Source organism: Corynebacterium sp. S5S1 (assembly GCF_001913985.1).
GTDB lineage: Bacteria > Actinomycetota > Actinomycetes > Mycobacteriales > Mycobacteriaceae > Corynebacterium > Corynebacterium marquesiae.
Window position 1 is genome coordinate 1 of sequence record NZ_MKXT01000004.1, and the last position, 57671, is coordinate 57671.

Consider the following 57671-nt stretch of genomic DNA (forward strand, 5'->3'; position numbering starts at 1 on the left):
CGACGATCCGATTCAGACAACGAATGAAACGGGCCAATAATCTCAGACACAACAACACCCTCCTAAGGGAAAGTGTTGCAACGACCCTCTGAACTCAAGGCTTTCAAAGGCATAAGAAAATCCCTGCTACGCCGTAGACGGTGTAGCAGGGATTAGCTTTAGCGTTTATTTATTCTTCTTGCGCTGCTGGGCGCGGCGCATGCGGCGGTTCATGCCGGCCATGTTCTGCGCCTGGTGGGGCATCGGGCCCTTAGGCATACCCGGGGTGGTACCCGGCATGGAGTCCATGGCCTCGATGCGGCGGATGTTGTCGTAGGTTTCGTTCTTATTGAAGTTGCGTGGCAGCTTCATGACCTTATTGCGCAGCTTGGATACGGGAACCTCGTCCTCGCCGTTGCCCACGAAGATTTCGTAGATGGGAACGCCGCCGGCGATCTTGTCTACACGCTTCTTCAGCTGGTTCAAGGTGGGGCGGACACGGTTCTTATTGCCCTCGCACACGAAGATGACGCCGGCGTTGCCGATGACGCGGTGGATAAGATCCTGCTGGCGGGTAGCGGCCACACCGGTCTTTACGGACCACACGATACCCACGGTATTGCGCAGCTGCTGCTCCAGCGCCCAGCCGGCAGCGCCCGGCTGGTCTTCTACGCGCTTGTACATATCGCGCTCAAGGCGGCGGGTAAAGAGGAACATGGCGAGCAACGCGCCAATGCCCAAACCGAGGATGAGCATGAACCACTCGCCGCCAAAAAGCAGGCCAATGAGGAAGAAGAGCAAGCCCATGCCCAGGAAGGCACCCAGCATGATGGGGATAAGCGCCTTATCCTGCTTGCGCTGCATATTGAATGCTTGCCACATTTGGGACCAGGTTTGCTTACGCTGCTGGCGCTTGGCCGCGCGTTCTTGCTTCTTTGCAGCCTTTAGTGCTGCCTTGTCATCTTTCGCCATGGCTCCTACTTTAAAGGTCAACGGGCATAAATGTTAAAACGGCCCACGCGAAAAGCGCAGGCCGTTATGAAAACGTTCGGTTTAGCGGATGGTGGCCGCCGCCGAATTCGCATTAGCCGGGGTCTTGGCCATGCGGGTGGTCACTGGAGTCTCTTCCGAGGGGCCGTACTTCTCCAGCAGGGTGGAGGCCTCTTGGGCAGTGGCACCCTGGGAGGTCTCGGCCAGGTGCTTGAGGTTTTCTGGCAGCTCGAAGCCGCGCTTTTCCATGGCCTGCACGTAGAGGCGGCCGGCGCGGTAGGACGAGCGCACCAGCGGGCCAGACATGACGCCGCCGAAGCCGAGCTCCTTGGCTAGCTTGGAGTGGGCGACGAACTCCTCTGGGCGCACCCAGCGCTCAATCGGGTGGAAGCGCGGGCCGGGGCGCAGGTACTGGGTGATGGTGATGATATCGCAGCCAGCAGAGCGCAGGTCACGCAATGCTTCCTCGACCTCATCCTCGGTCTCGCCCATGCCCAAAATCAGGTTGGACTTGGTAATCAGGCCATAGTCGTGGGCCTGGCGGATAACGTCCAGGGAGCGCTCGTAGCGGAAGGCCGGGCGGATGCGCTTAAAGATGCGCGGCACGGTTTCCAGGTTGTGGGCAAAGACCTCCGGCTTGGCCTCAAAGACCTCTTCCAAAAGGTCCGGCTTGCCGGAGAAATCCGGGGTGAGGTTTTCCACGCCGGTATGCGGGTTAAGCTCGTGAATCTTGCGCACGACCTCCGCGTAGAGCCATGCGCCCTCATCCGGAAGATCGTCGCGGGTAACGCCGGTAATGGTGGTGTAGTTAAGGTCCATTTCCCGGATATTTTCGGCCACGCGGCGCGGCTCGTCGCGGTCGAGTTCTTCCGGCTTGCCGGTGGCAATATCGCAGAAGTCGCAGCGGCGGGTGCACTTATCGCCACCGATAAGGAACGTAGCCTCGCGGGATTCCCAGCACTCGTGGATATTCGGGCAGCCTGCCTCTTGGCACACGGTGTGCAGGGAAGCGCCGGTCACGCGGGACTTCATGTCCTCGTAGCCCGGGCCGGTGCGGACCTGGTTGCGAATCCAGCGTGGCTTTTGTTCGATGGGTGACTCCGCATTCTTCTTTTCAATGCGGAGCATCTTGCGTCCTTCAGGCTTTACAGTCACAAAAACTCACTTTATCGGTTGATGGTGGTGATGGCTAATAGCTCTTCTAGGTATAAGTCGCCAGGGTCACATCCTATTCCGCGCCAGCCCCGAACGAGGGCTAGTCCCGCGCTTGCCGACGCCTCTCCCGTGCCCTTTCATTGGCCAGCTTCGTGGGATCCGGGGCTGAGCCGAAGGTGTGGTCGGCGACGATGAGGCGGCCCGAGAGGGCGTCGTCCAGCGCTTGCAACAGCGGCTGGGTGGCGTCCTCGAGGCTGACTTGGTGGCCCAGTTCTAAGGACAGAGTGGTCACGTCGGCGTCGTCGATGCCGCAGGCCACGATGTGGTCGTAGTATTCCAGCGTATTGCAGCAATTGAGCGCCAAGCCGTGCATGGTCACCCCGCGGGTAATGCGGATGCCCAGCGCGGCAATTTTGCGGTCGCGCTTCGGGGCAGCCGGATCCTTGGCCTGGGTGGTGGAGGGTACCCAAACACCCGAGCGGCCGTCGATGCGCCCTGCGGTGGTCACTCCCATCTGTCGCACGGTCTGGATGGTGGCTTCCTCCAAGCGGCGGACATAGTCGACGACGTCGACAGGCTCTGCCAGCTTGATAATGGGGTAGATGACCAACTGGCCCTCGCCATGCCAGGTAATGCGCCCGCCGCGGTCCACGGTGATAACGGGCAGGCCATTATCCGGCATATCCTCTGGCTGGGTGCGCTTGCCGGCGGTATAGATATTGGGGTGCTCAACCACGAGCACCACGTCGCCCTGCTCGCCCTTGGCGCGGGCGGCCGCTACCTCGGCCTGGTAATCCCACGCCTCTTGGTAGTCCATCCGGCCCAAGAAACGGACCTCTAGTGGCTTATCGGAGGCGCGGATGGAGCGCTCGGCGGGGAAGAAAGGATCGCGTGGTGCAGTCATAGCCTCAAAGTTTCCTCTGGTGCGGCGGGCAAAGCAAAGCGGGAGGATGCGCGTGGCACACCCTCCCGCGTGGGGCTGAATTAGTCCAGGCCGTTAGCGGATGCGTAGGCGGCGGCATCCATGAGCTCGCCTGCCTCATCTACCTCGACCTCGAAGAGCCAGCCCTCACCAAACGGGTCGTTGTTGATGACGGCGTAGTCATCGTGCACAGCCTCGTTGACGGCCTTGACGGTGCCGGTGACAGGGGAGTAGAGGTCAGAGACGGACTTGGTGGATTCGACTTCGCCGCAGGACTCGCCGGCGGTGACGGTATCGCCCACCTCCGGTAGCTCGGCAAAGACAACCTCGCCCAGGCGATCGGCAGCGACGGAGGTAATGCCGATGCGCACGGTAGCGCCAGCGACGGCGTCAGCGGTGGCGTTGACCCACTCGTGGTCTTCGGAGTAGGAGAAATCTTGTGGAAGGGTAGCCATGGTGATGTAGTCCTTTCGGGCTGGTTGAGAAAGTGTTTACTTATCGCGCTTGTAGAACGGCAACGCGGCTACTTCAAAAGGATAGCGCTTGCCGCGGATCTCTACCTCGACTTCGGCGCCGGGCTCGAGTTCAGCGCTGGTTTCCAGCAGCGCGATGGCCACTGGGTGTCCCAGGGTGGGGGAAGGCTGGCCGGAGGTGACGGTTCCGACCTTCTTGTCTCCCACGAATACTTCGGCTCCGGCGCGCGCGGCGCGGCGCTGCGTGGAGGTGAGACCGGTGATCGCTACCTGTGGGCCTTCGGCGGCGCGCTGGCGGATGACCTCGGCGCCGACGAAATCGGCCTCCTTCTTGGCAAAGGCACGCGCCATGCCCGCCTCTACTGGGGTGATATCGCGAGAGAGCTCGTTGCCGTAGAGCGGCATGCCGGCCTCGAGGCGCAGGGAATCGCGGGCGGCAAGGCCGCACGGCTTGAGGTCGTATTCCGCACCGGCCTTGAGCAGTTCTTCCCACAGCTGTGGGGCATCGGAGTTATACACGATGAGCTCGAAGCCATCCTCACCGGTGTAGCCGGTGCGCGCGATAATGGCGAAGGTGCGCGCTACCTTGCCCATGGTGGCAGCGTAGTAGCCGAGGTTATATACCTCGTCCTGCTTATTGTCTTCTACCAGCGGGACGAGGATTTCTGCGGCCTTAGGGCCCTGGACGGCGATCATCGCGACGTCACGGGACTCGTTCTTCAGGGTCACATCGAAGTCCTCGGCGCGCTTGTTGAGCTCGTCCCATACGGTATCGGCGTTGCCGGCGTTCGGGACGACGAGGAATTTATCCTCTTCAAAGCGGTAGGTAATAAGGTCATCGATGATGCCGCCGTCTTCGGCGGTAATCATGGAGTACTTGGCCTTGCCCACTTTGAGGGGCTCGAAGTTGGAGATGAAGGCGTAGGACAAGAACTTGCCGGCGTCGGCGCCGTTGACCCAGATTTCGCCCATGTGGGAGAGGTCAAAGAGGCCAGCGGTGCTGCGCACCGCGCGGTGCTCATCCAGCTCGTTCTGGTACTTCAAGGGCATGTTCCACGGGCCGAAGGCCGTGAAAGTGGCGCCGAGCTTTTCGTGCTCGGCATGAAGCGGGGAGGTGAGTAGTTCAGTCATGGTTACTCCTCAGAATCGTCGATGTCGAAAGCTTCTGGTGGTGGGCAGCTACAGACCAGGTTGCGGTCGCCGTAGGCCTCGTCGATGCGGCGCACCGGCGGGAAGTACTTGTAGCTGTGGCGCAGGGATTTCACGGGCCACGCTGCCTTTTCGCGGCTGAAGGCGAACTCCCACGCATCGGCACCGACGGACTCCGCGGTAAATGGTGCGTGGTGGATAACGGAGCCTTCGTAGGAAACCTCGCCGTCGATGATCTCTTGGATCTCCGCGCGGATGGTGCGCATAGCCTCAATGAAGCGGTCCAGCTCGCCCAGGTCTTCCGACTCGGTGGGTTCGACCATGAGGGTTCCGGCCACCGGGAAGGCGAGGGTCGGGGCATGGAAACCAAAGTCCACGAGGCGCTTGGCTACGTCGGCTGCGGTGACCCCGGAGGCGTCGGTAAGCGCGCGCAGATCCAGGATGCATTCGTGCGCAACCAAGCCAGCGTTGCCGGTGTAGAGCACAGGGAAGGAATCTTCCAAGGACTTGGCCAGGTAGTTCGCGCCCAAAATCGCGTGGGCGGAGGCCTGGGCCAGTCCCTGCGCACCGGTCATAGCAAGGTACGCCCAGGAAATTGGCAGCACACCCGCCGAGCCATACTTGGTATTGGTAATTGGTACGCCCTGACCTACCGGGGTAGCGGTGGTGGCATCCAGCTGCGGATCCGCGGCGTTGGTGGGCAGGAAGGGGATGAGGTGCTCGGCCACGGCGACCGGACCCACGCCCGGGCCACCACCGCCATGCGGAATAGTAAAGGTCTTGTGCAGGTTGAGGTGGGAAACATCGCCGCCGAACTGGCCGGGGCGGGCCCAGCCGGTCAGCGCGTTCATATTCGCACCGTCGATGTAGACCTGGCCGCCCACAGCGTGGACCTTATCGCATACGTCGCGGACCTCCGGATCAAAGACACCGTGAGTGGACGGGTAGGTCACCATGATGCCGGCGATGTGGTTGCCGTGCTTGGCAATCTTCTCATCCAAATCCGCCAGGTCAATAGAGCCGTCCTCGGCGGTCTTGACCACAACAACGCGCAGGTTAGCCAGCGTTGCCGAAGCCGCATTGGTACCGTGCGCGGAAGCTGGGATGAGCACTACATCGCGCTCGTTACCGCCATTGGCTACGTGGTAGCGGCGGATGGCCAAAAGACCCGCCAGCTCGCCCTGGGAGCCGGCATTGGGCTGGATGGAGACCTTGGCATAACCAGTGACCTCGGCCAGCCAGCCCTCAATCTCTTCTACCAAGGCGCGCCAACCGGCGGTCGTTTCCTCTGGTGCGTAGGGGTGGATGCCTGCAAACTCCGGCCAGGAAATCGGCTCCATGGCGGCGGTGGGGTTGAGCTTCATGGTGCAGGAGCCCAGCGGGATCATGGTGCGGTCGAGCGCCAGGTCCTTATCGGCCAGCTTGCGCAGGTAGCGCAGCATCTGGGTCTCGGAGTGGATGCGATTGAAGATTTCGTGCTGGAGTGGCTCCTCGCCACGCTGCAGGTTCTCCGGCAGGGCAAAGTCGGCCTCAGCGGCATTGGCGCCGAAGGCTTGGGCGAGCTTGGCGACGTCCTCCTTGGTTGCCGACTCACCAAAGGACACCGATACCTTGTCCTCGCCGATGGTGCGCACGAGGTAGCCCTCCTTTTGGAGGTCAGTCTTGATGGTGGCGGCGTCTACGCCGGCGACGGTCACGGTATCGAAGAAGTCCTCGGACACGAGTTGCTTTCCGGCATCCTTGACGGCCTGCGCAAAGGAGGAAGCGAGCGCGTGGACGCGCTGGGCAATGGCCTTGAGGCCTTGCGGGCCGTGGTAGACGGCGTACATGGAGGCGACATTGGCCAGTAGTGCCTGCGCAGTACAGATATTAGAGGTAGCGCGTTCACGGCGAATGTGCTGCTCGCGGGTCTGCAGTGCTAGGCGGTAAGCGGGGCGACCATCCGCGTCCTTGGACACGCCCACGATGCGGCCAGGCATCTGGCGCTTGAGCTTTTCCGTGACTGCCATGTAGGCAGCGTGCGGGCCGCCGAAGAAGAGCGGAACGCCAAAGCGCTGGGAAGAACCGAGCACAATATCGGCGCCCAGCGAGCCAGGTGCCTCCAGCAGGAGCAGCGAAAGCGGGTCGGTGGCCACGGTGGCCAAAGCGCCGCGGGTGTGCAGCTCCTCGATGATGGTGGAGGGGTCAAAGATGTCGCCCTCGGTACCGGTGTAGGCGATTACTGCGCCGATGAGGTCCTCGCCCACGAGGCCTTCGCGCAGGTCTACGATTTCTACCTCGAGGTCAATCGCGCGGGCGCGCTCCGCGGCGACGGTAAGCACCTGCGGGTGCAGGCGAGAATCCAGCACCACGCGGCGACCCTTCTTTACCGCGCGGGACATAAGTCCCACGGCTTCCGCGGTGGCGGAGGCCTCATCCAGCAAGGATGCATTGGCGATGGGCAGACCGGTCAGGGACTCAATCATGGTCTGGAAGTTCAACAGCGCTTCAAGACGACCCTGGGAGATCTCTGGCTGATACGGGGTATAGGCGGTGTACCATCCCGCGTCTTCCAATAAACCGCGGCGGATGACCGCGGGGGTGAGGGTGTCAGAAAAGCCTTGTCCGTAGAAGGACTTCAGCACGGTGTTCTGGTTGGCGTACTCCCGCAATGTAGCCTGCGCCTCATCTTCCGAGAGCGCCTCAGGAAGCTGAGGCAGTTCTGCGGCGCGGATCTTTGACGGAATGGCGGCATCGACCAGCGCGTCCACGCTGTCGTAGCCTACCTTCGCAAGCATGGTGGCCTGCTCCGCAGAATCCGGCCCTAGGTGGCGGGAGATGAATTCCATGTCAGTGAGACTCCTTAATAGGGGGACAGTGGCTGTAACCGCCCCAATTATATGTTTAACAATGGGTGAGCCGATCCCGCTTTGGAAACTTTTATGCAGCGCGTCACTGTATAGAACTGCACCCAGTGCGCTCACCATGGGCTTAGGGGCAAGGCACCCTCAACACCTCGAATAAAAAGGGATGGATTAGTCCGCCGTTTTCGGATCCGCCACCCCCACTTGGCACCCCAGACATAGCTGAAGCCTCTTAGCCCCGCAGTGGGGCTAAGAGGCTTCAAGCGGCGATAGAACCTTTAGACTTCGAGGTCTGCCTGGAAGTCTGCGGTCTGCAGGCGATCCTTGATGGTGGTGATGAAGCGGCCTGCGTCCGCACCGTCAACTACCTGGTGATCGTAGGTGAATGGCAGGTAGCACATCTGGCGGATGGCGATGGCGTCCTGGCCGTTCTCGTTGACAACGACTGGGCGCTTTTCGATAGCCGCGGTGCCCAGGATGCCGGCCTGTGGCGGAACCAAGATCGGGGTATCGAGCATGGCGCCCTCGGAACCGATGTTGGTCACGGTGAAGGTAGCACCGGTGAGATCGTTCGGCTTCAGCTTGTTATTGCGGGCCTTATCAGCCAGCTCTGCAATCTGCTGAGCGATCTGCGGCAGGGTCATGTCCTGCGCCTTGTGGATAACCGGGGTGAGCAGGCCTTTCGGGGTGTCAACGGCGATAGCGATGTTGACGTCCGAGTGGTAGGTCATCTCCTTGGTCTCTGGGTTATAAGACGCATTGACGTTCGGGTGGGAGACCAGAGCCTCGGCGGTAGCCTTCACGATGAATGGCAGGAAGGACAGGTTGGCACCGTGCTTGTCGATGAACGCCTGCTTGTTCTTCTTGCGCATATCCCAGATGGCAGTCATGTCGACTTCCTGGACGTGGGTAAGCTGCGCGGAAATCTGCAGTGCCTCGACCATCTTGGCGGCGGTGATTTCGCGGATGCGGTTGACCTTCTGGGTGGTGCCGATGAGCTCCTGCTTGGCCGGATCCACGGACTTGGTGGACCAACGAGCGCGAGGAGAGTTATCAGACTGTGCGCCAGACTTGGCAGGTGCATCGCCCTCACCAGCAGCGGCGAGCACGTCCTGCTTGCGGATGCGGCCGCCCACGCCGGTGCCCTCAACGGTGTTGAGGTCTACGCCGTGCTTTTCAGCCAGCTTGCGTACCAGTGGGGTGACATAAGGAACGTTGTCGCCGTTATTGACCTTGGCAGAGGTGTTCAGGGAGGAATCCTGCTTGGATTCCTTCTTTTCCTCAGCCTTCGGTTCTGGCTTCTTGTCTTCCTTTGCTTCGGCCTTGGGCTCTTCCTTCTTTTCTTCCTGTGGCTCTGGCTTGGCCTCGGAGGAGGATGCGGTGGCGTTTTCGTCGCCGATGCGGGCGATGACTTCGCCGACCTCGATGGTGTCGTCCTCGTCGGCGAGGATTTCTACCAGGGTGCCTGCTACTGGGGAAGGAATTTCGGTGTCGACCTTATCGGTGGAGACCTCGAGCAGTGGCTCGTCTACCTCGACGGTGTCGCCTACGGACTTCAGCCACTGGGTGATGGTGCCTTCGGTGACGGATTCGCCGAGTTCTGGCATTTCCACGTCGGCTGCGTCGCCGGAGCCGCTGTTGGAGGAGTCAGCCTTTGGCTCTTCCTTCTTTTCTTCTGCTTCTTCCTCGCCCTTATCAGCGGAGGAGTCGTTGGATGCGGAGCCTGCCTCATCCTCGTCACCGATGATGGCGATGACCTCGCCAACCTCGATGGTGTCATCCTCGTCAGCCTTAATTTCAATAATGGTGCCGGCTACGGGGGAAGGGATTTCGGTATCGACCTTATCGGTGGAGACCTCGAGCAATGGTTCGTCTACCTCGACGGTGTCGCCTACGGACTTCAGCCACTGCGTGATGGTGCCTTCGGTTACGGATTCGCCCAGCTCGGGCATCTCAACGGAGTTCGCCATGAGTTATAAGACTCCTCGAAAGTTGGAAGTGTTCTATCGCTACCCGACAATCTTACAGCGTGATGCTCACCCTCGTGCAGATGTGGGGTTAGTAACTACCCTCCTTCCGGGTAAGCTAGGGAATTATGTTCAACCCTTTCCGCCGCAATAAGTCCAGATCGTCGCTGCGACCACCCCGCGGACCGGGGGAGACCATCCGCCCGGAAGACGCGCAGGATCTGCAACAATGGGCCGCCGGAAAGGTATATGTAGAGGCCTTTGTAGAACCGGAAACTGTAGTCAATGAGATGTCCGTAGTTGTGGTTGATGAAAGCGGCGAGTTCATTCGCCGTCGAATCGGCGGACCAAAGGGCATCGATGCGGTGGCTAAATTATTGAGCTGCGATATTTATGACGTGGAAGAAACCGGCTATCCGCAGCGCATGCGTGAACGCATGGAAAGGCAGCGCATCTTGCGCAAGAGGGAAGAGCAAAGGCAACGCCGCGCCCGATTTGAGCGCGGCGAAAATCCCGATACAGGGCGAGAGCTAAGCTAGGTCAGCATCCTCGCGTAAATAAATTTGAGACCCGTTGCGGCGGAATTCGGCGGATTTTTCCTGCATACCTTCCTCTGGTGCTGAGCCGTGGGCTGCCGCGCGGACCTGGTCGCCCAGCGTCGGCATGCCCAGCTCGGCCATTTGCCCGCCGAACATCTCGCGGATGTCTTGGCTAATGCGCATGGAGCAGAACTTCGGCCCACACATGGAACAAAAGTGTGCGGTCTTTGCTGGCTCAGCAGGCAACGTTTCATCGTGATAGGCCTGCGCGGTCTCTGGGTCGAGGGAGAGCGCAAATTGGTCATTCCAGCGAAATTCAAAGCGGGCCTTGCTCATGGCATCGTCCCAAGCGCGGGCGCCTGGATGTCCCTTGGCCACGTCCGCTGAATGCGCCGCAATCTTATAGGTAATGACGCCAGTTTTTACATCATCGCGGTTGGGCAGTCCCAAGTGCTCCTTCGGCGTGACATAGCACAACATGGCTGTACCACCCATTGCGATATGGGCGGCACCGATGGCGGAAGTGATGTGATCATAGCCAGGGGCGATATCGGTAACTAGAGGGCCGAGGGTATAGAAGGGGGCATCTGAAGCCCAGTCCTGTTCGAGTTCGTTGTTTTCTTGAATCATGTTGAGAGGCACGTGTCCGGGGCCTTCCACCATGACTTGGACGTCATACTCCCAGGCGCGGCGGGTAAGCTCGCCGATAGTCTTTAGCTCTGCAAATTGGGCGGCGTCGTTGGCATCGGCAAGGCTGCCGGGGCGCAGGCCGTCGCCAAGCGAAAATGCAACATCGTATTGAGCGAAAATCTCGCACAGCTCATCGAAGTGCTCGTACAGAAATGACTCTTTGTGGTGAGCAAGGCACCATCCCGCCATGATGGAGCCACCGCGGCTGACAATGCCGGTCACGCGATTGCTTGCTAGCGGTACATACGCCAAGAGCACACCGGCGTGAACGGTCATATAGTCCACACCCTGTTCGCATTGCTCGATGACGGTATCGCGGAAGATTTCCCAGGTCAGATCCTCTGCCACGCCATTGACCTTTTCCAATGCTTGGTAAATAGGCACGGTGCCAATGGGAACTGGGGAATTGCGCAGAATCCACTCGCGGGTGGTGTGGATATCGTCACCAGTGGAAAGATCCATTACGGTGTCCGCGCCCCACTGGGTAGCCCAGCGCAGTTTGGAAACTTCTTCCTCGATGGAGGAGGTAACCGCGGAGTTACCAATATTGGCGTTGATTTTGGTGAGAAATTTTCGCCCAATGATCATGGGCTCAGACTCGGGGTGGTTGACATTATTAGGGATAATGGCGCGGCCGCGAGCTACCTCAGCGCGAACGAATTCCGGATCGCAGTGCTCACGCAGTGCTACGAATTCCATTTCGCGGGTGATGATTCCTTGGCGAGCGTAGTGCATTTGAGTTACGCGGCGCCCGGGCTGAGCCTTAAGCGGCGGGCGCTTAGAGCCTTTCCACTCTTGGGAAGACGCCCCGCGGCGCTGTGCGGCACGTCCATCGTCAGCCAGCTCGCGGCCGCGACCGGCGTACTCTTTGGTATCTCCGCGCTCGCTAATCCACTCGCTGCGCAGGGCCGGTAGCCCCACTTCAGGTGCGCATTCTGGCCCACGCGTGCGGTAGACGCGGAAGGGCTCATTGGGGCCTTGTGGGGAATCATCCAGTTGGATTTCGGTCTCTGGAACTTCTAGACCGTCGTGGTGAATGGGGGAATAGGAATGCTTAGGGTGGTTTTCTGGGGCAGCCGTCATGGCAAGCGCTCCTCTCTTCCTTCGTAGGTATTAACCAAACAGGTTCGAACGGTCTATGCGCAGCTTTAGCGCACTCTCAGCCCGTGCTCGGGCACCCGTGGGGACGCAGATCACCCTATAACAATCGTCTCGCATAGCGCAGAGCTTTCGCCATTTGGGTGGAGACGTATTTGTCGAGGTGAGGTAGTAGGAGCCTTGGTGGCACAATTCAACAGGAAACTTTCAGGTACCTGACACCCGGATCCAATATCGGCATTCCATACTTAATTCATGCGTTTGAGAGAGCGCATGCGAGAGAGATAGAGAGAACCCCTCCTGTTTCCAGAGGGCGGCTGCATTAGCCGATACATGGAAACACCTTGTAGAGAGACGCCAGCGGCCCTCGGACCAGATTCGGTTCGAGGGCCGTAGGCGTTTTCATGTGTTTAGCAGATGGTGGCGCCGGCGGCGGCCAACTCTTGCAACGCGGCCTCGCCGCGGGCTTCGTCCACTGGGGAGCAATATTCACGCAATACGCGGACGGCAAAGCCCTCCCTGAGGGCGTCGGCGGCCGTGGCGCGCACGCAGTGATCGGTGGCAATGCCCACGATATCCACGGCGTCTATGTGGCGCTCGCGCAACCAGTCAGCGAGCAAGGTGCCGTTCGCAGCGCCCTCGAATCCGGAATAGGCGGCGGTGTATTCGCCCTTGCGGAAGTAGGCTTGCGCCGGCCCGATGGCCTCATGCATGGCTGCCCCATGGGACTCGGCTACGCAGTGCACCGGCCAAGAATCGACAAAATCCGGGTCCGTAGAAAAGTGAGAACCCGGATCGATGTGCCAATCCTGCGTGGCTACGACGGTTTCGTAATCCCGTTGCAGGGTAGCGATTTTTACAGCGACCTCGTTGCCCCGCTCGGTGCCTAAGGCGCCGCCGGGGCAGAAGTCATGTTGCACGTCAACGATGATTAAAGCAGGCTTCATGCTTCTAGGATTCTAAACGCACTAAGCCTGTTGTGGTGCTACTTTAATTCAGCAATCTCGCGCAAGGCGGCAACCACCGTGCGGGTGGGCACGCCGGTGCCCATCTTTGGGGTGTATCCATAAGCGCCCGTGGTGTTGAAGGAAGGGCCTGCCACGTCGATATGAGCCCATTCGATTCCCTCGCCCACGAAGTGCTGGAGGTAGGTGCCGGCGTATTCCATGCCGCCCTCACGCTTGGCGTTGATATTGCGGATATCGGCGCTGGCGGACTTCACGGATTCCTCGTGTTCCTCTAGCAAAGGCATGGCCCATGCCTTCTCGCCCACCTCGCGGCCAATCTCGGCCATGCGATCGCGGAATTCTTCCGAGCCCATCACGCCGGCGGTGCGCTCACCCAGGGCGACCATCTGGGCGCCGGTCAAGGTAGCGGTTTCGATGAGGTAATCGGGGTTGTCTTCGCTGGCGCGCGCAATGGCGTCGGCAAGCACGAGGCGGCCCTCCGCGTCAGTGTTGAGAACCTCGGAGGTAATGCCGCCGTAGTGGGTGATGACGTCACCCGGGCGGGTGGCATCGCTGCCCGGCATGTTTTCCGCCAGTGGCAGGGTAGCGGTGATGCCCACCTTGAGGTTCAGCTTTGCCGCAGCGATGATGGCTGCGGCCATGGCAGCGGAACCGCCCATGTCAGAAATCATGTCCCACATCTTGGCGCCCGGCTTCAGGGAAATACCGCCGGTATCAAAGGTAATGCCCTTGCCTACTAGGGCGACGTGGCGCTTGGCCTTCTTCGGCTTCCAGCTCAAGCGCACCAAGCGCGGCGGACGTGCGGACCCACGGCCGACGGCCATGATGCCGCCAAAGCCCTGCTTTTCCAGTGCCTTTTCATCCAAGACCTCTACCTCAAGGCCGGCCTCTGCCGCTTGGGCAGACAGGAACGCCGCGTAGGTTTCTGGATAGAGCAGATTGGAAGGGGTATTGACTAGGTCGCGGGCGATGAGGACGGATTCGGCGGTAATCTTGGCGCTGTCGAATTCCTCTTGTGCGGACTTCTCCGCCACCACGGTGTAAGTGGTGGTCTCCGCGGCCGACTCAGAGCGCAGGCCAGAGTACTTATAGCCGCCGAGGATGAGGCCTTCTACCACTGGGGCGACGCCAAAATCGCCTAGCGAGGTGGCTACGGCCCCCACCTTGGTGATGGAACGTGCGGCCTGGCCCGCAGCGCGGCGCAGCGTCTCATCGTCTACTTCTTCCGCATCGCCCAAGCCAACGGCGATGATGGAGGCCACGCCCGCCTTGGCCGGAGCCGGCACGCGCGTGACCTCACCGGCCTTGCCAGAGGCCCCTACGGCCACCAGTGCTTCATAGGTGGAGCGCAGCGCCACACCCCCAAGCAGATCGGTGCCTGGCAGCTCGAGGCCGCCTTCGCCCTCGAAAGCGGCGATAAGTAGAGCTTCCGCCTTCTTAGGAACCTTCTTTCCCAGCTTTACCTGGGGAAAGTGGCCGCGTGCTGGTAGATCGGACTGTGCCATTGTCTCCTCCTTTATGGAAAGGCTTATCAATCTTCCCTCCACTGTACCGCTCGGCGATGAACTTATTCCTGCCTCGCTATAGATAAAGGGGTAGATTGTGGGCATGCTTGATTACACGATTACTCGTACCGATAACCCCACGTCCGCGGAAGACTTGAGCGACATCCTCGCCAACCCCGGCTTTGGCAAGCACTTTACAGACCACATGGTCACCATTGACTGGACCGAAGAAAAGGGGTGGCACAATGCTCAGGTGCGCCCGTACGGTCCGATGAGTATGGACCCGGCCAGCAACGTATTCCATTATGGCCAGGCGATCTTTGAAGGCATCAAGGCTTACCGACAGCCGGATGGTTCTATCGCTACTTTCCGGCCGGACCACAATGCGCAGCGCTTAATCAACTCCGCTGAGCGCCTGGCTATGCCGGAGCTTCCGCAGGAGGAGTTTATTGAGTCCCTGCGCCAATTGGTTGAGGTGGATCAGGACTGGGTACCAGAAGCCGGCGGGGAAGAAGCGCTGTACCTGCGCCCCTTTATGATCTCCACCGAAGTCTCCTTGGGAGTTCACCCGGCCAATTCCTACCGCTACGTGCTCATTGCCTCCCCAGCGGGTTCCTACTTCAGCGGCGGAATCAAGCCGGTTTCGGTGTGGCTATCCACTGACTACGTGCGCGCAGCCCCTGGCGGCACCGGCGCGGCCAAGTTTGCGGGCAACTATGCAGGCTCGCTCTTGGCGCAGGCCCAGGCAGATGAAAAGGGGTGTGACCAGGTTGTCTGGTTGGATGCCATTGAGCGCCGCTACATCGAGGAGATGGGCGGAATGAACCTGATGTTTGTGTATGGCTCTGGTGATAGCGCGGAGATTGTTACACCAGAACTATCGGGCTCCTTGCTGCCCGGCATTACCCGCGAATCCCTATTGCAGGTAGCACAGGATGTGGGCTACAAGGTCACCGAGCGCCGCATTACCACCGAAGAGTGGCAGCGCGATGCCGAATCCGGCGCGATGTCAGAGGCCTTTGCTTGTGGCACTGCCGCGGTTATTACGCCGGTGGGTCACGTGTTGGGAGACTCTGCCGACTTCCAGGTCAATGGCAATGAAGCGGGGGAGATCACCATGGCCCTGCGCGAGCGCCTCACCGGAATCCAGCGCGGCGCAGTGGAGGATACCCACGGTTGGCTCCATACCCTAGTGAAGTAACCCCCGCTTAGGCGTCCGCGGCGATCTCCACTCCGGTGAGCAGCAGTGGCAGCGCCGCGAGGGCGCCGAGCGCAGGTTGTGGCTCCATTCCCAGCTTAAGCAGGGGGTGGAGCCCTAGCTTTTCCAGTGCCAACTTGTGCGCAGGGGCAGTGGATAGGGAGGTGGCGAAGAGCCAGTCTTTCACACCGGGATTATCGCGCTCGGCAAGGAGCGCGGCGGTGGCGGTCAAGGGGGCGTCGATAAGCAGGGGCGTACGGCGCTCCGCGGCCCGGGTAATGAACCCCACCGTGGCTGCTAGTACGGTGGACTGGCACGATTCAACCAGCTCCATGCCTTCGAGGTTGCGGGCGCGGAACATGGCGTCCCGGATAGCGCAAACCTCGCGCTTCCAGTCTTCCACGCTGCGCTGCTTGCCGACGATCACTACCGGCTCCGTCTGCGTCATCGTTGCCATTACCACGGCCGGAACTCGGGCGAGCTCTTCGCCGCCGGGAATGAGTAGGTCAGCCCCGGCATCAATTTCCGCATCCGCTGTTGCGGCTCCAAGGCTGTAGGCCTGGGAATAATCCGTCACGGTGACTACATTCAGCCCGGCCTCGGCTCGACGCGCGGCGGTCTCAGCGGCCGAAAGCGAGGTCTCTTGATCCGCGAAAATTACGGCGCGCACGCGCTGCGGCTCGTGGGCAGGTGCCGCGCCTTGGCAAGCAGCCAGCCATTGAGCGGCGTCGGTCAGGCGCCCCCAAGGGGCGAGCTGTGCGTCCTGTGCGGTATGTGCCTGCTTATCGGGCTGCGGAATGGCCATGAGTAGTCCCCCTAAACGTCAGCGCCGAGCTCCACGCGGGGGCGCGGGATGCGCCACTTGCGCGGCTGGCTGGCGCGAGAATACGCATAAAAACCAAGGCTAAAGCCGGCTTCGGTCGTGCCAGGGAACTTGGCGCGCACGGCATTATTGCAGCGGCGGGCCAAAATGACGCCCTCGATGGCGAAGATCACGAGGATAACCATCGCTACCGCGTTGATGATTGTTGCAATGCTGGGTACCGCGTAGGTCAAGAACATGACCACGATGAGCACCAAGGCCATCGGCATGACCCAGTTGCTCAGGCTGCGGCGGGCATCCACCCAATCGCGCACATAGGCGCGCACTTCACCCTGGTCGCGAGCGGGCAGGAAGCGCGGATCGCCTTCTGCCATGCGGGCCTGCTGCTCGCGGTTTGCCTGCTGGCGCTCCTGGCGCTCCTTTTTCTTATATTCCTTCCACTCGTCCTTGCTCATGGACTTCTTCATGTCCTTGCGGTGCTGGTAGCGCTGCGCATCGGACATACCATGGGGATCGCGCTTTACGCCGCGCGCAATCTCTTGCTCTGAGCGCTTTGGTGTAGGACGACCCTTCGGTGGGGTATAGCCCTTGCGCTGGGGCTCTTCCTGAACTTCGGCCTGAGCCTTGGCTTGAACAGGAGCAGGCTCAGTGGAGGTCTTGTCATCTTTTTGCCACGGGAGTTTCACGCTCCTCACACTACAAGGTTTAGGTGTGAATAGGGGAATAGGCCCGGCCCAGATGGTGTTGAAGGGATGGGCTACCTTTTCCCACCTGAACTAACCGGGTAGGGTAGTGGCAACGAATCCAATACTTATTGAGGAGAAGTGATGACCGCTCCAGCTTCCGCAACCGGCGTCATTCTGACTGAAGCAGCAGCCGCAAAGGCAAAGGCGCTGCTTGATCAGGAAGGCCGCGACGATCTCTCCCTGCGCATTGCCGTCCAGCCTGGTGGCTGCGCTGGCTTGCGCTACCAGCTCTACTTTGATGACCGCACCTTGGATGGTGACAAGGTTGACCAGGTAGGCGGCGTAAACCTCGTTGTGGACAAGATGTCCGTTCCCTACCTGACCGGTGCCAAGATTGACTTCGCTGACACCATCGAGTCCCAGGGTTTCACCATTGATAACCCGAATGCCACTGGCTCTTGCGCTTGTGGCGATTCCTTCAACTAAATAGAAGGACAGAAAAGAGGGTGGGTGCCACTGGCACCCACCCTCTTTATGTGTGTGGAAGGCTCTTAGAGCTTGACTGGGTAGTCGCGCTGCTCGATCTGCGGATCGATGCGCCTTTCCACAAAGATGCCGTGCCAGATCATAAAGGACAGCACGGTCCACAAGCGGCGGGAGTGATCGGAAACGCCATCTCGGTGCTCCTTGAGCATCTCGAGAACTTCCTTCTTATTGAAGATGTCCTCGGTCTGGGATTCATTGATGGTGTCCTGGGCCCAGCCATAAAGCTCATCGCCGGCCAGCCAGTGGCGCATCGGTACTGGGAAACCCAGCTTCTTGCGGTGCAGAACATGCGCCGGGACGATCTGCTCCATGGCCTTGCGCAGGGCGTATTTGGTGGTGCCGTGCGAGATCTTCAGGTCATAAGGGATGGACTCGGCAACCTTGAAGACTTCCTTGTCCAAGAATGGCACGCGCAGCTCCAGCGAGTTGGCCATATTGATCTTATCGGCCTTGACCAAGATGTCACCGCGCATCCAAGTGAATAGATCCAAGTGCTGCATGCGGGCAACCGGATCAAAATCCTCGGACTGGGCGTAGATGGGAGCGGTAACCTCGCGGTGGTCCCATTCGCGCTTTGCCCACGGGATAACGCGCTGCATCTGCTCAAAGTTAAAGGAACGAGCGTTGCCGTAGTAGCGCTCTTCCATCGTCATCGAGCCGCGATTAAGCAGCGACTTGCCCTTCATGCCCTCGGGCAGAACCTGGGAGAGCTTGCCCAGACCGCGGCGCAGTGGGGACGGGATCCTTTCAAACGGGGCAAGGGACAGTGGTTCCTTGTAGATGGTGTAGCCGCCAAAGAGCTCGTCTGCGCCCTCGCCGGAAAGAACTACCTTGACGTGTTTGCGGGCCTCCTGCGCCACAAAGTACAGCGGGACCAGCGAGGGATCAGCCACCGGATTGTCCAGGTACCACATGATCTTCGGGATGGACTCGGCGTATTCTTCAGGGGAAACAATCTTGACGATGTGCTCTACACCAATAGCTTCCGCGGACTCTGCCGCGACATCGACCTCAGAATAGCCCTCGCGCTCGAAGCCGGTGGTAAAGGTCAGTAGATCTGGGTTGTGGCGCTTGGCCAGGGTGGCAATAGCGGTGGAGTCAATGCCGCCAGATAGGAAGGAACCCACGGTGACGTCGGCACGCATGTGCTTAGCGACGGAATCTTCCAGCGCCTCTGCAATGCGGTTAAATAGCTGCTGCTCTTCGCCTTGCTTTACCTGTTGCACAGGGAAACGGGGCTTGAAGTAGCGCTCGGAGACGACATCTTCGCCCGGGCGAAGAGTGACAGTGCAGCCGGATTCAACGCGGCGAATATTCGCGTGGAGGGATTCTGGCTCCGGGACGTACTGCAGGTCGACGTAGTGCTCAATGGCGCGTCGGTCAAGGTTGAGCTCTAGACCAATCTCGTCTGCCATTTCAAGGATGCACTTCATTTCGGAAGCGAAGACGGTTCCTGCTGGGGTGGTGGCGTAATACAGTGGCTTGATGCCAAATTGGTCACGAGCAGCAAACATCGTCTTGGTGTGGGTATCCCAGATGACGATGCCAAACATGCCGCGCAGGTGGTTGACTACGTCCTTGCCCCAGTGGTGGTAGCCCACCACGATGGGCTCGCCATCACCCTCGGTGTGGAAGGTGTAGCCGAGGCCTTTGAGCTCCTCGCGTAGCTCTACGTAGTTGTAGATTTCGCCGTTAAACGTCATGGCGTAGCGGTCGGGTTGGTCCTCCGGACCCCAGCGGAGGGGCTGGTGGGAATGCTCCAGGTCGATAATGGACAGACGATTGAAGCCGAACGCGGCATCGCCGTCATGCCACGTGCCGGCCGCATCTGGGCCGCGGTGGCGCATGCAGGGCAGGGAACGTTCCAGCGCGTCAACGTACTTATCTACGTTGCCTGTGGCGGCGAGCATGCCAAGAAGTCCGCACATGTAAAGATTGCTCCTTATATATAAGCGTCTATTGCTAGTCACCCACTTTACGGCTAGAGAGCGTGAAACCAGAACACGCCACGGCTTAAGGAAACCTGCCGACTGCCTTGGAATTAGCTTCCCCGATAGGGGTGCGAACTTTCGGATGATGGTTCCACGATGTCCCTGTGAATTGTCACACACGCAGTCTATGGCTACTGGGGGTGCGGTTGGAACATTGTGCAGGTGGGGCGGTAACCTACCGGAAAGGGAATATGAAATGAGCGCACTAGGTGCCCTTTTGTGCCTTTAAACAGGCTGGGAATCTGGCAATTATCCTCTATTCTGATTGGGTAAGAGTGCTCTGTGAGTATTCGAGAAGTTTTGTGTGGACAGAAAGGCAGAACACACGTGGGACAGCGTAATAAGCGCACCTTTGCCCGTAAGGCGGGCGTAGCTGGCGCACTTGCCCTGGGTGGACTCGCTCTGGCAGGTTGTGACGTTCAGGCGCCAACTGCTGTAGAGAACCTCCTGGGATTCGGTTGGCCGAAGGGCATTACCCCTGAGGCGGAGGCCATGTACAACTTCTGGATTTGGGTCTGGGTTGCCGCATGGATCGTTGGTTTTATTATGTGGGGCCTGTTCCTCACTGCAATCTTCCGCTGGAGCGCGAAGAAGGCAAAGAAGGACGGCAAGGGCGAGTTCCCGCGCCAGATTCAGTACAACGTTCCGCTGGAGATGGTTCTGACCATCGTCCCGATCCTTATCATCATGGGCTTGTTCTTCTTCACTGTTCAGACTCAGCAGAAGGTTACCGCCTTGGATAAGGATCCGAAGGTTGTCGTCGACGTCACCGCGTTCCAGTGGAACTGGAAGTTCGGTTATGCCGAGAACCATGTCAATGGTGAGAACTACGACGGTGCCGATAAGGAGCGTCAGGCTGAGGCAGAGAAGACCGCTCACGACCCTGAAGGTGTGGACAACCCGAACCCAATCCACGGCAAGTCCATGGGCGATCTTTCCTACCTGAACTACAATAAGATTGAGACCGTCGGTACCACCGAAGAGGTTCCGGTTCTGGTTCTTCCTTCCGATACCGCGATTGAATTCCGTCTCGCTTCGGGCGACGTGTCCCACGCATTCTGGGTACCGGAGTTCTTGTTCAAGCGTGACGTCTACGCACACCCTGAGGCAAACGCTCAGGAGCGTAGCTTCCAGGTAGAAAAGATTGAGAAGCAGGGCGCATTCGTTGGCCGTTGTGCTGAGATGTGCGGTACCTACCACTCGATGATGAACTTTGAAATCCGCGTTGTCTCTCCGGAGGACTTCAACACCTACCTGAAGTTCCGCGAGGACAACCCAGAAGCCACCAACGCGGAAGCTCTGGAAGAAATCGGCCAGGACCCATATGCGGTAACCACCCACCCGTTCTCCGGTGAGCGTGATACCGCTAAGGGCGACAACTACGTGAACACCGCGGCATAAGAGATAAGGACACAACACAATGCGTGCAACATCGAAAGTCTTTTACTCAATCGCGACGTACCTTCTTGTCTCGCTGATTGTCTACATCTTCGGCGTCACCTTCGTTAAGGATGACGGCTACCTCTACGGTGCCGAGTGGGTCGGCATCGTGGGAATGTTCCTCGCCTTCCTGCTGTGCATGATGCTAGGTGCCTACCTCCACTTCACTGATGACCGTAGTGACGTCCTGCCAGAAGATTGGGAAGAAGCGGAAACCGAAGATGCTACCGGTATCTTGGGCTTCTTCTCCCCAAGCTCCATCTGGCCGCTGGCCATGGCCGGTGCAATCGGCATCCTTGGCTTGGGTGTCATCTTCCTTTACTTCTGGCTGATTGCCCTCGGCGCTGTCTGCCTCATCGCGGCCTGCACCGGCCTGTCCCTGCAGTACGGCCTACCGAAGGAAAAACACTAATTCCTCGATGTAAAGGAATCCCTGCCTAAAACTTCTCCGCCCTCCTAGCCATCATGGCTAGGAGGGCTTTGGCGATCCAGCGTCGTTCGCGCCGTCAGAAAGTTCCCGAAAGTTCCAAAAAGATTTACCGGTGGGGGAGGGGTAACTGACTATTCCGCATGTACGCGATAGCGTTTCTTCGGCATTCTGCCACGTAGGAGTAGCTTTTTGCGGGGGTCGTTCGAAAGTTGTAAAGCTGGCCGTTTAGGGGGTTCGTGAAATGTGATTTATCTCTCGAAACAACGGGGCCTGGCGCACGGATTGGTGTATCGATAAGCGGGGACGTCGGGCGTCTGGGACAATTCGGAAATTCAGGGCGGGGCCCGACGTGTGGCGTCACCTGCATCAATGGGGCGTCGTAAAGCAGGGCGAAAAGTTCCCGATTGGAAAAATAAAGTTTTTCACGTATTCGCGCTGAACGTTTACTGGATAAAGCATCAAAAACGAATAGAGATAACGGGGGGAATCGAGGTGACTTCAGCGCTCGGAACAGCCATAATAGCCACTGTGACGAGCGTAGTTTCTAACCAAGGTATGACAGCACCACGTGCTGCCTCACTGAACCGACCCAATATGGTCAGTGTGGGCACCATCGTGTTCCTGTCTCAGGAATTGATGTTCTTTGCCGGACTGTTCGCGATGTGGTTTACCTCGCGAGCAAACGGTCAGGAAGGCGATTGGGCGGAGCACACCGCTCATATCAACCTGCCCATGGGTTTCCTCATTACGGCAGTGCTGATTTCTTCTTCTGTGACCTCGCAGTTCGGTGTGTTTGCCGCAGAAAGGGGTGACGTTTACAAGCTTCGACTCTGGTACACCGTGACGCTAGTACTGGGCGTTGTGTTCCTGGGCATCATGGCGTTCGAGTGGACCGAGTTGATTCACGCAGGTGTGACTATCCAGGCCAGCGTCTTTGGCTCGGTGTTCTACATCATCACCGGCTTCCACGCTGCGCACGTGACCGCGGGTTTGATTTCTTTTGCAATCATTCTCGCGCGCGTTGCTAAGTCCAAGTTCACGCCGGCACAGGCGACCGCAGCAATGGCAGTGTCCTACTACTGGCACTTCGTTGACGTTGTGTGGATCGGCGTTTTCACCGTTATTTACTTGGTCCAGTAGCACTGGCCAAGATCCCCAAACAGTCCTCCCGTGTTCGAGTTATCTAAAGGAAAATGATGGATAACAATTCGCAGTCCGTGGCAGTGGAGCAGACCACTGCGGCGGCTAAGAAGACCCGCCGTCGCCGCAAGGCGAAGCGCACCCTTGCCGGTGGCTTCGCTTTGGCGATTGGCCTGTCCGGTGCGGGCGTCCTGGCTTCTGCCTTGACCCCGGACGCACAGGTCGCCACGGCGGAAAAAGATGACCAAGCCCTCGTCCAAGAGGGTAAGGACATCTATGACACCGCTTGTATCACCTGCCACGGTGCCAATCTGCAGGGCATCGAAGGTCGTGGTCCGTCCCTCGTTGGTATCGGTGCTGGTTCCGTGTACTTCCAGGTGCACTCCGGCCGTATGCCGATGATGTCTAACGACGCACAGGCAGAGCGCAAGGCTCCCCGCTACACCGAGCAGCAGACTCTGGCCTTGGCTGCATATGTTGCAGCCAACGGTGGCGGCCCTGACATTGTCTACAACGACGACGGAAGCGTTGCCCAGGAATCCCTGCGTGGTGCTAACTACAATGGCGAAATCCAGGCGGAAGACGTAGCGAAGGGCTCCGAGCTCTTCCGCATGAACTGCGCCTCCTGCCACAACTTCACCGGCCAAGGCGGCGCGCTGTCCTCCGGTAAGTTCGCGCCGGAGCTCGCTCCGGCAAGCGAGCAGGAAATCTACCAGGCAATGCTGACCGGCCCGCAGAACATGCCTAAGTTCTCTGACCGCCAGCTGACCGCAGATGAGAAGAAGGACATCATTGCTTACCTCAAGTCTGCAAAGGAAACTCCTTCCCCAGCAGGTTGGGACCTTGGTGCTCTCGGCCCAGTAGCGGAAGGCCTGGCAATGTGGATTATCGGCATTAGCGCCCTGTGCGCTGCCGCTATGTGGATTGGATCGCGCTCATGAGCAATGTGAAGAAGAATTACACTAACGCTGAGCTCGACAAGATGAGCAACGATGAACTCGCTGCTCTTGGTACCGAGCTCGACGACGTCACCGTTGCGTTCCGCAAGGAGCGATTCCCAGTCGAAGGTGACCCGGCTGAAAAGCGCGCTGGACGTAACGTTGCTATCTGGTTGTTCCTGTCCGTCATCGGCGGCCTCGGGTTCCTCGGCGTTTATCTGTTCTGGCCGTGGCAGTACAAGCAGCTAGGGGAGGAGGGCCACATTTGGCACACTCTCTACACCCCTCTGCTGGGTATTACTGCAGCCCTCGCAATTTGCGGCTTGGGCATCGCCATCGTTCAGTACGTTAAGAAGATTCTCCCAGAGGAGATTTCCGTTCAGCGTCGCCACGACGGTCCCTCCGAAGAGGTTGACCGCCGTACCCTGACCGCCCTTCTGAACGATTCTTGGAAGACCTCGACCCTGGGTCGCCGCAAGACCGTTCAGGGTCTGTTGGGCGGCGCCGGCGTTCTGTTCGGTCTTACCGTGATTGCTCCGCTCGGCGGCGCAATTAAGAACCCTTGGAAGGTTCGCCACAACATGAACTACGCCGGCGACGGCACCCTGTGGACCTCCGGTTGGACCCTGCACGACGAAGGCGTCAAGCTCTACTTGGCCCGCGACACCGGTACTATCGCCGAGAAGCACTCTGGTGAAACTGGTGAGCACTACAGCACCAAGGGCGTAACCCGCCTAGTTCGTGTGCGCCCGGAGGACCTGGCGGCAGGCGGTATGGAAACCGTCTTCCCGCTGGCAGAAGAAGACGTCAACGATGGCGACAAGTACGATGCCGAGCGCGATGTCTACGAGCACCACATGCACTCGATTCACGGCAACCGCAATGCGGTCATGCTGATTCGCCTGCGTCACAACGACGCCCAGAAGGCAATCGAGCGCGAAGGTCAAGAAGACTTCCACCACGGCGATTACTACGCCTACTCCAAGATCTGTACCCACATCGGTTGCCCGACCTCTCTGTACGAGGCTCAGACCAACCGAATCCTGTGCCCGTGCCACCAGTCGCAGTTCGACGCTTTGCAGTACGGAAAGCCGGTCTTCGGTCCTGCTGCTCGTGCACTGCCACAGCTGCCTATCACGGTGGATGACGAGGGCTACCTCGTAGCACAGGGCAACTTCATTGAGCCTGTCGGCCCGGCATTCTGGGAGCGTAAGTCATAATGAGCAATAAACTCGCCCAAATGGGCAACAATATGGATGAGCGCTATAGCGCCGCCGGCGTGCTGAGGACTCAGCTGAACAAGGTCTTCCCGACCCACTGGTCCTTCATGCTTGGTGAGATGGCGCTATACAGCTTCATCATTCTTGTACTGACCGGTATCTACCTGGCGCTGTTCTTCGACCCGTCCATCACCAAGGTCATTTACGACGGCACCTACGCACCGCTTAATGGTGTAGAAATGTCCCGCGCATACGCCACCGCGCTGGATATCTCCTTTGAAGTTCGTGGTGGCTTGTTCGTGCGCCAAATGCACCACTGGGCAGCTCTGCTGTTCATGATGTCCATGGTTGCGCACATGCTGCGTATCTTCTTCACCGGCGCATTCCGTCGTCCGCGTGAAGCAAACTGGATTATCGGTTGCGCACTTATCCTACTGGGCATGATCGAGGGCTTCCTTGGTTACTCCCTGCCGGATGACCTGCTTTCCGGTGTTGGTCTGCGAATCATGTCCGCCATTATCCTGGGCCTGCCGATTATCGGCACCTGGCTGCACTGGGCAATCTTTAGCGGTGACTTCCCGTCTGACCTGATGCTGGATCGTTTCTACATCCTGCACGTTCTGGTTATTCCGGGCATCATCCTTGGCCTGATTGCAGCCCACCTGATTATGGTTTGGTTCCAGAAGCACACCCAGTTCCCTGGACCGGGCCGTGCAGAGAATAACGTGGTTGGCGTCCGCATTATGCCGGTCTTCGCCACCAAGGCTATTGGTATGGGCATGATGGTGGCTGGCGTACTGGCGCTGATGTCTGGTCTGCTAACCATCAACGCCATCTGGACGCTTGGACCTTATAACCCATCCCAGGTTTCCGCTGGTTCCCAGCCAGATATCTACATGCTGTGGACTGATGGTGTTGCCCGTGTCATGCCGGCATGGGAGCTGTACATCGGCAACTACACCATTCCTTCCGCGTTCTGGGTAGCTTTGCTGTGTGGTCTCATGGTTGTCCTACTTATGGCGTACCCGTTCTTGGAGAAGAAGTTCACCGGTGACGATGCACACCACAACCTGCTGCAGCGTCCGCGCGATGTTCCTACCCGCTCCGCTATCGGCGCGGCTGCCATCGTGTTCTTCCTGCTGGTTACCCTGTCCGGTGGTAACGACCACGTGGCACACTTCTTCCAGATTTCGCTGAACGCTATGACCTGGGTTGGTCGTATCGGCCTCATCGTGCTACCTCCGATTGCGTACTTCATGACCTACCGCATTTGCGTTGGTCTGCAGCGCTCCGACCGCGAGGTACTGGAGCACGGTATTGAAACCGGCGTTATCAAGCAGATGCCGAATGGTGCCTTCATTGAGGTTCACCAGCCGCTCGGCCCAGTTGATGCCGAAGGCCACCCGGTTCCGCTCGAGTACGCAGGCGCTCAGGTACCGAAGCAGCTGAACCACCTCGGACTCGCTGATTCCGAGACGCAGGGCACCTTCAGCCCTGATGATTCGGCACTCATGCACCGAGTTCACGAAATTCACTCGGATAACCGCGACGAGGAAGCGGAGATGTTCCGCCGCCTCAATGAGGCTAACCGCCGTGAGGACGAGGAAAACGGCCGCATCTAACCGCTTTTCCTGAGGATTACTCGAAACGCGCTCACAGACCCGCCCTGCTCCTGTTGAAGGAGTCCGGGCGGGTCTTGCGTATATACGGATTGATTCCGAACCTAGTCCTTATTTTTCTGGCTGCTCCAAGAGCTGTTGAAAAAATCCGTTGCGTGTCTGTCAGTCTTTATGAATCTTGAAGGATCTGAAGAACTGCTGCTGAAGCTTGTTGTGCAGTCGGTTTAGTGCGCGGTCTGGTGCGCGTATTGTCGGTGGTTAGTGGTTTGCTCGTGCTTTACAGCACCAAGGGGCCTAGTGCGTGGGCTCAGGGAGGTGTGAATGCCCGAAAGGTTTTATTGCCTGGAAGCACGCTGCACTCGTCGATTGAGCGACTTAGGGGGCGTCGGAAAGCGGTTTAGCTAGAACCACCATAAGGAAGGGTGCCGAAGCGGGGCGTGGTTGGGATGAAAGCTAGTTTCTAGGCGTGCGGTAAAAGGAGTGAATTGGTGGGGGAGAAGGGGCCGCTAAAATACTCTAGTGTTGAAAGTCACAATTTAGAATTCTCTTAATTGTTGAGGTTTTTCCTAGCGAGGGTGCACCTTTGTCGGGCGACAGTCGTCCGACTTTATTTGTGCAGCTTGTGGCCATAAGTGTTTTAATTCCGGTGAGCGATTTCTTCTATGTGGGGGTTAAATCTCGGCGAGGTCAACGGAAGGTAACGAAGCGATAACAAACGTTATTTTGGTGTCGCGAATGGACATTGCTTGTGATGATTTCGTAACCTATTCGAGACATTGAGTTACCGCCCGAAAGGTGCTCAATCTAAACAGAAGAATTACAGCGCCGCATCTGGCCCCTCCTACTGAGGGGCCGAGTGGAGGAAATCCTAAAGGAACGGATTCCCAACGAACGCTAGTCCCCCAGGGTCAGAGCTTCCTTTACAAGGGAGTAGGCGCGCAGGAAGATTTGGAGTTTTACTCATGGCACAGCACCGTCGTCAGGGCATGAAGAACACCCGTCGCATCGCATCTACTGCAGCACTGGCTGCAACCGCAGCAGTCGTCGCACCGGGCGTCGCACAGGCAGCAGAGGTCGTCGTACCTAATACCGACTACCGCTTTGAGGTAGCAGGTCTGGAAAACGTCCCGAACATTGACCAGGTGCCGAACATTGACCGCTACGTTCCGTCCCTGGGTCAGGTTTCTAACCAGCAGAACACCAACTACGCAGCAGCTGGCCACAAGCAGGCCGCTCCGGCACAGCAGACCGTTGGCCAGAAGGCACTGGCAGCAGCCCGCTCCGTCATCGGTTCTCCGTACGTATACGGCGCCGCTGGCCCGAACGCTTTCGACTGCTCCGGTCTGACCAGCTGGGCATACGCTCAGGCTGGCAAGGAGATCCCGCGTACCTCTCAGGCACAGGCTGCCGCCGGTACCCCGGTATCCCTGGATCAGCTGCAGCCGGGTGACATCATCGCTTACTACGGTGGCGCTTCCCACGTTGGTATCTACACCGGCCACGGCACCATCATCGACGCCCTTAACTCCGGCGTGCCGGTTCAGGAGCGCGACCTGAACTACATGCCGATTCACTCCGCAGTTCGCTTCTAAGAAGCGGCGGATCTTGCCCTCCCCTTCGCGGGGAGGGCTTTGTCGTGCATCAGGGGGTAAAACCCGCTATAGTTAGTATGATTTTTAAAATTTTCTTAGTCTAAGGGTCCTTACGTGTCTAAACGAGTACTTCCTGCAGCTGCACTTGCAGCGGCTCTTGCTGTTACGTCGGTTTCTGGGATTTCGCAGGTTGTTGCGCAGGAGGCCGTTCCCCAACAGGAGAGTGCCACCGAAAATGTAGACGCCTTGGTGGAGCGCGTAGGAGAAGTTGCGCGCAAAGTGTCTGCCAAGAACGAAGAGGTAAAAGAGCTCGAGGTCAAGCTTGAGGAGAAGCAGGCTGAGGTTGCTGAATCCGAGCAGGCCGCCGCTGAGGCGCAGCTGCGTGCGGACGATGCGAAGGGGGATGTTTCCACCCAGCAGGACCGTGTCAATGGCATCGCACAGTCGCGCTACCGCGGTGATTCCCGTTCGGCAGTGTCTGGAGCTTTGGCTGCAGAAGATCCTTCCGATGCCGTAGAGCGCATGGGCTACCTCGGAGCATTATCCCGACAGGCCCAGCGCACCCTCGATGCCAAGGCTAATGCCGCTTCCACGGCGGAAGAGGAAAAGCATAAGGCTGCCGACGTCGCCGCGAAGGTGCGCGAGGAAAAGAAGGCGCTGGAAGTGCAGCGCGAGGAGCTTCTCAAGGAGAAGGAGGAGCTGGAAAAGCAGCAAAAGGACATCGAAAAGCAGGTGGACGCTCTCGATGAACAGCAGCGCGAGGCCTGGGAAGGTCAATTCGGCGGATCTGATAAGCCGGATATGGATCTGGGTGAGGTAGCTGATGGTGCTGCCTCGGCTGCCTTGTCGAAGCTGGGCGCCCCATATGGCTGGGGTGCGGCTGGACCCGATCAGTTCGACTGTTCTGGATTGATGTTCTGGGCGTATCAGCAGATTGGTAAGTCCATTCCGCGTACGTCGCAGGCTCAGATTGCAGGTGGCACATCGGTACCGTTGGAAGACCTACAGCCGGGCGATATCGTGGGCTATTACCCGGGAGTAACTCACGTGGGCATGTACATCGGTAATGGCCAGGTAGTCCATGCCTCTACCTATGGCGTGCCTGTTCAGGTGGTACCGCTAAAGTCCATGCCGATTACCGGAACGGCGCGGTACTAAGTGGCCCGCGTTCTACTGGTAACTAATGACTTTCCACCCAAGATTGGCGGGATTCAGTCTTACCTGCGCGATTTCGTAGCAACCTTAGATCCGCGCGATGTCGTGGTCTTTGCCTCTACCCAGGAATCGCCGGCGGAATTCGATGCCGCGGTGGACTACAAGGTTATCCGCTGGCCTCGCCGCGTGATGTTGCCGACGCCCACCACGGTGCGTCGGATGCAGGAGATTATCCGCGCAGAAAATATTGACATCGTCTGGTTTGGTGCAGCCGCGCCCCTTGCTTTGATGGGCAAGGCCGCAAAAGAGGCGGGCGCCACCCGTGTGGTAGCTACGACGCACGGGCACGAAGTGGGGTGGTCGATGGTGCCCGTGGCTCGGCAGTGCCTGCGCCGCATTGGTGACCATGCTGACGTGATTACCTATATCTCCGACTACACCCTGCGTCGGTTGCGTCGACCATTTGGACCGAATCCGCGCTGGGAGCACCTGCCTTCCGGAGTGAGCGTGGAAGGCCTTTCTCCAGCCACGCCGGAGCAACGCGCAGCGGCAAAAACCGAGTTTGGAGTCGAAGGGCCGACCATCGTCTGCATTTCGCGGTTCGTTCCACGCAAGGGGCAGGATCAGCTTCTACGTGCTATGCCTCTAGTGCGTGAAGAATTTCCGGATGCGCAGCTCTTGCTCATCGGGCGCGGACGCTACCGCGCGGCTTTAGAACAGTTGGCGGAAATCTACTGTCCAGACGCAGTGATTCAGGAAGCGGAAAGCATTGAGACTGCATTGCATGCAGCGGATGTATTTGCCATGCCGGCACGCACCCGTGGCGGTGGGCTAGACGTCGAGGGCTTGGGAATCGTGTATTTGGAGGCCCAAGCGTGCGGCCTGCCGGTTGTCGCTGGAGACTCCGGTGGTGCACCGGAGACGGTAACGGGGGAGACGGGGGTCGTCGTCAAGGGCGGGGCTGTGCCGGAACTAGCTGGAGCGTTGAAAGCTCTCTTGGCCGACCCGCAGCGTAGGCTTCGTATGGGGCAGGCGGGGCGTCGCCATGTGGAAGAGAATTGGACGTGGCGGATAATGGGGCAGCGATTGCGGCAGCTGATGTCTTGATGTGACCCTAACCCGGTTGTCGGTATATTCTGTTATGCATGCTTAAGAACAACTCCGCCGATCTGACTATCGGCTTCGACGTCGGTGGCACCAACGTGCGCGGCGGAGTGATCACTCGGGAGGGTGAGATTCTCGCGAGCCGCACGGTTCCTACTTGCATGGATGCCGAGCAGCTGGAAGCGGATATTGTGGGCATCGTCGATGAGCTGCGCTCTGACTATGAGGTAGACGCCGTTGGCCTCGCCTTGGCGGGATTTTTGGATCCTACGTGTGAGGTAGTGCGCTTCGCCCCGCACCTTCCCTGGCGGCACGCCAATGTCCGGGAATCGCTCTCGCAGAAGCTCGGTATACACGTGCGTTTGGAGCATGATGCCAATTCCGCCGCGTGGGGTGAGTGGCGCTTTGGTGCTGGCCGGGGTGCGGAGGATTGGGTTTTCTTTGCGGTAGGAACAGGGATCGGCGCCACGCTGATGACGCATGACACCATCTACCGCGGTGCGTTTGGTACTGCTCCAGAGTTTGGGCATATCGTGGTAGTCCCTAATGGCCGGCAGTGCTCCTGCGGCAAGCGCGGCTGCTTGGAACGCTATGCCTCTGGTACCGCGTTGCCGGATACCTGCGCTGATCTACGAGGAAGCTATGAGACTTCGCTGCCGGCTGATCCCACAGGCAAGGAAATTACCCAGGCGGCGCGGCGCGGAGATCCACTTGCCGTCGCGGTGATGGAAGATTTCAGCCGGTGGCTGGGCCAGGGCCTTTCCATTGTTGCTGATGTGTTGGATCCGGAGCTCATCGTTCTCGGAGGCGGCGTATCCCAAGATGCGGACCTCTACCTCGAGGGTGCCGCCCAAGCTATGGGACAGGACATTGTCGGGGCAGGGCATCGCCCCCTCGCACGTGTTGCCACCGCAGAATTAGGGTCGGCAGCGGGTATGATTGGCGTAGCCGATTTGGCCCGCAGCGGCCGTTAAAACTAACAAAGGACGACCTGGCGATGAAAAACAAGTGGTACTGGGCTTTTAAGCACATCTTCTTCGGACCCGCCCTGCGAGTATGGAATCGCCCGTGGAGCGAGGGCATCGAGAAAATCCCCGCTGAAGGGCCTGCGATTTTGGTGTCGAATCACCAGGCGGTTATGGATTCCTTCTTCTTTCCTTTGGTGTGTCCGCGCCAGATCACGTTTCCGGCTAAGTCGGAATACTTCACCACTCCGGGTCTTGTTGGTAGCCTGCAAAAGTGGTTCTTTACCGCGGTAGGCCAAGTCCCCATCGAGCGCGATAGTGAGGACGCTGGCGACGCCATTGTGGAAACCGCAGAAGGTATTTTGTCCCGCGGCGATCTCTTCGGTATCTATCCGGAAGGAACTCGTTCCCCAGATGGCCGTGTGTACAAGGGCCGTACCGGCATGGGGCGCATCGCCATGGAGACTAACCAGCCAGTATTTCCCATCGCGATGATCAATTCGCGTAAGGCCAATCCCATTGGCTCGTGGATCCCGCGCCCGTTTAAGGTCGGCGTGCGGGTAGGTGATCCTATCTGGCCGCATGACTGGGCCAAGGAGCGCGGCATGAATCCGGCCGAGCACGAGACTATCCGCGCCTTCACGGATTTTGTGATGCGCAATTTGGCCGAGCTGAGCGATAAGCCTTATGTTGATGTGTACGCCTCCGATGTGAAGGCTTCGCTCAAAGCCGGCCATGGTTACCCCGCCGGCGCTGAATACAAGGGGAGGTAATCACTATTCCCAAGGCCCGTTTAGCTTGGCCAGATACCGCTAAAGGCGTATCCATTATCGGCGTCGTGCTCTTGCACGTCACGCTGGTGGTTCCGGAAGGTGAGCTAACGTGGTTGGCTGACCTAAACATGTGGCTGGACCCGCTCCGCCTACCCTTGTTTTTCCTTGTATCCGGCTATTTCTCTACCAAGATTTTTCGCTATTCTTTCAGCGAGCTTTGTACGCGCCGCCTCTGGTTTTTCCTCGTCCCATACACGGTGTGGATGACCGTTGAACTGTGGACTAAGCGCATCGAGTTCCACTGGGTATTTGGCGATCCTTATCTGCAGCTTTCTGATCTGCTTTATAACCTGCTGTTGGGCCATACCATGGCGTGGTTCATTCACGCGCTTATCTTTTTCAATATATTTTTGTGGGCCGTGCGCAGGTTACCGGCGTGGGCGGGCATAAGTCTGAGCTTTGCGCCGTTGCTGTTTATAGCCTGGCAGGATCATTACTACTTTATTGGCAAGGCAATCATGTTTTTGCCCATCTTCGTCGGTGCGGCCTATCTGCGCGGGCCTATTACGCGGTTTGCCGACGCCGCCGAAGCACCCTTCAAAGGCACCTTCCGTAAGGGCTCTATGTGGGCTTATGGCGCGGCGATCATCAGCTACATCGCGGGCCTATCCTTGCGGCAAATCTGGGATGCCGTCGAAGGCGAGGTAGCGGTGCAGTGGCCACTGCCAGGCGGGGACATGCTTGGCCGAGGCGATCTCAACCTGCTTATCCGTTTTGCAGAGCAGACGCTTGAAACCCCAGCGGGCATCGTTGGTGCTGTCCTTATTAGCCATATTCCGGCTCTGTCCACTTTTGTAAAGTTCGTGGGCCGGCATACCCTGCCCATTTACTTGGCCCACCCAATCGGCATGACGCTGGGGTACGGCTTCTTCATGGCCCACCGCGATTACGTGGTGAGCCTTGCTGGCCAGTGGCCGCTGGAAAATACCTGGTTCTGGATCGGAATGTGCTTCTTCTACTCCGCTGCGGCATCGGTAGCGCTTTGGGCGCTCGGGAAGGTTCCTATCCTTGGCTGGACGCTGGTTCCGCCGCGGATTGATAAACGCCGGCCCGTCGTAGAGCCAATGGTAGCGAGCAAAGAACCAGCAGAGCGGTAACGATGGCGTAGTCATTGCCCACGATGTGCTGCCACCATGCCCAGTCCAGCTCTTGGTCATTGGCATGGGGGACAAGCCAATGCCCGCGGGCGAAAAGCGCCAGCCATGTCAGCGCACCGAGCGCCCAGTGGCGCTGCGCCACTAGCAGCACGCCCGCCAATACTAGCCAGGTGAAGTGGTGTGACCATGACACGGGCGAGCACAGGAGCGATACTGAAGCGGCCAGTAGCATGAGTACCGCCTGGTTCCCGTGGGAGAGACGCTCCATGGCAAACCACACGATGGCGACGACGAGGACAACGGCCACGAGCCACAGCTTTTCAGCGTGTTCGGGGACTAGGCGGCTAAACAAACCGCGCAGAGATTGGTTGGAGCTATAGGCAAGTCCACCGATGCGGTTGGAATCGCGCAGTGTTTCGCTCCAGTACTGGATGGAGCTATGTGGATTACAGGCGAAGGCGATGAGTCCAGCTGCCAGAAAGGAACCCAGGGCGCTGAAAAAAGCGCGCCATTCGCGGCGGACGAAAAATACGGCAAGGAATACCGCAGGGGTGAGCTTGATTGCCATTGCGATACCGGTAAGCACGCCCCTGCCGCGTCCGGGGCGCAGCCAGAGAATATCCGCTACTACAAGTGCGGTGAGCAGGATGTTGACCTGCCCGAAGCTAAAGGTCTCCGTAATCGGTTCAGTAAGCATCGCCGCCAGAAGCGCCCAGCCTGCCCAGCCAGGGCAGCCAAGAGAGCGCAGGACCAGGGCAACGCAGACCCACAGGGCAAGTAAGGAGGCGACAGATACGAGGATGCTCGCTGCGGTGAGGGGAATCCAGCTCAGTGGGGCAAAAAGCAGCGCCGCAAAGGGCGGATAGGTGAAGGGAAGAGAGACATCGCGATTGCTGCCGACGAGATAGTCCTTGGCGTAGAGGTCGCTGCCAAAGCCGGCCCCGCCTTCGCGGTAAACGTCCAGGTCAATGTGGTAATACGTGGAAAAATGGCCGGAGAAAAGCTCCGGAATATCAATGAGCCACCAGAGGGCCACGAGGACAGAGAGGCACAAGGGCAAAGCAGTAAACCACAAAGATTTCTTCACGCCAGAAGTGTACAACCGTCTCTTTAAGGGGCCAATTTATCGCCGCAGACTAGGCGGCGCTAGGCTTGGGAGACGTGCGCTACTTCTATGACACCGAATTTATTGAAGATGGACAAACCATTGAATTGGTCTCCATCGGCATCGTCGGTGAGAATGGCAGCGAATACTACGCCGTGTCTACGGATTTTGATCCGTCCAAGGCCAATTCTTGGGTCAAAGACAATGTATTGGCGAAGTTGCCCAGCCCGCGGGACCCAGTGTGGAAACCTCTAGAGACGATTCGCACGGAGGTCTTCGAGTTCCTGACCCAGAGCTCAACTCCGGTAGAGCTGTGGGCGTGGGTGGGCGCTTATGATCATGTGGTTTTGGCGCAGCTGTGGGGCGATATGGCCGGATTGCCTAGGCGCATGCCACGTTATACCCGCGAGCTGAAGCAGTATTGGGAGTTTGCGGGGCGTCCGAGCTTGCCAGCCGTGCCTAAGGGCAATCACGATGCGCTTGTCGACGCCCGTCATAACCTCGCCAAGTTCCGTGCCTGCGCCCAAGTGCTTCCGCTGTCTAAGGGTAATAGAATTAATATCTAGGATTTAACTAACGCGCGATAGGCTATAGATGGTTAAATAGCAGTGTGAGTTGGACAGTAGATATTCCGCAAGGCGTTCTGCCAGACCTCCCGCCATTGCCCGCCGGCATTGAAGAGGTCTTCCAGGACGTCATCAAGCGTGACGCAAAGCAGCAGCCCAGCTGGGATACTTCCCAGGCCGATAACGTGCGCAAGATTCTCGAGTCCGTGCCGCCCATTGTGGTCGCGCCAGAGATCGAGGCGCTCAAGAAGAAGCTGGCAGACGTTGCCTTGGGCAACGCCTTTTTGCTGCAGGGTGGCGATTGCGCGGAAACCTTTGAGTCCAATACTGAGCCGCATATCCGTGGCAATGTGAAAACGCTGCTGCAAATGGCCGTGGTGTTGACCTACGGCGCATCCGTTCCCGTGGTAAAACTCGGCCGCATCGCCGGTCAGTACGCCAAGCCGCGTTCCTCCGATACGGATTCCAATGGTTTGCTGAACTACCGCGGTGACATTGTCAACGCCGTGGAGCCGACCGAAGAGGCTCGTCGCCACGACCCAGCCCGAATGATCCGTGCTTACGCGAACTCTTCAGCGGCAATGAACCTCGTGCGTTCTTTGACCTCGTCCGGAACTGCGGATCTTTACCGCCTGCATGAGTGGAACCGCGAGTTCGTGCGCAAGTCCCGCGCGGGTGCCCGCTACCAGGACTTGGCCCGGGAGATTGAAAACGGCTTGAACTTCATGAATGCCTGTGGCGTGCACGATGACACCCTGCGCTCGGCCGATATCTACTGCTCGCATGAGGCATTGCTGAAGGACTACGAGCGCTCCATGCTGCGCTTGGGCCAGGACAATAAAGGCGATACCAAGCTCTACGATCTCTCTGCGCACCAGGTATGGATTGGTGAGCGCACTCGTGGCATCGAAGATTTCCACGTGAACTTTGCGGCGATGATTGGTAACCCAGTGGGCATCAAGCTGGGACCGGGCGTCACCCCGGAGCAGGCCGTGGAGTACGCGGAAAGGCTGGACCCGAATCGCGAGCCGGGGCGCCTAACCATGATTTCGCGCATGGGCCACGATAAGGTGCGCACAGTCTTGCCTGCCATTGTGAAGGCGGTGGAAGACTCCGGCCACAAGGTGGTATGGCAGTCCGACCCGATGCACGGCAATACCTTCACTGCTTCTAATGGCTACAAGACTCGCCACTTTGACAAGATCGTGGATGAGGTCCAAGGCTTCTTCGAGGTTCACCGTGAACTGGGTACCCACCCAGGTGGCGTACACCTTGAGTTCACCGGTGAAGACGTCACCGAGTGCTTGGGCGGCGCCGAGGACATTACCGACGTGGATCTGCCGGGCCGCTACGAGTCGGCTGTGGATCCTCGCCTTAATACGCAGCAGTCGCTCGAGCTGTCCTTCCTTATCGCGGAGATGCTACGTAACTAAATCCACAGGTTCGGCGTCATGCCGTAGAGCGAGGAGCCGAACCACCATCCGCCGATAGCCACTGCGCCCACCGCAATCGCGACCACTACTAAGTACAGCACTAGTGACAGCGGATTGCGGTTGGTCAGCGGGCGCTCGGAGGGTTCTTCATGCGCGCTGTGGACCGGCTGCTCGGGGGCGGGAGTAGGTACTGGTGCAGGCGCAGAGGCAGCTGCCGGCGCGAATGGTTCGAGTGGTGGCTCGGTCGCAGAATACGGCTGTGCCTGGGGGCGTGACAATGATTGCGGCTCCGGTTCTGGAGCGGGCTCTGCCTGTGGTAAATCCAGTTTGGTCTCAAAACTTAGGCGTTGCGGCGGGATGACTTCTGTCGGACCGCCGTCGAGATGCTCCGTTTCGCCTTGCGGAATGCTGCGGGTGGGCTCGAAAATTTCCGTGGCTCCGGTGCCAGAAAAATCCGTGGGGGCTTGTGCCGTGCGCGCTGCAGCAGCGTTCCTCGGCACAGGAATGGTCACGTCCGGGAGATCGAGCTCCCGGCAGACATCATCGAGCGCCTCGAGGAATTCTCCGGCGTCGGCGAAGCGCTCGCGGGGATGGCGGGCAGTGGCGGTGGCCACGAGGGCGTCGACAAGCTTGGGCACCCCAGAAATCCGCGAGGACGGCGCGGGGACGTCAGAATCCAAGCGGGCCGTGGCATGGGCCAGGGGAGTATCCCCCGAGAATGGAACGGTGCCGGTAAGAAGCTCGAAGAGGACAATGCCGGCTGAATATACATCCGAGGCCGGGGTAATTTCCTCACCTGTGACTTGCTCGGGCGCAAGGTAGGACACGGTGCCTACAATCATGTCTGTCGTGGCTTCGGCATTGGTGGCGCGCACCAGCCCAAAATCGCCCACCTTTACTCGGTGGTGCGAGGTAATAAGCACATTATCGGGCTTGATGTCGCGGTGGATGAGCCCGGTGGAATGCACCTCTTCCAAGCCGCGCAGAACATTGCGCAGGGTAGAGGCGGCCGCCTGCACCGGAAAGGGGCCGCCCTCGGCCAGTAGCTCGCGTAGCGTACCGCCATCGATGAGCTCCATGATGAGATAGATGGGCTCGCCGTCAGCGGAAAAATCGTGAATAGCCACGAGATTGGGATGCTGCAGGCGGGCCATGGCGCGAGCCTCGCGAGAAAAACGCTTGATAAAGACCGGGTCATCGGAATAGCGCTCGTCCATGACCTTGGCCGCGACCGCTCGTCCCAGCCGCATGTCCACGCAGCGATAGACGGTAGACATGCCACCGCGGGCAATGGGGCGATCGATCCGGTAACGATTCTCCAGAACGTCACCAATTTCCAACCTAGTCATACTTCCCAGTATGGCCGATCATCTAGCCCGCGTTAAAGTAGAGAACGTGACTAACCAAGAAAAATCCCTCGATTCCTTGCTCGCTAACGAAGAACTGCTCAGCATGCAGCAGGTGGCAGAAAAGCTAGACCTGCCCATTACACGCGTTTATGACCTGCTGCAGGACCGAAAGTTCATTGCCTGGGATTCCCCAGAAGGAAAGCGCGTACCGCTGGCCTTCTTCAACGACAAGGGCGTCATTGCCAAGCATGTAACTGCCGCAATTACCGTGTTGACAGACGGCGGCTATAAGGACGACGAAATTTTCAGGCATCTCTTTACCGAGGATGACTCGCTGCCGGGCCGCCCGATCGATGCCCTGCACGGTCACCTTGCCCGCGAGGTTATTCGGCGCGCGCAGGCTGCCGCTTTTTAGGCACGCCTTCAAAGATCCACTGGGTGGCAAACCACACCACCACAATCATGCCGATGACCCAGAACCAATTGTAGAGCTGGTGATTGCCATCGCCGGAGAAGGAGACGCCAATAAACAGGGCCACGCCGGTGGTGAATTTGATTAGCCAGAGCGGCGGCCGGAAGGTGCCCATCAGGGTGAAGATTGAGGCGTAGTACCACGGTAGGGTCACGGCATTGAAAACGAAGGCAACTTGGTATGCGGCCGCGGTGCCCATAATGGCGTCGCGGTTGTTCCTGCGGCAGAGCCACCATACCGTCACCAGCCCAATGAGCATGCAGACCATTGCGATGCTGCGCAGGACGGCCAAGATGGCGTTATAGGACGCATCCGGCATAAATATTTGTACCGCTGGGAAGATAACATCGGTGGCCAAGGTGGGACCTGCCAGCGGGTTAATCACCTTGGAATTGCCGCTTACCTGCGATAGCCAGCCCCACGATGTGCCGGAAACCCACGTGATGAGGGCTACTGCGGCGATGATTTCTGCCACTGCGGCGATGCCAGATAGCACAAATACAGCAAGTTGTCGCCACTTACTGGAGCCCTTGGGGGCATAGTGGTGGAGCATCATCCATACGATAAACGGTGCCGCAATAACCGCAGTTGCCTTCATGGCCACGGCCGTGCCCACGAGGATGAGGGCGGCGTGGAAGCGCTTATGCAATGCCGCTAGCAGTCCGATCGATACGAGCCCCACCATGAGTGATTCATTATGCATGCCGCCGATAAGGTGCAAGATAATAACTGGATTAGCTACACCAAGCCACAGTGCTACCGCTGGATCTGCACTGAGTTTGCGGGCGATGCGGGGGATTGACCAAGCGATGGTAATAAACCCGAGCAGAGAAAGAATCTTATAGAGCACCACGCCTGCAGTGACGTTATCGCCTACCAGGCTGGTGACCAGTTCTCCTATCCACAGGTGAAGGGGACCATAAGGTGTGGTGGTATTGCGCCAATCTTGTGATACCTCAAGGAGGAAGGGTCCGGGGTTAACGGCGGCACCTTCGGTATACGGATCGAACCCATCGCGAACCATAGCACCTTGCATGAGGTAGGAATACACATCGCGTGAGGCCAATGGCCCGGCTAATAAAAGGGGAGCTACCCAGGCGATGAGGATGCGCTGGATGTCACGCAAGCCGCCCTCGGACAGAGGATTTTTGAGCTGCGGGCGAATGATGGTGCGCCCAGCTAGCACCCACGCCGCGGCTAAGAGGAAAATACCCACCCAGTACAGCGCGAGGCCGAGATTGCGCCCATGCCCATAGGACAAGAAGCCGATATTTAAGGCTTCGAGGAGTCCTCCACGGTTGCGGGTGGCGCCGCCAGAGAAGGACGCGAGCAGCAAAATGCAGGAGGCAGATAGCCCTAGCGGCAGCGCGCGCGGAATGGGAAAAGAGTACGTCTTTGCCACAGCACAACCTACTTGCGGCGAGCAGTAGCCTTGATAGCCAACTGCTCTAGGGTTTCGGTGACCGTGGGATCCACCTTCGCGGCGTGCAGGTGCTGCAGGCCCGATTGCGTTAGGGAATCGATGCGGCGCTCAATTTCTTCTGGTGCGCCCGAATCAGCGATGATCTGGGCCAGGCGCGATAGCTCCTGGGGATCTGAGGTGTGGCCAACGAGCTTGCGCAAGGTAGCAGCAGCGTGTGGATCGGACTCATCCGCGCGCTGGAGCGCTAGCGCTAAAAGTTCGGTTCGCTTGCCTTCGCGCAGATCATCACCGGCAGGTTTGCCGGTCACCGCGGGATCGCCAAAAACACCCAGCTGATCGTCGCGCAACTGGTAGGCAATGCCTATATCGTGCCCATAGCCGCGGAAGGCCGCGATAAGTTCCTCGCTCGCACCGGCGATGGCGGCGCCCAAGTGCAGCGGGCGTTCAATGGTATAAGCGGCCGTCTTATAGCGGTTGACGGAATTGGCAAGCTCTACTGATTCGGACCCTGCTGCCTCCAAAGAGATGTCCAAGAGCTGTCCACCGATAACCTCAGTGCGCATGCCGCGCCACGGGCTGCGGGCACGGTGCAAAGCGGCCGCACTCAGGCCGGAATCTTGGAACATGTCTTCTGCATAAACAAGCGCTAAATCACCCACCAAGATTGCTACGGAGGTGCCGAAGAACTCTGGATCCCCCAAGTATTCCGATTCGCGGTGCAGCTTTTCGACGCCCCGGTGCACCGTAGGATTGCCGCGACGGGTATTTGAAGCATCGATAATGTCATCGTGGATAAGAGCGCAGGCCTGGATAAATTCCAAAGAGGCAGCCGCGCGGAGCATAGCCGCGGGATCTTCTTCTCCTCGACCTGCAGCAAGGTAGCCCGCCCAAGCATAGGTAGGGCGCACTCGCTTGCCGCCGTCAAGCACGAAGGATTCCAAAAAGCTCACGGCCTTGGTTACCGGGGCACCAATTTCCGCCACCTGCTCTCGGCGTTGATCAAGGAAGGTGGCGAGCTCCTCGCGCACCGCACCGGGGATTTCCGCAAGCTCAGGAGTATTCTGCATAGTCACACCCCACACGATACCGGCTAGGCTGCGCAAGAAATAACAGAGGTTTACAGCGGCAGGCTCGCGCCCAATATGGCAAAGGGGCGGGCATCGGCGGGGTAGAGATGATCACGGAGGACATCGAAGAAGCCGGTGGCTCTATAGAGGCGGAAGGCACCGTTATCCTCGTTCGGCACCTCGGGTGTGGACAACAGTGCGTAGCGCGCCGGCGCATTCCATAGCAATCCCTCTAATAGTTTTCTGCCTAGGCCGCGCCCCTGGTACTGCGGCAAGACGTGGATCTCTGCCAACTCAAAGTAGTTGCGCACAATGTCCCACTGCTCTTCGGTGGGCCCGCCTTGTAGTCGGAGCCCCCGGCGAAGCTCAGCGTCCCACCAGCTGTCCGGGGAGCCTAAGAACCCATAGGCCACGCCGACGACGCCATTGTCATGGGTGACAATTTGCGCGCTGAATCCGGGGCGGGTCACGTCATTTCGCCAGCTTGAAATGCGGCTATGCAAAATCGCGGGATTGTAGTGCATTGCCTCGATGTAGATTTCAACCAACTGCGGGGCTAATAGGGAGAATTCCGGCGGGGTTAGGCGGCGAATTTCAAAGCTCACACTTCCTATGACACCAGATGTCTGTAGCGGAAGGAAAGCAAGGCCCACTCTGTTCTTTGAAAGTCACAAGAGCGAATCGAACAAGAGGGCTGCAGTTAATTTGTGGCCTGCAATTAGCATTGATCGAATCGAACACGTGAACTATTATTAACAGTGAAATGTCTGGCGGCTTGCTTAGGGTCGGGGACAGTTCAACGACGTTATTTATTTAGCTAAGGACAAAACAATGGCACAGATTATTTCGGCAACGCGTACTCGTTCTCTTGGGCGAGAAAGTGGCAAGCGGGCACGATTTCTCTTCCAAGCACGAGAATTATTAGACGCTGCGCGCGGTTATGCGGCTGAGGGGCGATTCGATCAAGCCTTAGAGGTGGCGTACCAATCGGCTCTACGTACTGCTGGCGCACGAGTAGCTGCATCTGTAGTGGCTCGGCGCCGCCGCCTTCCCTCCAGTGCATGGGATCGGTTAGCGCTCGTTGGTGTGGAAGACAAGCGGTGGGCTGAATCCTTTAAAGGATATTCGCGGACTCGTGCACGCGTGTCTTCGGGGCTGGATGAAGCGCCGAGCGAGGAATATGTTTATGGCCTCATGCAGCATGCCGCACAATTTTTGGATGAAAGTGAGGCAGGGACTACTTTCGGCTCTTTTGCTGCGTAGTCACTCCGTGGGGGCGCTCACTACCTTTTGGGGAACATACTGATTATTCTGGGCGTTAGTATAGATAGAACTATTACCGCCCGAAGCTCAATCCCTAGTTGGAGGAACAGTGTCTCTTTCTGAGCAGGAGCAGCGCACGCTCCGTGAAATTGAGGAATCGTTACTTGCTGACGATCCTAAGTTTGGCGCTTCCGTTTCTGAGCCTACGTCGTTCGGCGGATCTGGCGGTGCGGTAACCCTCCGAGGTATAGCGCTCGTCGTCGTTGGGCTGTGCATGCTTATTGGTGGAGTTGCTCTCGCGCAGCAAAGCCTGTGGTTTATTGCGCTTTCTATCGCGGGCTTTTTGGTGATGTTTGCCGCTGGTGTGTGGATGCTGCGCGGAGATGGCTCCAGCCACTCTGTACAGAGCCATTACTCCGGTGCCCGTGCAAAGAAGCCCGCGTCTCGCGGTGGTGGAGTCAGCGGCAAGTTGGAGGAAAACTTCCGTCGCCGCTTTGAGGAGCGTTAACGCTTTATTGATGTGGTTCACCCCGGTTGGCCCAGTGAGGGTCAACCGGGGATTTTTGTGTCGCACCAAAATTCCCCACTTTGCCCCACGGAAGGGGTGCTAGGTGGGGACTGGTGGGGTAACTGCCTCATGGGCTTAGTTAAAAGTCCTCGATAACACAGCATATGGGGTTGGTGTGTGGATTGAGGCTCATTATGTTGGTGTTGCGGGTGGGGTGAGTGGGGTGATTGTAGCGGGCTGTCAAGGCCTTTTGTGGGATTTCTTCCCACTGGGAAAACCATCATCTAGCTGCAAGTAATCAGGATCAATCCGAGGGACACGCCGCTTTAAGTGGGTTAGGTGGGGGAAAGTGGGGTAGAGTGGGGCGCAGCGGAGGAAAGAGGGGCTCAAGGGCCTCGATTCTGAAGTAAGAGAATCCGGAGTTTTCGAGTAAGGAAGGTGGACGCCGGGATGTTTCTCGGAACCTACACTCCGAAGCTCGATGACAAGGGACGTCTTACGCTTCCGGCAAAGTTTCGCGATGAACTCGCGGGTGGCCTCATGGTCACCAAGGGGCAGGACCACTCGCTGGCCGTGTACCCGCGGGAGGAATTTGCGGCACGCGCACGGAAGGCTGCGGCGGTTTCTCGAACCAACCCAGAAGCACGTGCTTTTATCCGTAACTTGGCAGCAAGTGCGGACGAACAACGGCCGGACGGGCATGGGCGCATTACGTTGTCCGCAGGGCATCGGGAATATGCCAACTTGTCCAAGGAGTGCGTTGTGGTTGGCTCTGTGGACTTTCTCGAAATTTGGGACGCAGCCGCGTGGGCTGAGTACCAGTCGCAAACTGAAGATGCTTATTCGGCAGCAGATGCCGATGACGTACTGGCGGGCTTGCTCTAAGCCTGTACAAGAGTGCGTGTAAGGACTCTGTCCGAGGCGGATGATTCTGGTGTACTTCCCCGATATCAGAAACCTGCCTCGGACAGGGCCCTATACGCACTCGCATGCTTTCCACCACTGGAAGTCAGGAATTTGAGAAAGGGGGTTGCGGGGAGACATGGCTACCAAAGACCTAAATTATGATGTCGCCGAAAACCACGGCCACGTGCCAGTCATGCGCGAGCGCATGGCCGATCTCCTGCGCCCCCAAGTTGAAGCGGCGGGGGATAAGGCCGTGCTTGTTGACGCCACTCTGGGCGCCGGCGGTCACACTCGCTACTTCCTGGAATCTTTCCCCGAGGCGCGGGTCATAGGCGTTGACCGCGATAAGCAGGCGCTGCGCAATGCATCCGAACGTCTTGCGCCCTACGGCGGTCGCTTCGTCGGCGTTAATGCACGATTCGATGAGCTGGGCAGCGCCATCGCGGAAGGTGACGGCGACATCTTTGATTCGGCCCGCACCGTAGGCATTGCCGGCGCTCTCTTTGACCTTGGTGTTTCCTCGATGCAGCTAGACCAAGCTGATCGCGGGTTCGCTTATAAGGCGGATGCGCCGCTAGATATGCGCATGGATCCTTCGCAGGGGATTACTGCGGCGGATGTACTCAATACCTATTCGCACGGTGACTTAGCGCGGGTCCTCAAAACCTATGGCGATGAGCGCTTCGCTGGGAAAATTGCCTCCGCCGTGTTGAGAGAGCGCGACAAGGAGCCTTTCGTCAACTCCGCGCGGCTCGTTGAGCTACTTTATGATGTCATTCCCGCTGCGACCCGCCGTACCGGAGGGCACCCCGCCAAGCGCACCTTCCAGGCGCTGCGGGTTGAGGTCAATCGCGAGTTGGAAGCTATCGAAAATGTCCTGCCGGTCATAACCCAGGCGCTATCGGAAGGCGGCCGTGCCGTATTCATGAGCTACCAATCTTTGGAAGACCGCATCGTTAAAGCAGCCTTCAAAGAACTGACCACTTCCAAGACGCCGACTGGGTTGCCGATGGACCTGCCGGGCACCGCGCCGAAGTTCAAGATCGTTACGCGCGGGGCGGAAAAGGCCTCTAAAGAGGAAATCACGGAAAATTCGCGAGCCGCGTCGGTACGTGTTCGTGCCATCGAAAGACTCGAGGGAATGCCTGAATTTCTACCGTCGGGAGGCAGGCAATGAGCACCATCCCACGCCGCAACCACCTAAAGACTGACAGCCGCGACAGAGAGGCCACTCGCACCATGGGCGCCAGCCGAGACTTCACCACCGGAATCGATACCGGGGCCCCGACGGCGCTGCGTGAGCGTCCCAGCACTAAGCGTGCCCCGAGCCGCACTCGGGTGCCGCACCGCAGCACGAAGCGCCTGGGTTCGAAGCAGGTAGTGAGCTTCCGTGGCCGTCAGCTGCAGCCGCAGACGAAGAAGAACGGGCTCCTTACTCGGTTGGGCGTCATTTCCCTTACGCTGCTTATCGTCGGTGTGGCCTTGGCCATGTGGCTGTCCGGTCTGTCTACCAAGCAAACCTTTGCCATCCAGCAGCTAACCGTGCAGGATTCCCAACTGGATAACCAGATTGAGACCCTCAACCGCGATGCAGAGAATCTCAGCTCTTCTGCTGATATTGCGCGCCGCGCGGACGAAATGGGAATGGCTATTCCTAAGCAGCCGGGCATTGCGGAAGTGGGCGGCGATGGAAAGATCGTCGACAAGCGCGAAGGCACCCCGGATACCGAAAAGCTCATTGATGTCAACGGTGAACCAATCCGCCCGGGCCAGGCTTCCAGCGACCCAAAGGATACGGAGGGGATGTCGAATTCCCTCAATGCCGTGCCACAGGGACAGCAGCGCACCAGCAATGGTGGCGATGCCGTCGACCGTAATTCCGACCGTGAGACCGGCGCTGCTGGTGCTGTCCAGAGCGATGCGCGACCCAATCTTCCAGCCCGTGCGCCGTATGCCAGCCGCGCCGAGTAGCCGGAGTAGCTGAGGAAGAATATTCGGTGAAAAAGAAGATGCTCGCGCGTGGTGGCGCGGGCATTCTCACTTTTGTAGGGCACAATCAATACACGCAAGAAATTGTGGCGGAAATAGGGAAGGTGACACTGGACTGTGACTACGCCAAGTAAGGCTAGGCGCCGCCCGCGCCGCTCTGCCAGCTCCGCGGTGCCGCAAAAGAAAATGATGCGCAAACGCCTGCGCATCATCGTATCCGTGGTGCTCGTGGCGATGGTCGTCCTCGCTGGCCGCTTAGCCTGGGTACAGCTTGTGTGGGGCCCAGACCTTTCCGCCAAAGCCGTCACCCAGCGTGAGCGCGTCTATATTGACCCGGCCCGTAGGGGAGAGATCTTAGACCGCGATGGCCAGCGCTTGGCCTACACGATGAAGTCTCGTTCCTTGACCGTCTCGCCGACCCGACTGCGCGATGAGCTAAAAGACAAGGCCGAGATCGAGGCCCAAAAAGATGGCTCGACGGAGGGCATGGATGATAAGAAGCTGGATAGCTTTCTCAGCAAGAAGATGGAGCAGACCCTTAAGGACATGTCTGAGGGAATCCCGAAGCTGATTGAGGATTCCGGCGCCTCGACCTCCAAGGTGGATAAGGACGACATCCTCAATAAGCTCAAAGCCGATACCCAGTATGAGGTACTGGTGCGCAATGTCGATCCGGATGTTGCCGTAGAGATCGCCAATAAGTACCACGGAGTGGCAGCGGACCGCCAAGACATCCGCCAATACCCCAACGGCGCCATTGGTGAAAACGTTGTGGGCAAGGTGTCAATGGATGGCCATGGACAGTTCGGTTTCGAGGCCGCGCGCGATACGGAACTTACTGGCATTGACGGCCAGTCCACCGAAGACGTATCCGCAGATGGCCAGGTGATCCCGGGCACGCTGCGTGACGTCGTGGATACCGTTGATGGTCGCGACGTCACCCTCACTTTGGATCTGGACCTGCAGACCTACGTTCAGCAAAAGCTGGAAAAGGCCAAGGCCAACTCCAAGGCTTCTGGTGCGGAAGCAGTAGTTCTCGATGCTGCCACCGGCCAGGTCCTTGCCATGGCCAATACCGATACCGTGGATCCCAATAAGAATGTTGAGGATCAGCTTGATGAGGGTAAGGACTTTGAAAACCGCAGCGTCTCCCATCCTTATGAGCCGGGGTCTGTAGCCAAGGTGGTTACCGCGGCTGCTGCATTGCAGGAGGGCGTGACCACCCCGGATGAGGTGCACCAGGTCCCCGGTTCCATCGATATGGCGGGCGTGACGGTCAATGATGCCTGGGAACACGGCACCGAGCCGTATACCACCACCGGCATCTTTGGTAAGTCCTCCAACGTCGGTACCTTGATGATCGCCGATAAGTTGGGCCAAGAGAAGTACGCCGAGTACCTCAAGAAGTTTGGGTTGGGCAATACCACCGGTATTGAGCTGCCGAACGAATCGGCCGGCAGCGTCCCAGACTTGGAGCAATGGTCCGGCGGCACCTTCGCTAACCTGCCTATTGGCCAGGGCCAGTCGTGGACCACTTTGCAGATGGCCAGCGTCTACCAAGCGTTGGCCAATGGCGGCGAGCGTATCGAGCCGCGCATCATTGACTCGGTCAAGGGCCCAGACGGCAAGGACGAAAAGCTAGAGGAACCGGAAAAGAACCAGGTGGTAAGCCCTGAAACGGCCAAGACTACCGTGGATATGTTCCGCGCCGTCTTCCAGGACGATGATGCCGGCCTGCAAAACGGTACGGCCGGCAATGCGCAGCTTAAGGGCTATCAGCTTTCCGGCAAGACCGGTACGGCCCAGAAGGTGGACCCAAATACCTGGGCGTATTCGAATTCCGCCTATAGGATCACCTTTGCCGGCATTGCGCCGGCCGATGATCCGCGCTTCGTTGTTGCCGTCATGCTGGATGAGCCTAAGTCCGGCGTGGAGGACAATGGAGGCGGCGGCCAGTCGGCGGCACCTATCTTCCGCGATATCGCCTCGTGGCTACTTAATCGTGACAATATTCCGACTTCGAAACCAGCACCGCGGCTGACCCTGCGGGCACAATAGGAGCTTAGTATGACCGTTTCTTTGGATACTCTCGCCCAGCTTTCTGGCGGGCGCGTCATTGGTGATGCCACCGTGGAGGTTTCCGCGTGCGGGCTGGATTCTTCCCGTTTGCCGGAAGGCGCGCTCTTTGCCGCCCTGCCGGGCACGCGCGTACACGGCGCGCAGTTCGCTCGCGATACCAAGGCGGGAGCTGTGCTTACCGACGCCGCCGGACTCGACCTGCTTACCGAAGCCCAAGAGACCCGCCCCATCTTGGTGGTAGAGGATATTCGTGCCGTGCTCGGTCCAATCTCCGCCGAGATTTATGGCCACCCCACCCGCGACCTGACGGTTATCGGCGTTACCGGCACCTCCGGCAAGACCACCACCAGCTACCTGCTGGAGGCTGGCCTGCTCCACGCCGGGCATTCTGTGGGCCTTATCGGAACCACCGGTACCCGTATCAACCGCACGCCGGTTCCCACCTCGCTCACCACGCCTGAGGCGCCGACCCTACAAGAGCTTTTCGCGCGCATGAAGAACGAGGGCGTTACCCACGTGGTGATGGAAGTGTCCTCGCACGCGCTGGAGCTAGGACGCGTGCGCGGAACTCGGTTTGCGGTAGGCGGGTTCACGAACCTGAGCCAGGACCACCTTGATTTTCACCCCACCATGGAGGACTACTTCCAGGCTAAGGCGAAGCTTTTCGCCGGGGAACAGGCGGCGGAACGAGCCGTCCTCTGCATCGATGATGAGTGGGGCGAGCGCATGCGCGGCGTCGCCAAGAGCGCCGGCCACCCAGTTACTACGGTTGCCACCCAGGGCGCTTCGGCCACGATTAGCGCGCGCCAAACCGCCGCTGAGGCCACCGGTGCCCAGGAGGTAGCCCTGAATTATGACGGTGCCGATTTCACCTTCCGGCTGCCGCTGCCTGGTGAGTTCAATATCGCCAATGCCTGCTTGGCACTCGGCATGGCCACCGCGGTAGGAGAGGACCCAGCGGAGTTCCTATCGGGAGTGGAGAAGGTCGCAGTCCCCGGCCGCATGGAGCGCATCGACCGCGGCCAAGACTTTGTAGCCGTAGTGGACTATGCACATAAGCCGGCGGCCATCGCTGCGGTGCTCGACACCTTGCGCGGCCAGCTGGAGGGAACCAAAGGCCGCGTCGGCATTGTCGTCGGCGCCGGCGGAGACCGCGATAGCTCTAAGCGCCCCATCATGGGCGCAGCCGCAGCCAGCCGCGCAGACCTCACCGTGGTGACCGATGACAACCCTCGCTCCGAGGACCCCGCCACCATTCGCGCGGCGGTGATGGCGGGCGCACGTGACGCCGCCCCAGAAGGCGATATCCGCGAGGTAGGCTCCCGCGCCCGTGCCATCGATGAGGTCGTCGATTGGGCCGAGCCGGGCGATGCTGTCATCGTCGTGGGCAAGGGCCACGAGGTGGGACAGCTCGTGAACGGAAAGACCTTGCATTTTGATGACCGCGAGGAAATGGCCCGCGCCATCGAGGAAAAGCTGGCCGGAACCCCGCACCGCGATACCCTTGGGGATGCGAAGGAGTAGACATGATTCCACTTTCTATTGCCGATATTGCCGAAATTACCGGGGGCAACCTCGATTGCGTGTCTGACCCAGACCAGCGCGTTACCGGGTTCATCGAATTCGATTCCCGCAAGGTAACGAAGGGCGGGCTTTTCCTTGCCCTACCCGGTGCCCGTGTGGATGGCCATGACTATGCAGAAAAGGCCATCGAGCAGGGCGCAGTGGCGGTGTTGGCGGCGCGGCCGGTGGGGGTTCCGGCGGTCGTCGTCAAGCCCCAAGGCCGCGTAACCGGTGATGCCGCCAACGCGGATATCTATGCGCACGACGAGGACGGCTCGGCCGCCGCGGTGGTGCAGGCGCTATCCGATATCGCGAGAGAAGTCACGCGCCGCCTGACCGCCGAGCAGGGCCTAGACATCGTGGGCGTAACCGGCTCGGCCGGAAAGACCTCCACCAAGGACCTACTGGCTACCATTTTCCGCGCTGAGGGCGACACCGTCGCTCCTCCCGGCTCCTTTAATAACGAGGTCGGCCTGCCGTATACCGCTTTGCGCTGCGATGAGCATACCCGCTTCCTGGTTGCCGAAATGTCTGCCCGCGGCATCGGTCATATCCGCCACCTGACCACCATTACCGCGCCCACCGTCGGCGTGGTACTCAATGTTGGTACCGCCCACTTGGGTGAGTTTGGCTCACGCGAGAATATCGCCCAGGCCAAAGGCGAGCTCGTTGAAGCCTTGCCCTCGGCCGCTGAGGGCGGCGTCGCCGTGCTCAATGCCGATGATCCCTTCGTCGCCGGCATGGCGCCGCGCACCTCGGCCAAGGTCGTCTACTACTCGGCCAATAAGCCGCCGGCTTCCGACGCCCAGTACTACGCCAGCGATATCCAGCTCGATGACGTCGCCCGTCCCTCGTTTGTGCTGCATGCGCCGGGAACGGACCCGCTTCCGGTAAAGCTGCAGGTCTTTGGCAAGCACCAGGTCTCTAACGCTTTGGCTGCGGCCGCGGCTGCTATCGAATCGGGAATGGACCCGCAGGTAGTAGCTAACGCGCTTTCCGGGCATCAGAATGCCTCGGAACACCGCATGGACGTGCGTACCCGCCGCGATGGAGTAACCACCATCGATGATTCCTATAACGCCAACCCCGATTCCATGCACGCGGCCATTGCCGCGCTGGCCTATACCTCGGCCGCCCGACCGGATGCCCGCGCCATCGCCGTGCTCGGTGAGATGGGCGAGCTCGGCGGAGAAGCAGTGGCCGCCCACCGCGCATTGGGAGAGGTGCTTTCTAAGTACCATGTTGACCACCTCGTGGCCGTGGGAGACAACGATAATATGAGGGCCATGGTTGAGGCCGCCCAGGCGCGGGGTATAAATACTACTATCAGCCCGGGTGTTGACGCCGCTGCGGCGGCGGTCGAAGACATCATTAGGGTAGCGCCTGCCGGCATCGAAGATTGGACGGGGCGCGAGGCCAAAGATGTAATCCTCATCAAGTCATCGAATGCCCAGCGCCTGTGGCGCGTGGCAGAACAGCTCAATCGCCGTTAGTCCTCAGTACAAGGAGAAAGATCTCTAGCAATGACTCAGATCATTATCGCGGGCATCCTCAGCTTCCTCGTCGCGATCTTTACCACTCCCATGTTGGTTCGCTACTTTTCTGGCGTAGGCAAGGGGCAAGAAATTCGCGAGGACGGGCCGCAGCTGCACTTGCGCAAGCGCGGCACCCCCACCATGGGCGGACTGGCGATTTTGCTGGCCATCACCGTGGCTTATCTCGTGGTGGGAATTTATGCCCGCGTGACCGGTAACGGTGGCTTTAGCCCCTCCGGTCTCTTGGTTTACTTCCTCACGATGGGCCTTGGCGGTCTGGGTTTTGCCGATGACTTCATCAAGCTGTTCAAAAAGCGCAACCTTGGCCTGAACAAGACCGCCAAGCTGGTAGGTCAGTTGGCGGTGGCGCTCATCTTCGGCTTCCTGGCGCTGCAGTTCCCAGATGCACACGGATTAACCCCAGCGTCTACCAATCTTTCCTTCATTCGCGATTTTGAAACCTTCGACATCGCCGTGGGCGGCGTCATCATCGGCACCATTGTTTTCCTGGTCTTTCTCTATCTACTCATTGCTGCGTGGTCGAACGCCGTGAACCTCACCGACGGACTCGACGGCTTGGCCGCAGGCACCACCGCGATGGTGATGGGCGCCTATGCACTGATTTCCTTCTGGCAGTTCCGCAACTCTTGCGCCGTGTCGCCAGCGGCAGGGTGCTATGAGGTTCGCGATCCGCTCGACTTGGCCGTACTGGCTGCAGCTGGCCTGGGAGGTTGCTTGGGCTTTTTGTGGTGGAATGCCGCTCCGGCAAAGATCTTCATGGGCGATACCGGTTCGCTAGCACTCGGCGGCCTCGTCGCCGGCCTATCGGTGACCACTCGCACCGAACTGCTCATGATCATCATCGGCGCTATCTTCGTGATTGAGACGGTCTCCGTGGTTATCCAGATCATCGTCTTCCGCAGCACCGGTAAGCGCTTCTTCCGCATGGCGCCCATCCACCACCACTTTGAAAATGGTGGCTGGGCCGAGACCGCCGTCGTCACCCGCTTCTGGCTGCTGAGCGCCATGGCCGCTATTGCCGGCGTATGCATCTTCTACGGCGACTGGCTGTCTGCCGTCGGCTTTGCTTCCTAAGACTCACGCCTTTTTAGCTTTATCGAGGAAAGAGGAATAGAGATGACCGAGTTGCCATCCTCGTTGCGCGGGCGAGTGCTCGTGGCCGGGGCGGGAGTATCGGGGCGCGGTTGCGTCGCTATGCTGGCAAGCCTCGGGGTGGATACCACCGTTGCAGATTCCAACGAGACCGCGCTGGCGGAATTGGCGGAGGAATTCGGGGTAGCAACCGTCTCCGTCGATTCTGCCGCCCAGGGCGATTTTGACCTTGTGGTTACTTCGCCGGGCTGGCGTCCCGATTCGCCTTTGTTGGTTGCTTTCCAGGACGCTGGGGTAGAGGTCATCGGTGACGTGGAGCTGGCCTACCGCCTGGATCGTGCGGGCGTCTTCGGCGCGCCGCGCACCTGGCTGGTAGTTACCGGAACCAACGGCAAAACCACCACTACCGGTATGTTGGCCCAGATCATGCAGGCAGATGCCCAGCGCACCGGCAAGCGCGCACTGGCGGTGGGCAATATCGGCGTGTCGCTTTTCGACGCCCTCACGGCCACCCCTCGCGTCGACGTTCTCTGCGCCGAGCTATCTTCTTTCCAGTTGCATTGGTCCAGCCACTTGCGCCCGGATGTGGGCGTGTTGCTGAACCTGGCAGACGATCACCTGGATTGGCATGGATCGTTCGATGCCTATGCCCGCGCGAAGGCCAAGGTGCTCTCCGGTGACGTCGCTGTGGTGGGCAAGGATGACGCCGAGGCGGTCCGCTACGCCGCAGATACCACAGACTTCTACGGCTTTACCGCCGCTGAACCCACACAGGGAGAGGTGGGCGTAAGCGCCGGCCGTCTTGTCTCGCGGCTTAACGAGCAGCGCGAGGATCTCGCGTCCGCAGAGGGCATTGAGCCCGCCGGCCTGGCAGGAGTCCTAGACGCTGCGGCCGCAGCCAGCGTCGCGCGTCTGGCAGGCGCCACCCCGGAGTCCATTGCACAGGGGCTGGCAGCGTATACCGTGGCCGGGCACCGCGGCGCTGTGGTCCATGAGCATTCCGGCATCACGTTCATCGATAATTCCAAGGCCACCAACCCGCACGCGGCGGATGCGGCGCTCAAGGGGCTCAATTCCGTGATCTGGATTGCTGGTGGGCAGTTGAAGGGCGCGGAGGTAGACGGGCTCGTCGCCAAGCACGCCGCCCACATCAAGGCCGCGGTAGTCCTAGGCGTGGATAGGGAAGAGGTTGCCCGGGCACTCGCCGCGCACGCGCCGCATGCCCCGGTGGACGTCATCGAAACGCAGGAGCCTGTCGCAGCCATGCATGCTGCGGTGGAGGCTGCACTGCAACACGCCGACGCCGGGGATACCGTTCTTTTGGCGCCGGCTGCGGCATCGTTGGATATGTATACCGGCATGGCTCAACGCGGTGATTTTTTCGCCGCGGCCGCGCGGGAGCTTACCCGTAAGTAGAGCTTTAGATTTAAGGATCAGGAGAACACATGACGGCCACCTCCCAGCAGCGCCCGCGCTCCAAGAGTTTTGGCGACCGCGTTCGCGACCTGCGCGAGCGAGCCCGACAGGAAGCAGGCCTTGATTACCAGCTGCTGCGCTTTATCATCTTTTTCCTCGTCGGCATCGGCGTGCTCATGGTCTTTTCCTCCTCCATGGCCACCTCTTTGACAGAAGACGGCGGCGTATGGAACCAGGCATTGCGCCAGTGCGTGATGGTGTTCTTGGGCCTCGTTGCCTTTTGGTTTGGCCTCAAGGTGTCGCCGCATACCCTGCGCAAATGCGTGCCGTGGATTGTGGGCTTGTCCATCATTTTGCTCATCGCCGTGCTGATCCCCGGCGTGGGCACCGGCCGCGAGGAGGTAGGTTCCCAGTCCTGGATTTACTTGGGCCCGTTCTCCCTGCAGCCCTCGGAGCTTGCCCGCATCGCCGTAGGCATGTTTGGTGCGACCGTATTGGCGGATAAGGAGCACAAATCCATGAAGGTGACGGATCCCTTCATGATGTACTCCCTCATCGCCGGCGTTATGTTCTTGCTCATCGTCTTTCAGGGCGACTTGGGTATGGCTTTGTCCTTTGCCCTCGTGGTGGTCTTCACCCTGATTTTCGCGGGTGTCGACTGGCGGGTCCCCGCGACCATCGGCGTCGCAGCAGTGTGTGGTTTGCTGTTTATCTTCCTTTCTGGCGGCTTCCGCTCTAACCGCTTCCACACCTATTTCGACGCCCTAGTGGGCAATATCTCCGATACTCAAGGTACGGGTTTCCAGTCCTATCAGGGCTTTCTCTCGCTTGCCGACGGCGGCTTCTGGGGCGTAGGCATCGGCCAATCTCGTGCCAAGTGGTTCTACCTGCCCGAGGCGAAGAATGACTTTATTTTCGCCATCGTGGGTGAGGAACTCGGCTGGTGGGGCGGTGCGCTCGTCATCGTGCTATTCGCCGCCTTGGGTTATGTGGGCCTGCGCACCGCAATGCGCGCGCAGAACCAGTTCCAGTCCCTGCTCGCTGCCACGCTGACCATCGGTGTGGTCACGCAGGCCTTCGTGAATATCGGCTACGTCATTGGCCTGCTGCCGGTGACCGGTATTCAGCTGCCCATGATTTCCGCCGGCGGTACCGCGGCGATCATCACGATCGGCTCGATGGGCATCTTGTGCAACGTGGCGCGTCATGAGCCGATGCAGATTTCCGCCATGCAGAATTTCGGCCGCCCACTGTTCGACCGCCTCTTTTTCATCGGCGAGCCGCAGCCGGTGCCGAAGCCGAAGAAGAAGCAGCGGGGTCGTCACGCTCGTCCGCAGGAGCCGCGATCCCGCGTGCGCGAGGAGCGTTTTGGACGCCCCGTGACCGGAAGCGGCCGCCGCTATCCGCGCGCCGAGCGCCGCTATCGGTAGGTGGCGCTGGTAGCCTTTAGGCTATGAATTCCACGCCTATTTCCGTCGTCATCGCAGGTGGCGGCACCGCCGGACACATTGAACCCGCCCTCGCCGTGGGCGAAGCTTTGCGCGAGCGCCACGGCGCACGCATCACCGCTCTCGGTACCGAAAAGGGCCTCGAGCGCGATATCATTCCCGCCCGCGGCGTGGACCTGAGCCTGATTACCCCCGTGCCGATCCCGCGCAAGGTCAACGCGCAGCTCTTCAAGCTACCGTTTAACCTCTCCCGCGCGGTGGGGGAGGCCAAGCAGGTACTCAAGGACGTCGAGGCGGATGTCGTCTTTGGCACCGGCGGCTACGTGGCCGGGCCGGCCTATATCGCTGCGCGATCCCTCGGCATCCCGTTTTATGTTCTCGAGACCAATGCTTTGGCTGGAATGGCCAATAAGCTCGGTGTAAAGATGGGCGGCATCGGACTCAACGCGCACCCGGATTCTGGCATGCCGGGCGAGGTCGTCGGCATCCCCGTTCGCCCGAGCTTGGCGGAGGACCCGAATGGCAACCTGGCCGCAGACGCGCGCACCAAGTGGAACCTGTCCGAGCTTCCCACCATTCTCATCACCGGCGGGTCCCAAGGCGCGGCCAGCATCAACCGCGCTGTTGCCGGAGCGGTAGAGGACTTGGCACAGGACTTCCAGCTTCTGCACGCCTACGGCAAGAAGAATGACCCGCCCGCAGAACACCCGAACTACGCCGCACTGCCGTATATCGAGGACATGGGCTCCGCCCTTGCGGTGGCTGACCTCATCGTGTGCCGCTCCGGCGCGATGACCGTCGCCGAAGTATCCGCCGCAGGCCTGCCGGCCATTTACGTTCCGCTGCCGCACGGCAATGGCGAACAGGCGCTCAATTCCCGCGACGTGGTCGAGGCAGGCGCCGCCATCCAGATCCCGGACGCGGAGCTGACCGCAGAGCGACTCATCTCCGAGGTGCGCGGCATTCTCGATGACCCGCAACGCCTCGAGTCGATGACGCACGCCGCCGCCCATACCAGCGCTGGGGACGTGGCCAATACCATCGCAGACCGCATCGCCGCCCGCGTATCCGAGGCCGAAGACGCCGCTGGAAGGAAGGACAAGTAAATGACCGATCCCGCACACTACGATCTGCGCCGCGTCCACCTCATCGGCGTTGGTGGTTCCGGCATGTCGGGGCTCGCGCGAATCCTCGCCGCTCGCGGCGGAGTGGTCACAGGTTCCGATGTCAAAGACTCCACCCCGGTTGAGGTGTTGCGCACCATGGGTGCCAAAGTCGCCATCGGCCACGCCGCAGAAAACCTGCGACTGTCTGGCGAACTGCCCACCGTCGTGGTTACTTCTTTTGCCGCCATTCCCCAAGACAACCCGGAGCTAGTGGCCGCAAAGGATAACGATATTCCGGTAATTCGCCGCTCCGATCTGCTCGCCGCCTTGATGGAAGGCCACAAGCAGGTGCTGTTGGCTGGCACCCACGGCAAAACCTCCACCACGTCGATGACCGTGAGCGCGATGCAACACGCGGGTCTTGATCCCTCCTTCGCCATCGGCGGCCAGCTCAACCGCGCGGGCACCAATGCCCACGGTGGCACTGGGGAAGCTTTCGTCGCCGAGGCCGATGAATCCGATGCCTCGCTGCTGCGCTATAGCCCGGACGTCGCGGTGCTCACGACTATCGAGCCCGACCACCTCGACTTCTTCCACAGCGAGGAAGCCTACTTCCAAGTCTTCGATGACTTTGCTGACTTGGTTACTCCGGAAACCGGCTACCTCGTTGTGTGCTCTGAAGACGAGCACGCTGCCCGGGCTGGCGAGCGGGCGCTGGAGCGCGGCATCAACGTCGTGGCCTACGGCTCGGCGGAGAAGTCTTTTACCTCTACTGTGCCACTGGCCGCCGAGTTGGTCCGCGAAGAGACCACCGCGGAAGGCATGGACACCACCGTCAAGCTCGACCTTCCTGGCGTTTCTGAAACCGTGCGCTACGAGCTGCAGATCCCAGGCCACCACATGGTGCTCAATTCCATGGGCGCCTTGATCGCCGGCGTGCTCTCCGGTGGCGCTCCAGCCGCCATCGCCGAGGGATTGGCTGACTTTAGCGGTGTGCGCCGGCGCTTTGAGTACCGGGGGAGCGTCGACAAGCAGGGCAAGCCCGTGCGGGTCTTTGATGATTATGCGCACCATCCCACCGAGGTTGCGGCAGTGCTGCGGGCCGCACGCGCCAAGGTCGAGGCGGAAGGCCACGGCGGGCGCGTCATCGCCTGCTTCCAGCCGCACCTGTACTCACGCACCATGGAATTCGACGCCGAGTTTGCCCAAGCACTCTCGCTTGCCGACGCCGCCGTGGTCCTCGACATCTACGGCGCCCGCGAACAGCCCGTGGAGGGAATTACCTCCCGCATCATTACCGATAAGATGCCCGCTGATATGCAGGTCATTTTCGAGCCGGATTTTTCCGCCGCCGCCCGCGACGTCGTGTCGGTGGTGGAGCCAGGCGATGTGGTGCTGACCATTGGTGCTGGCTCGGTAACCATGGTGGCGGCGGAAATCCTCGATGAATTGCGGGCAAGCTAGTGCGCGTCTCCGCAAAGCTCATCGCTGGGGTCATCGCCGCAATTGTCGCCGTGGCCGTCATAGCGGCCGCCGTGATGTGGACAGTTCCCGTCCTGAAGGTACGCAATTTTCACGTCGAAGGCGTCCACCAGCTCGATCCCGCGCAGGTGGAGGAAGCCTCTGGGGTTCCCAAGGGCGAAAATTTGCTGCGCGTTAACGCGCGTGAGGCAGCTTCCGGCGTTGCTGGATTGGACTGGGTCGATTCGGTGACAGTCTCTCGCGATTTCCCTTCGACCTTGACCATCAACGTGGCCGAGCACAAGGCCGTGGCGTTTGTAAAGCGCGATAATAAGCCCTACCTGATCGATGATAAAGGCGAGGAATTTACCTCCGCTGAGCCTCCCGCGGGCGCGGTTGAGGTGACGGGCTCCGTCGATAGCGGCTCCCCGCAAACCCAGGATGCGGTGCGAGCGATTGCAGCGCTTTCCGACGACGTCCGCAACCAAGTAGCAAAGCTGGAAGTGGCGGGCGAATATTCGCTGACTTTCACCACCAAAGATGACCGGCGCATCTTCTGGGGTGCCAGCGATTCCAACGATGAGGACAAGGCGCATGCCTTCGCCACCGTGTTGAAGATGGAAGGCCGCGAGTGGAATATTTCCAACCCTGAGTTGGTCACCACCCGCGGATAGGGCGACGGGTGCCCCCGCGGGTACTTTCTATCGCGCTTGTGGGCCCGTGCAGCACCGCTTAGGCGTGTGCGCTGCACGGGCCCATTTCAGTGCCTGAACCATGGGGCGGATGATACGGGTGTGACAAGCAAAACCGCAGG

The 57671-nt window shown here is 59.4% G+C and carries 51 protein-coding genes and 1 riboswitch; of the genes, 33 read left to right on the forward strand and 18 right to left on the reverse strand.

Going from position 1 to position 57671, the window contains the following annotated elements; genetic code table 11:
• Positions 1–165: 165 nt before the first annotated feature.
• From BKN05_RS02030 to sucB, 7 genes are all read right to left on the reverse strand, one after another.
• A complete protein-coding gene (locus BKN05_RS02030; protein WP_225746687.1) occupies positions 166–951 on the reverse strand; it encodes a DUF4191 domain-containing protein in 786 nt (261 codons plus the stop codon).
• Between the two features lie 81 nt (positions 952–1032).
• Positions 1033–2097 carry a lipoyl synthase gene (lipA, locus tag BKN05_RS02035; RefSeq protein ID WP_286687879.1) on the reverse strand — a complete coding sequence of 355 codons (1065 nt, stop codon included), beginning with the start codon at positions 2095–2097 and terminating at the stop codon, positions 1033–1035.
• Positions 2098–2224: 127 nt separating this feature from the next.
• Positions 2225–3028, reverse strand: coding sequence for a lipoyl(octanoyl) transferase LipB (lipB, locus tag BKN05_RS02040; protein ID WP_286687824.1), 804 nt, complete (start codon positions 3026–3028; stop codon positions 2225–2227).
• Positions 3029–3108: 80 nt separating this feature from the next.
• Complete coding sequence (gcvH, locus tag BKN05_RS02045; protein ID WP_005324433.1) at positions 3109–3501, reverse strand: glycine cleavage system protein GcvH; 393 nt, start codon at positions 3499–3501, stop codon at positions 3109–3111.
• Between the two features lie 36 nt (positions 3502–3537).
• Positions 3538–4650 carry a glycine cleavage system aminomethyltransferase GcvT gene (gene gcvT / locus BKN05_RS02050; protein ID WP_286687825.1) on the reverse strand — a complete coding sequence of 371 codons (1113 nt, stop codon included), beginning with the start codon at positions 4648–4650 and terminating at the stop codon, positions 3538–3540.
• A gap of 2 nt (positions 4651–4652) precedes the next feature.
• Positions 4653–7496, reverse strand: coding sequence for an aminomethyl-transferring glycine dehydrogenase (gene gcvP, locus BKN05_RS02055; protein ID WP_286687826.1), 2844 nt, complete (start codon positions 7494–7496; stop codon positions 4653–4655).
• Between the two features lie 293 nt (positions 7497–7789).
• Positions 7790–9481 (reverse strand): 2-oxoglutarate dehydrogenase, E2 component, dihydrolipoamide succinyltransferase, encoded by a 1692-nt coding sequence (gene sucB / locus BKN05_RS02060; protein WP_286687827.1) that lies wholly within the window; start codon positions 9479–9481, stop codon positions 7790–7792.
• A gap of 125 nt (positions 9482–9606) precedes the next feature.
• On the opposite strand from sucB, the gene BKN05_RS02065 reads away from it, so the two are divergent.
• Positions 9607–10017, forward strand: a complete 411-nt coding sequence (locus BKN05_RS02065) for an oxidoreductase (protein ID WP_286687828.1) — start codon at positions 9607–9609, stop codon at positions 10015–10017.
• Here BKN05_RS02065 and thiC read toward each other — a convergent pair.
• The 3 genes from thiC to BKN05_RS02080 form a co-directional block, all read right to left on the reverse strand.
• Entirely contained in the window at positions 10009–11790 is a 1782-nt protein-coding gene (gene thiC / locus BKN05_RS02070; RefSeq protein ID WP_286687829.1) for a phosphomethylpyrimidine synthase ThiC, read from the reverse strand. The two genes, BKN05_RS02065 and thiC, sit on opposite strands and share 9 nt — an antisense overlap.
• Positions 11789–11899: riboswitch (TPP riboswitch) on the reverse strand. It overlaps the preceding gene by 2 nt.
• 316 nt (positions 11900–12215) lie before the next feature.
• A complete protein-coding gene (locus BKN05_RS02075) occupies positions 12216–12752 on the reverse strand; it encodes an isochorismatase family protein (protein WP_286687830.1) in 537 nt (178 codons plus the stop codon).
• 38 nt (positions 12753–12790) lie between these two features.
• Positions 12791–14278: a leucyl aminopeptidase gene (locus BKN05_RS02080; RefSeq protein ID WP_286687831.1), complete on the reverse strand. Its 1488-nt coding sequence runs from the start codon at positions 14276–14278 to the stop codon at positions 12791–12793.
• Between the two features lie 103 nt (positions 14279–14381).
• On the opposite strand from BKN05_RS02080, the gene BKN05_RS02085 reads away from it, so the two are divergent.
• Entirely contained in the window at positions 14382–15479 is a 1098-nt protein-coding gene (locus BKN05_RS02085) for a branched-chain amino acid aminotransferase (RefSeq protein WP_396334657.1), read from the forward strand.
• Positions 15480–15486: 7 nt separating this feature from the next.
• Here the strand turns inward: BKN05_RS02085 and BKN05_RS02090 are convergent, their stop codons facing one another.
• Both BKN05_RS02090 and BKN05_RS02095 read right to left on the reverse strand, forming a co-directional pair.
• Positions 15487–16281: a nicotinate-nucleotide--dimethylbenzimidazole phosphoribosyltransferase gene (locus BKN05_RS02090; protein WP_286687833.1), complete on the reverse strand. Its 795-nt coding sequence runs from the start codon at positions 16279–16281 to the stop codon at positions 15487–15489.
• Between the two features lie 11 nt (positions 16282–16292).
• Positions 16293–16985 (reverse strand): DUF3043 domain-containing protein, encoded by a 693-nt coding sequence (locus tag BKN05_RS02095; RefSeq protein ID WP_250412997.1) that lies wholly within the window; start codon positions 16983–16985, stop codon positions 16293–16295.
• Positions 16986–17126: 141 nt separating this feature from the next.
• Here BKN05_RS02095 and BKN05_RS02100 point away from each other — a divergent pair, with 141 nt between their 5' ends.
• On the forward strand, positions 17127–17471 hold the full coding sequence (locus BKN05_RS02100) for a HesB/IscA family protein (protein WP_005324455.1): 345 nt from the start codon (positions 17127–17129) through the stop codon (positions 17469–17471).
• A gap of 65 nt (positions 17472–17536) precedes the next feature.
• Here the strand turns inward: BKN05_RS02100 and asnB are convergent, their stop codons facing one another.
• The gene (gene asnB / locus BKN05_RS02105) at positions 17537–19459 is read right to left on the reverse strand and encodes an asparagine synthase (glutamine-hydrolyzing) (protein ID WP_286687834.1); all 1923 of its coding nucleotides are present in this window, start codon (positions 19457–19459) and stop codon (positions 17537–17539) included.
• Positions 19460–19849: 390 nt separating this feature from the next.
• Here asnB and ctaC point away from each other — a divergent pair, with 390 nt between their 5' ends.
• The 12 genes from ctaC (at position 19850) to BKN05_RS02165 (ending at position 33055) form a co-directional block, all read left to right on the forward strand.
• Complete coding sequence (gene ctaC, locus BKN05_RS02110) at positions 19850–20923, forward strand: aa3-type cytochrome oxidase subunit II (RefSeq protein WP_005324460.1); 1074 nt, start codon at positions 19850–19852, stop codon at positions 20921–20923.
• 19 nt (positions 20924–20942) lie between these two features.
• Positions 20943–21374: an aa3-type cytochrome oxidase subunit IV gene (gene ctaF / locus BKN05_RS02115; RefSeq protein ID WP_286687835.1), complete on the forward strand. Its 432-nt coding sequence runs from the start codon at positions 20943–20945 to the stop codon at positions 21372–21374.
• Positions 21375–21920: 546 nt separating this feature from the next.
• Complete coding sequence (gene ctaE, locus BKN05_RS02120; protein ID WP_431831072.1) at positions 21921–22532, forward strand: aa3-type cytochrome oxidase subunit III; 612 nt, start codon at positions 21921–21923, stop codon at positions 22530–22532.
• Between the two features lie 53 nt (positions 22533–22585).
• Complete coding sequence (gene qcrC, locus BKN05_RS02125; RefSeq protein WP_284791536.1) at positions 22586–23473, forward strand: cytochrome bc1 complex diheme cytochrome c subunit; 888 nt, start codon at positions 22586–22588, stop codon at positions 23471–23473.
• On the forward strand, positions 23470–24690 hold the full coding sequence (gene qcrA / locus BKN05_RS02130; protein WP_049377671.1) for a cytochrome bc1 complex Rieske iron-sulfur subunit: 1221 nt from the start codon (positions 23470–23472) through the stop codon (positions 24688–24690). Before qcrC ends, qcrA begins: the two co-directional genes overlap by 4 nt.
• Positions 24690–26312, forward strand: coding sequence for a cytochrome bc1 complex cytochrome b subunit (qcrB, locus tag BKN05_RS02135; protein WP_049377670.1), 1623 nt, complete (start codon positions 24690–24692; stop codon positions 26310–26312). Before qcrA ends, qcrB begins: the two co-directional genes overlap by 1 nt.
• A gap of 959 nt (positions 26313–27271) precedes the next feature.
• Positions 27272–27901, forward strand: coding sequence for a C40 family peptidase (locus tag BKN05_RS02140; protein ID WP_286687836.1), 630 nt, complete (start codon positions 27272–27274; stop codon positions 27899–27901).
• 114 nt (positions 27902–28015) lie between these two features.
• Positions 28016–29059, forward strand: a complete 1044-nt coding sequence (locus tag BKN05_RS02145) for a C40 family peptidase (RefSeq protein WP_284814828.1) — start codon at positions 28016–28018, stop codon at positions 29057–29059.
• Complete coding sequence (locus BKN05_RS02150) at positions 29060–30163, forward strand: glycosyltransferase family 4 protein (protein ID WP_286687837.1); 1104 nt, start codon at positions 29060–29062, stop codon at positions 30161–30163.
• A 38-nt stretch (positions 30164–30201) separates the two neighbouring features.
• Positions 30202–31134 carry an ROK family protein gene (locus BKN05_RS02155; protein ID WP_286687838.1) on the forward strand — a complete coding sequence of 311 codons (933 nt, stop codon included), beginning with the start codon at positions 30202–30204 and terminating at the stop codon, positions 31132–31134.
• A gap of 23 nt (positions 31135–31157) precedes the next feature.
• Positions 31158–31898, forward strand: a complete 741-nt coding sequence (locus tag BKN05_RS02160; protein WP_286687839.1) for a lysophospholipid acyltransferase family protein — start codon at positions 31158–31160, stop codon at positions 31896–31898.
• A 65-nt stretch (positions 31899–31963) separates the two neighbouring features.
• Positions 31964–33055 carry an acyltransferase family protein gene (locus tag BKN05_RS02165; RefSeq protein WP_286687840.1) on the forward strand — a complete coding sequence of 364 codons (1092 nt, stop codon included), beginning with the start codon at positions 31964–31966 and terminating at the stop codon, positions 33053–33055.
• On the opposite strand, the gene BKN05_RS02170 is transcribed toward BKN05_RS02165, so the two are convergent.
• The gene (locus BKN05_RS02170) at positions 32961–34142 is read right to left on the reverse strand and encodes a glycosyltransferase 87 family protein (protein WP_284765752.1); all 1182 of its coding nucleotides are present in this window, start codon (positions 34140–34142) and stop codon (positions 32961–32963) included. The genes BKN05_RS02165 and BKN05_RS02170 overlap by 95 nt on opposite strands.
• Before the next feature lie 74 nt (positions 34143–34216).
• Here BKN05_RS02170 and BKN05_RS02175 point away from each other — a divergent pair, with 74 nt between their 5' ends.
• Positions 34217–34726, forward strand: a complete 510-nt coding sequence (locus tag BKN05_RS02175; protein ID WP_269953159.1) for a polyadenylate-specific 3'-exoribonuclease AS — start codon at positions 34217–34219, stop codon at positions 34724–34726.
• A gap of 44 nt (positions 34727–34770) precedes the next feature.
• The gene (locus BKN05_RS02180; RefSeq protein ID WP_286687841.1) at positions 34771–36159 is read left to right on the forward strand and encodes a class II 3-deoxy-7-phosphoheptulonate synthase; all 1389 of its coding nucleotides are present in this window, start codon (positions 34771–34773) and stop codon (positions 36157–36159) included.
• On the opposite strand, the gene BKN05_RS02185 is transcribed toward BKN05_RS02180, so the two are convergent.
• Positions 36156–37508, reverse strand: coding sequence for a protein kinase domain-containing protein (locus tag BKN05_RS02185; protein WP_286687842.1), 1353 nt, complete (start codon positions 37506–37508; stop codon positions 36156–36158). The two genes, BKN05_RS02180 and BKN05_RS02185, sit on opposite strands and share 4 nt — an antisense overlap.
• A gap of 10 nt (positions 37509–37518) precedes the next feature.
• On the opposite strand from BKN05_RS02185, the gene BKN05_RS02190 reads away from it, so the two are divergent.
• Positions 37519–37923, forward strand: a complete 405-nt coding sequence (locus BKN05_RS02190) for an Rv2175c family DNA-binding protein (RefSeq protein WP_286687843.1) — start codon at positions 37519–37521, stop codon at positions 37921–37923.
• On the opposite strand, the gene BKN05_RS02195 is transcribed toward BKN05_RS02190, so the two are convergent.
• Genes BKN05_RS02195 through BKN05_RS02205 form a run of 3 tightly spaced genes read right to left on the reverse strand, consistent with a single transcriptional unit; the run spans position 37892 to position 41075 of the window.
• Positions 37892–39382, reverse strand: coding sequence for an alpha-(1->6)-mannopyranosyltransferase A (locus BKN05_RS02195; RefSeq protein ID WP_286687844.1), 1491 nt, complete (start codon positions 39380–39382; stop codon positions 37892–37894). The two genes, BKN05_RS02190 and BKN05_RS02195, sit on opposite strands and share 32 nt — an antisense overlap.
• Positions 39383–39390: 8 nt before the next feature.
• Positions 39391–40470 carry a polyprenyl synthetase family protein gene (locus BKN05_RS02200; protein ID WP_286687880.1) on the reverse strand — a complete coding sequence of 360 codons (1080 nt, stop codon included), beginning with the start codon at positions 40468–40470 and terminating at the stop codon, positions 39391–39393.
• A gap of 50 nt (positions 40471–40520) precedes the next feature.
• Positions 40521–41075, reverse strand: a complete 555-nt coding sequence (locus BKN05_RS02205; RefSeq protein ID WP_286687845.1) for a GNAT family N-acetyltransferase — start codon at positions 41073–41075, stop codon at positions 40521–40523.
• A gap of 226 nt (positions 41076–41301) precedes the next feature.
• On the opposite strand from BKN05_RS02205, the gene BKN05_RS02210 reads away from it, so the two are divergent.
• From BKN05_RS02210 to BKN05_RS02280, 15 genes are all read left to right on the forward strand, one after another.
• The gene (locus BKN05_RS02210; protein ID WP_225746717.1) at positions 41302–41733 is read left to right on the forward strand and encodes an SAV_6107 family HEPN domain-containing protein; all 432 of its coding nucleotides are present in this window, start codon (positions 41302–41304) and stop codon (positions 41731–41733) included.
• A 109-nt stretch (positions 41734–41842) separates the two neighbouring features.
• A complete protein-coding gene (locus tag BKN05_RS02215; protein WP_198491702.1) occupies positions 41843–42241 on the forward strand; it encodes a DUF3040 domain-containing protein in 399 nt (132 codons plus the stop codon).
• Between the two features lie 450 nt (positions 42242–42691).
• Complete coding sequence (gene mraZ, locus BKN05_RS02220) at positions 42692–43126, forward strand: division/cell wall cluster transcriptional repressor MraZ (RefSeq protein WP_005324499.1); 435 nt, start codon at positions 42692–42694, stop codon at positions 43124–43126.
• A 157-nt stretch (positions 43127–43283) separates the two neighbouring features.
• Complete coding sequence (rsmH, locus tag BKN05_RS02225; RefSeq protein ID WP_286687846.1) at positions 43284–44324, forward strand: 16S rRNA (cytosine(1402)-N(4))-methyltransferase RsmH; 1041 nt, start codon at positions 43284–43286, stop codon at positions 44322–44324.
• On the forward strand, positions 44321–45118 hold the full coding sequence (ftsL, locus tag BKN05_RS02230; protein WP_286687847.1) for a cell division protein FtsL: 798 nt from the start codon (positions 44321–44323) through the stop codon (positions 45116–45118). The genes rsmH and ftsL overlap by 4 nt, the downstream gene beginning before the upstream one ends.
• A gap of 26 nt (positions 45119–45144) precedes the next feature.
• Entirely contained in the window at positions 45145–45270 is a 126-nt protein-coding gene (locus BKN05_RS02235; RefSeq protein WP_286687848.1) for a hypothetical protein, read from the forward strand.
• A 52-nt stretch (positions 45271–45322) separates the two neighbouring features.
• A complete protein-coding gene (locus BKN05_RS02240) occupies positions 45323–47194 on the forward strand; it encodes a peptidoglycan D,D-transpeptidase FtsI family protein (protein WP_374043189.1) in 1872 nt (623 codons plus the stop codon).
• Between the two features lie 9 nt (positions 47195–47203).
• Positions 47204–48739, forward strand: a complete 1536-nt coding sequence (locus tag BKN05_RS02245; protein WP_286687849.1) for a UDP-N-acetylmuramoyl-L-alanyl-D-glutamate--2,6-diaminopimelate ligase — start codon at positions 47204–47206, stop codon at positions 48737–48739.
• Between the two features lie 2 nt (positions 48740–48741).
• A complete protein-coding gene (locus tag BKN05_RS02250; RefSeq protein ID WP_286687850.1) occupies positions 48742–50271 on the forward strand; it encodes a UDP-N-acetylmuramoyl-tripeptide--D-alanyl-D-alanine ligase in 1530 nt (509 codons plus the stop codon).
• 30 nt (positions 50272–50301) lie between these two features.
• Positions 50302–51408 (forward strand): phospho-N-acetylmuramoyl-pentapeptide-transferase, encoded by a 1107-nt coding sequence (gene mraY, locus BKN05_RS02255; protein ID WP_286687851.1) that lies wholly within the window; start codon positions 50302–50304, stop codon positions 51406–51408.
• Between the two features lie 42 nt (positions 51409–51450).
• Entirely contained in the window at positions 51451–52842 is a 1392-nt protein-coding gene (murD, locus tag BKN05_RS02260; protein WP_286687852.1) for a UDP-N-acetylmuramoyl-L-alanine--D-glutamate ligase, read from the forward strand.
• A gap of 29 nt (positions 52843–52871) precedes the next feature.
• A complete protein-coding gene (locus BKN05_RS02265) occupies positions 52872–54272 on the forward strand; it encodes an FtsW/RodA/SpoVE family cell cycle protein (protein ID WP_286687853.1) in 1401 nt (466 codons plus the stop codon).
• A 23-nt stretch (positions 54273–54295) separates the two neighbouring features.
• Entirely contained in the window at positions 54296–55396 is a 1101-nt protein-coding gene (murG, locus tag BKN05_RS02270; protein WP_286687854.1) for an undecaprenyldiphospho-muramoylpentapeptide beta-N-acetylglucosaminyltransferase, read from the forward strand.
• Positions 55397–56860, forward strand: coding sequence for a UDP-N-acetylmuramate--L-alanine ligase (gene murC, locus BKN05_RS02275; RefSeq protein WP_286687855.1), 1464 nt, complete (start codon positions 55397–55399; stop codon positions 56858–56860).
• A complete protein-coding gene (locus tag BKN05_RS02280) occupies positions 56860–57531 on the forward strand; it encodes a cell division protein FtsQ/DivIB (RefSeq protein WP_250409960.1) in 672 nt (223 codons plus the stop codon). Before murC ends, BKN05_RS02280 begins: the two co-directional genes overlap by 1 nt.
• The last annotated feature ends 140 nt before the right edge of the window (positions 57532–57671 follow it).

What these genes read in the sequence shown, in the direction of transcription:
- ftsL (WP_286687847.1), top strand. Translation starts at nt 44,321, where the DNA reads ATGAGCACCATCCCACGCCGCAACCACCTAAAGACTGACAGCCGCGAC.
- murD (WP_286687852.1), top strand. Translation starts at nt 51,451, where the DNA reads ATGACCGAGTTGCCATCCTCGTTGCGCGGGCGAGTGCTCGTGGCCGGG.
- BKN05_RS02085 (WP_396334657.1), top strand. Translation starts at nt 14,382, where the DNA reads ATGCTTGATTACACGATTACTCGTACCGATAACCCCACGTCCGCGGAA.
- BKN05_RS02265 (WP_286687853.1), top strand. Translation starts at nt 52,872, where the DNA reads ATGACGGCCACCTCCCAGCAGCGCCCGCGCTCCAAGAGTTTTGGCGAC.
- murG (WP_286687854.1), top strand. Translation starts at nt 54,296, where the DNA reads ATGAATTCCACGCCTATTTCCGTCGTCATCGCAGGTGGCGGCACCGCC.
- gcvH (WP_005324433.1), bottom strand. Translation starts at nt 3,501, where the DNA reads ATGGCTACCCTTCCACAAGATTTCTCCTACTCCGAAGACCACGAGTGG.
- BKN05_RS02080 (WP_286687831.1), bottom strand. Translation starts at nt 14,278, where the DNA reads ATGGCACAGTCCGATCTACCAGCACGCGGCCACTTTCCCCAGGTAAAG.
- thiC (WP_286687829.1), bottom strand. Translation starts at nt 11,790, where the DNA reads ATGACGGCTGCCCCAGAAAACCACCCTAAGCATTCCTATTCCCCCATT.
- mraZ (WP_005324499.1), top strand. Translation starts at nt 42,692, where the DNA reads ATGTTTCTCGGAACCTACACTCCGAAGCTCGATGACAAGGGACGTCTT.
- BKN05_RS02090 (WP_286687833.1), bottom strand. Translation starts at nt 16,281, where the DNA reads ATGGCCATTCCGCAGCCCGATAAGCAGGCACATACCGCACAGGACGCA.
- BKN05_RS02160 (WP_286687839.1), top strand. Translation starts at nt 31,158, where the DNA reads ATGAAAAACAAGTGGTACTGGGCTTTTAAGCACATCTTCTTCGGACCC.
- BKN05_RS02030 (WP_225746687.1), bottom strand. Translation starts at nt 951, where the DNA reads ATGGCGAAAGATGACAAGGCAGCACTAAAGGCTGCAAAGAAGCAAGAA.
- murC (WP_286687855.1), top strand. Translation starts at nt 55,397, where the DNA reads ATGACCGATCCCGCACACTACGATCTGCGCCGCGTCCACCTCATCGGC.
- BKN05_RS02190 (WP_286687843.1), top strand. Translation starts at nt 37,519, where the DNA reads ATGGCCGATCATCTAGCCCGCGTTAAAGTAGAGAACGTGACTAACCAA.
- sucB (WP_286687827.1), bottom strand. Translation starts at nt 9,481, where the DNA reads ATGGCGAACTCCGTTGAGATGCCCGAGCTGGGCGAATCCGTAACCGAA.
- BKN05_RS02075 (WP_286687830.1), bottom strand. Translation starts at nt 12,752, where the DNA reads ATGAAGCCTGCTTTAATCATCGTTGACGTGCAACATGACTTCTGCCCC.
- BKN05_RS02200 (WP_286687880.1), bottom strand. Translation starts at nt 40,470, where the DNA reads ATGCAGAATACTCCTGAGCTTGCGGAAATCCCCGGTGCGGTGCGCGAG.
- BKN05_RS02245 (WP_286687849.1), top strand. Translation starts at nt 47,204, where the DNA reads ATGACCGTTTCTTTGGATACTCTCGCCCAGCTTTCTGGCGGGCGCGTC.
- rsmH (WP_286687846.1), top strand. Translation starts at nt 43,284, where the DNA reads ATGGCTACCAAAGACCTAAATTATGATGTCGCCGAAAACCACGGCCAC.
- BKN05_RS02155 (WP_286687838.1), top strand. Translation starts at nt 30,202, where the DNA reads ATGCTTAAGAACAACTCCGCCGATCTGACTATCGGCTTCGACGTCGGT.
- BKN05_RS02210 (WP_225746717.1), top strand. Translation starts at nt 41,302, where the DNA reads ATGGCACAGATTATTTCGGCAACGCGTACTCGTTCTCTTGGGCGAGAA.
- BKN05_RS02240 (WP_374043189.1), top strand. Translation starts at nt 45,323, where the DNA reads ATGATGCGCAAACGCCTGCGCATCATCGTATCCGTGGTGCTCGTGGCG.
- lipB (WP_286687824.1), bottom strand. Translation starts at nt 3,028, where the DNA reads ATGACTGCACCACGCGATCCTTTCTTCCCCGCCGAGCGCTCCATCCGC.
- gcvT (WP_286687825.1), bottom strand. Translation starts at nt 4,650, where the DNA reads ATGACTGAACTACTCACCTCCCCGCTTCATGCCGAGCACGAAAAGCTC.
- BKN05_RS02100 (WP_005324455.1), top strand. Translation starts at nt 17,127, where the DNA reads ATGACCGCTCCAGCTTCCGCAACCGGCGTCATTCTGACTGAAGCAGCA.
- lipA (WP_286687879.1), bottom strand. Translation starts at nt 2,097, where the DNA reads ATGCTCCGCATTGAAAAGAAGAATGCGGAGTCACCCATCGAACAAAAG.
- qcrB (WP_049377670.1), top strand. Translation starts at nt 24,690, where the DNA reads ATGAGCAATAAACTCGCCCAAATGGGCAACAATATGGATGAGCGCTAT.
- mraY (WP_286687851.1), top strand. Translation starts at nt 50,302, where the DNA reads ATGACTCAGATCATTATCGCGGGCATCCTCAGCTTCCTCGTCGCGATC.
- BKN05_RS02185 (WP_286687842.1), bottom strand. Translation starts at nt 37,508, where the DNA reads ATGACTAGGTTGGAAATTGGTGACGTTCTGGAGAATCGTTACCGGATC.
- gcvP (WP_286687826.1), bottom strand. Translation starts at nt 7,496, where the DNA reads ATGGAATTCATCTCCCGCCACCTAGGGCCGGATTCTGCGGAGCAGGCC.
- BKN05_RS02140 (WP_286687836.1), top strand. Translation starts at nt 27,272, where the DNA reads ATGGCACAGCACCGTCGTCAGGGCATGAAGAACACCCGTCGCATCGCA.
- qcrA (WP_049377671.1), top strand. Translation starts at nt 23,470, where the DNA reads ATGAGCAATGTGAAGAAGAATTACACTAACGCTGAGCTCGACAAGATG.
- BKN05_RS02065 (WP_286687828.1), top strand. Translation starts at nt 9,607, where the DNA reads ATGTTCAACCCTTTCCGCCGCAATAAGTCCAGATCGTCGCTGCGACCA.
- asnB (WP_286687834.1), bottom strand. Translation starts at nt 19,459, where the DNA reads ATGTGCGGACTTCTTGGCATGCTCGCCGCCACAGGCAACGTAGATAAG.
- qcrC (WP_284791536.1), top strand. Translation starts at nt 22,586, where the DNA reads ATGATGGATAACAATTCGCAGTCCGTGGCAGTGGAGCAGACCACTGCG.
- BKN05_RS02250 (WP_286687850.1), top strand. Translation starts at nt 48,742, where the DNA reads ATGATTCCACTTTCTATTGCCGATATTGCCGAAATTACCGGGGGCAAC.
- ctaF (WP_286687835.1), top strand. Translation starts at nt 20,943, where the DNA reads ATGCGTGCAACATCGAAAGTCTTTTACTCAATCGCGACGTACCTTCTT.